Genomic DNA, 56,242 nt, shown 5'->3' on the forward strand with positions numbered 1-56,242 from the left:
GGCGGCTCCCTCGCGGGTCTGATTTGCCGCACTCCGTGCGGCGGCTCGCTCGCTCTTGACGCCACCGTCCTCCCCCGCTCTGCTCGCTACGCTCCCGCCGCTCCTCCGGACGGCGGCGGCTCCCTCGCGGGTCTGATTGCCTCGCTCCGCGAGGCGCGCTCGGTCGCTCTTGACGCCACCGTCCTCCCCCGCTCTGGTCGCTACGCTCCCGCCGCTCCTCCGGACGGCGGCGGCTCCCTCGCGGGTCTGATCGCCGCACTCCCCTCGCCCCTGGCCATCCCCTCGCCCATGGACCGCACACCGGGCAGCGGGCAGGTGCGCCGACCGCGCCAACCGACGTCGCGGCCTCGCCCTCGCGCACCCCGCCCCAACCCCCGAACCCCGGCACCAGGGGAATGAGGGCGGGGTTGGGGTGGTTGACGTCGCTGGTCACCGAGCGCCCCGACTCAGGAGACTTTGACAATCATTTTCATTTTGGCAATACTGACTCCCATGATGTCAGGATTTTCCCGGTCGTGGGCTGTCGGCCTGCTGGCCGCGTCCGCGCTGCTCACCACCACTGCCTGCGGTTCCGGCACCGCCGAGACCGGCTCCGGGAGCGGCAAGACCGAAGTGGTCGCCGCCTTCTATCCGCTGCAGTGGCTGAGCGAGCAGGTGGGAGGGTCCGACGCGCAGGTGAGCGTGCTGACCGCGCCCGGCGTCGAGCCGCACGACCTCGAGCTGGGCATCCCCCAGGTCACCCAGATCAAGAACGCCGCGCTCACCGTCTACGTCAAGGGCATCCAGCCGGCCGTGGACGACGCGGTGGACCCCGAGACGAGCTTCGACGCCGCCACCGCCGTCTCCACGATCCCCGCGGGTGAGCACTCCGAGGAGGACGGCCACTCGGAGGAGGAGCACGAGCACGAGGTCGCGTACGACCCGCACATCTGGCTCGACCCGGCCCGCCTGGCCACGGTCGCCACCAAGCTCGGCGAGCGCCTGGCCACGGCCGACCCCGCGCACGCCCAGGGCTATAAGGACCGGGCCGCCAAGACCGCCGCCGCACTGAACGCCCTCGACCAGGAGTTCGCCAAGGGCCTCGCCACGTGCACGACCAAGACGCTGGTGACCGCGCACGAGGCGTTCGGCTACCTCGCCGACCGCTATCACCTCAAGCAGGTCGGCATCACGCTCGACCCGGAGACCGAGCCCTCTCCCACCCGGCTGTCGGAGGTCGGCAAGCTGGCCAAGGCCGAGGGCGTCACCACGATCTTCACCGAGTCCCTGGTCAGCCCGAAGGTGGCCGAAGTGCTGGCCGACGAGGTCGGCGCGAAGACGGCGGTGCTCGACCCGCTGGAGAGCAAGCCCTCGGGCGACTACGTCTCGGCCATGCGCGATAACCTCAAAACCCTACAAACAGCACTGGGGTGTACGTCATGAGCGAAACGGCCTTCGCGATGACCGACGGCCGGGTCTCCTACGATGGCAAGCCCGTCCTTCGCGGGATCGACCTGACCGTCCGTCCCGGGGAGGTCGTGGCCCTGCTGGGCGCCAACGGCTCGGGCAAGTCGACGCTGGTCCGCGCGCTGCTCGGCCTGACGCCGCTGACCGGCGGCACGACGCTGATGTACGGCACCCCGCCGGCCAGGTTCCGTGACTGGTGGCGCATCGGCTACGTGCCGCAGCGCCTCCAGGTGGGCGGGGGCGTGCCCGCGACCGTACGCGAGGTGGTCGCCTCGGGCCGCATCGCCAGGCAGCGCCGGCTGCGCAGGACCAGCGCGGCCGACAAGGAGGCCGTGGCGAGCGCCCTGGAGTCGGTGCGCCTGACCGACCGGGCGGGCGACCCCGTCCAGTCGCTGTCGGGCGGGCAGCAGCAGCGGGTGCTCATCGCCCGCGCGCTGGCCGGGGAGCCCGACACGTACGTGATGGACGAGCCCACCGCAGGCGTGGACGCCGAGACGCAGCAGCTGCTCGCCGACACCCTGGCCGGGCTGGTACGCGGCGGCAAGACGGTCGTCCTGGTGGCCCACGAGCTGGGCCCGCTCGAGCCGATCATCACGCGCGGCGTGGTGATCCGCGACGGCCGGGTCGCCCACGACGGCCCGCCGCCGCGCCCCGAGGGCGACTGCGCGCGCCCCGGACACGAGCACCAGCACCCGCACGCCGCCGAACCCGCGGGCGGCCCGCTGACCGGGTGGCAAGGGGAACCAAGGTGATCTTCGAACTTCTGCAGGAGCGGCTCTTCCAGCTCGCGCTCATCGCGGCGCTGCTGGTGGGGCTGTGCGCGCCCGCCGTGGGCACGTTCATCGTGCAGCGCCGGCTGGCGCTGCTCGGCGACGGCGTCGGCCACATCGCGCTGACCGGCGTCGCGCTGGGCTTCCTGACCGGCAGCGCGCCCGTGCTCACCGCCGTCATCGTGTCGATCGCCGGGGCCGTCGCCATCGAGCTGGTCAGGGCGCGCGGCCGCACCAGCGGCGACGTGGCGCTCGCGCTGATGTTCTACGGCGGCATCGCGGGCGGCGTCATGCTCATGGCCATCGCGCCCGGCGGCAGCAACGCCAAGCTCAACTCCTACCTGTTCGGCGCCATCGCGAGCGTCACCGTGGAGGACATCTGGGTCGTAGGCGCGCTCGCCGCCGCCGTGCTGGCGGTCGTGGCGATCTTCGGCAGGGAGCTGTTCGTGCTCTGCCAGGACGAGGAGATGGCCAAGGCGAGCGGCCTGCCCGTGCGGTTCCTCAGCATGCTCATCGCCGTCACCGCCGCGCTCACCGTGGTCATCGCCATGCGCGTGGTCGGGCTGCTGCTCGTCAGCGCCCTCATGGTGATCCCCGTGGCGACCAGCCAGCAGCTCACCCGCGGATTCCGCAGCACGATGGGGCTGGCCATGCTGTTCGGGGTGCTCGCCTCCGTGGGCGGCCTGCTCGCCTCCACCTACTCGGCGAAGGTGCCGCCGGGGGCCGCGATCGTGCTTCTTGCGCTCGCCGGCTTCGTCCTGGCGCTCGGGGTCGGTAAATTCGTACGTCGAGGGCGTACCCAGGAGTCGACAGTGAGCGAGCGGCCAAAGCTGCGCATCGAGGAGGTCGCATGACGACGAGACGCGATGCCGTGCATGACACCCTGCGCAAGAGCGAGGGGTTCCGCAGCGCGCAGGACGTCTATGCCGAGATGCGCCTGCACGGCGCCAAGATCGGGCTGACCACCGTCTACCGTGCGCTCCAGGCTCTGGCCGACGGCGGCAAGGTCGACGTGCTGCGCAACGACGACGGCGAGTCCGTCTACCGCGCCTGCGCCACCGACACCCACCACCACCATCTGGTGTGCCGCCGCTGCGGCCACACGGTCGAGGTGGCCGGTCCCGCCGTCGAGCGGTGGGCCGAGATGGTGGGCAGCGAGCACGGCTTCACCGAGGTCACGCACACGGTCGAGGTCTTCGGCACCTGCTCGACCTGCTCGGCGGAGGTCAAGACGGGCTGACCGGCGCCCCGCCGGTCCCGGCCTCCTCCACGTGCTCCTGCGTCCCTTCACGCGTCTCCTGGGGCGGGCCGCCGCGGGAGCCGTACAGGACTCCTAGAACGATCACCGCGCATCCGGCGAGCTGTAGCGCCGACGGGCGCTCGCCCAGCGCGAGCGCGCCGATCGCCACCGTCGTCATGGGCTGGACGAGCAGCAGCAGCGCGGTCAGCGCGGCGGGCTGGCGCGGCAGCGAGTACGTGATCAGCGACCAGCCCAGCACCTGCGGCCCCAGCGCGAGCAGCAGCAGCCACCCGTGCCCCGGCCAGGTGGGCACCGGATCGGCGCCGCCGAACACCGGGCTGAGCACCGCGATGCCGATCGTGGCCACCACGGTCGCGTGCGCCAGCGGCCCGGCCGCCCGCTCGGGCCCGGCGCTCTTCATCAGCAGCAGGAAGACGGCGTACGACACCGACGTCGCAAGCCCCGCGAGCACGCCCATGAGCGGGTCGCTGCCGTAGGCGGCGCTGTCGAGCACCCCGGAGATGAGCACCACCCCGGCGAAGACGACCGGCGTGCCGACCATGAGCCGGGTGGACGGCCGCTCGCCGAAGAATCCCCACGCCGCGAACGCCACGAGGAACACCTGAAGGTTCCCCAGCACGGTCGCCAGGCCCGCGCCCACGTAATCGATCGCGTGGTGCCAGAACAGCAGGTCGAACGCGAACGCCACGCCCGCCGCCCAGGCCGCGGGCAGCGCCCTGCGCGGCAGCGGCCCCAGCCTGCGCCGTTCACGCCAGGCGAGGAGCAGCATGGGAGGTACGGCGTACGCACAACGGAATAACGCCGAGGTGGCGGGCGAGACCTCAGAAAGCCGGACCAAGGGGGCCGAGGTGGAGATGATGAGCGCTCCGGCGATCGCGATCAGCACGATACGGCGATGTGCGCTCACCGAAACCCCCGCAGTCCCGTATAGGAGATACGCTGCGACCACGCTAGAACCCGGCGCGGACAGGAGTCAACATGCCGTTTGGCCATGACATGCTGCATGCATTGGCCACCGTTGTCGAGCTGGTCAACACCTCGCCCGCCACCGGCGGCGAGGAAGGACTGGCCGACTTGAGCGACCTGCAAAAGCTCGTGGAGGCGCGCGAGATCAGCGGCATAGACCGGATCACCCACAAGGACCTCAGCCAGGTCCGCTCGCTGCGCGAGGTGTTCCACCGCGTCTTCACCGCCCCCGACCAGCCCACGGCCGTGCAGACGCTCAACGCGTTGCTCTCCGAGACCCGCATCACGCCGCGCCTGACCGAGCACGACGGCCACCCCCTGCACGTCCACTATCACGCCGTCGACGCCGGCCTGGCCGAGCACCTGGCCGCCGACTGCGGCGTCGCGCTGGCGCACCTGCTCGTCGAGGGCGAGGCCGAACGCCTGCGCACCTGCGCCGCCCCCGACTGCGACCGCGTCTTCGTGGACGAGTCGCGCAATCGCTCACGCGTCTACTGCGACAGCCGCACCTGCGGCAACCGGATGCACGTGGCCGCCTACCGCGCCCGCCGCCGCGCCTGAGCCCCGCTCGACCATGCGCACGACGTCGCCGTTGCGATTTTCGCAACGGCTGCATAGGCTGCTCGCATGGCCGGGGAAACCGCAGCACGCGTCCGCCAGCTGATCGAGCAGAGCGGCCTCACTCAGGCCGAGTTCGCGGCGAAGGCGGGACTGGACGCTCCGAAGATGTCCAAGTCGCTGTCGGGCGTTCGCAGATTCACCTCGCTCGACCTCGCGAGGATCGCCGACCTGTGCGGCGTGTCGGTCGACTGGCTGCTCGGCATGTCCGAGCCCACCCCCGCCACCTCGGCCCGCGCCGCGACAGACCGGCCCACATCGGCCGACGCAGCCGTCAAGGAGGCTGAGCGCCTGGCGCAGCTCCGTGCCGACCTCGCCTTCCTCGGATACCGGCAGGAAATCCCGCGGTTCGAGACGGGCGGCTTGTCGCGGCCGTCTGTACGCCAGGGCCGTGATCTCGCCACCCAGGCCACGGCGCTTGCCGCGGCCAAAGGCTACGAGCTGTGGCGATGCCAGGATCTCGCCGGCGCGGTCGAGGCCGCCTTCGGCGTTGACGTCCGCGTTCACCGGCTGGCCCCTGGCTTCGACGGGCTGTCCTGGTCCGACGCCAACACCGCGCTCATGGTGGTGGCCACGTCTGAGGTGCCGGCCCGGCAGCGCTTCACCATCGCCCACGAGCTCGGCCATCTCCTCGCGGGCGACGATCAAGGGCTCCATCTCGACGTCGACATCCACGCCGCCGACCACCGGCGCGAACCCTCCGAGAGACGGGCGAACGCCTTCGCCGCCGAGCTGCTCCTGCCGGCCGAGATGCTGCACGACAGGGTCCGGCGGACGAGCAGGCCGGTGGACGAGCTCGCCCGGCTGGCCTGCGAGCTGTGGGTCTCGCCCAGCACCCTCGCGTGGCAGCTGTTCAACCTCCAGCTCATCGACAAGAGCCAATGTGACTCGTTGCGGGCCCTGACCGCCTGGGACGCGGCGTGGAAGGCCGGCGCTGTCGAGGCCCTCGGCGAGTGGATCCAGCTCGCCTCGCGGCCACGGCTGCCGGGGCCACTCGTCCGCACGACGTTCCAGGCCTACGCCGAGGGCAAGGCGACGCTGCGTCCCTTCGCCAACCTGATCGGCTCCGACACCGACACGTTGCGGCAGGCCATCACCGGCATGGCAGAGGGCTCCCCACTCCAGCCATGACCTGGTACTGGTTCCCCGACAACACGGTGCTGTGCAACTTCGCCTCGGTGGACGGCCTGCCGCTCCTCCAGCGCATCCTCCGCGGCCGCGGCCGCTGGACGGAGGCGATCGCCTACGAGGCAGAGCGCTCCGCCCGCTTCTACCCCGCTCTGGAAAAGCTGCCGGCCGAAGGCTGGCTCGGCGCTCCCATCGAGATCGACGATCCCCAGGAGGCCGACCAGGTGGAGCGCATCCGGCGCGCCGTATTCGGCGGCTCTGGCAGCGAACCGCTGAAGCATCTCGGGGAAGCCCAGACGTGCCACGTCATCCGCAACTGGAAGGAGTACGCCGGCTCCTGCTGGATCACCGACGACCGCGACGCTCTCGACTACGCCCGGCGCGTCGGGATCACCGCGCGGGACACGGCCGACCTGATCAGCGAGGGGATCAGCGACGGCTGCTGCACCCGGAGCGACGGCTATGAGCTTCTCTGCCTCATGCGAGCCCGGGGAAGGAAGCTTCGCGTGCCGCCGCACCAGGCGCATCTGTGAGCGACGGGAGGGCGGCAAGACGCCGCCCCCGCAGGCGGGTCTCAGACCGGGTTGGGCACGGCGCCGCCGTAGCGGCGGTCGCGCTTGGCGAAGATCTCGCAGGCCTCCCACAGGTCGCGCCGGTCGAAGTCGGGCCAGAGCCGGTCGAGGAAGACCATCTCGGCGTACGCCGACTGCCAGAGCAGGAAGTTGGAGATGCGCTGCTCGCCCGACGAGCGCAGGAAAAGGTCGACCGGCGGGATCTCGGGCTCGTCGAGGTAGCGGGCGAAGACCTTCTCGTTGACCCGCTGCGGCTTGACCCGGCCGGCGGCGATGTCCTGGGCGAGCTTGAGCGCGGCGTCGACGATCTCGGCCTGCCCGCCGTAATTGACACAGAATTGCAATGTGAGCTGGGAGTTGTCCTTCGTCATCTCCTCGGCGGTCTGCAGCTCGGAGATGACGCTCTTCCACAGCCGCCCGGGGCGACCGGCCCACCGCACGCGTACGCCCATGGCGTGCAGCTCGTCGCGCCGCCGCCTGATGACGTCGCGGTTGAAGCCCATGAGGAAGCGGACCTCGTCGGGCGAGCGCTTCCAGTTCTCGGTGGAGAAGGCGTACGCGCTCAGGTAAGGGATGCCCAGCTCAAGGGCGCCTTCGATGACGTCGAAGAGCGAGGATTCGCCCGCCTTGTGGCCCTCGGTGCGGGGCAGGCCGCGGGCCTTGGCCCAGCGGCCGTTGCCGTCCATGACGATGGCGACGTGCTGGGGCACCAGCTCTCGCGGGATGGGCGGCGGCGTCGCCCCCGACGGGTGCGGGGACGGTGGTCGTACGTTCACGCAGGCTCCCTTTCGACGTGTCGGAGAGAGCGTATTCCGTGTTCGAGGTGCCATTGCAGATATGCGGCGACCAGGCCGCTGCACTCGCTGCGATGGCGCGGCTCCGATGCGTCGGCGGTGGCCCAGTCGCCGCGCAGCAGCGCCGACATGAGGCCGATCGTCTCGCTCGCGGGCACCGCCGCGCCGGCCGGCTTGCACGCCCCGCACACCACGCCACCTGCGACGATGGCGAACGCCCTGATCGCCGGCGCCTGGCATTTGGCACACGCGTCGAGCGCGGGCGCGTAGCCGGCCACGGCCAGGGAGCGCAGGAAGTAAGCGTCGAGCACCAGCCGGGCCTCGTGCCCGCGGTCGGCGAGGGTGCGCAGCCCGCCCACGAGCAGCAGGAACTGCCGCAGCGCCGGCTCCTTCTCCCCGTGCGTCAGCCGGTCGGCGGTCTCCAGCATCGCGCTGCCGGCGGTGTAGCGGGGATAGTCGGCGGCCAGCGCCTCTCCGTAAGGTCTGATCGTCTCGGCCTGGGTGACGACGTCGAGCGTGCGGCCGGTGTGAAGCTGCAGGTCGACGTGCGTGAACGGCTCCAGCCGCGCTCCGAAGCGTGAGGTCGTGCGACGGACCCCCTTGGCCACCGCGCGGATCTTGCCGGTGCGCTTGGCCAGGATGGTGACGATGCGGTCGGCCTCACCGAGCTTCTGAGTGCGCAGAACCACGCCTTCGTCACGGTAGAGACTCACTCGCACATCTTACGGCCGACCTGTATACCGACGGACGAGACGTTACGGTCATGCTCTGGTGACGCGACTTTGCGTCACTCTCACTAGACTTTGACGCCTGTCCCCGCATTACCCGTTGTTCAACCCCCCGCTACCGCCTCGAAAGGGAGTCATGACCCGCGTGGTCCTGCTGGGCGCATCGCCCGGCCCCGACATCTCTCCGACCGGCCTGAGGCTGGCCGCGCTGCCCGGTAATCCGACCGTCTCCGAGCGCCTGCACGGCCAGCTCACATCGATGGACCCGCGTTACGCGAAGGTCCCAACGGGCGATGTGGCCGCCGCTCTGCGCGCCGTGGCCGACGTCGCCGAGTCAGCAACGGAGAGCCTTTTCATCATCCCGGAGAACTCGGTCGTCCACGACGAGCTGATCTACCAGATCACCAAGTCCAAGCGCGGTGCGCTGGCGCTCGTCGCGAAAGAGCCGCGCATCAGGGTGACGGAGGACAACGGCCAGGACGTCGGGCTCGAGGTGCCCGAGTCCGAGCACGAGGAAGAAGGCCCTGGAGACCGCATCCCCATCGACGAGGCGGAGCCGGAGATCGGCTACAACCGCCTCGAGGGGCTCCCGGTGCGCGTGCGCATCGGCAAGTCGCGCATCGTCTCGGTCGGCACCGCGAACCATGCCGTGACCAGGCCCAACGGCGTGGTGCTCGGCCCGCTGCACATCAGCGCCCGCAACGCGCCGGTGCTCGCGCAGACCTGCCGCGAGCTGGCCGCCATGGCCGACCGGTTCGGTGACGACGACGACCTGGTGCAGCTCATCGTCTTCGGCCTCGTGCGCAACGGCGTGTCGGTCGGCATCCGCGGCCGCCGCGACCTGTTCTACCGCCGGATCACCACCCAGGAGGAGGCCAACGAGGCCGCCGCCGAGATGGCCGGCATGGACGAAGACCGCTCCAGGCTGAAGAACGCGGTCAAGGGCGCCGACGGCTTCTTCACCACGTTCTTCGTCTCCACCTACTCCCGCTACATCGCCCGCTGGGCGGCCCGGCGCGGCCTGACCCCCAACCAGGTCACGCTGATCTCCATCTCGCTCGGCGTGGCGGCCGCCGCCTGTTTCGCGACCGGCGACCGGCCGTGGATGGTGGCGGGCGGCGTGCTGATCTACTTCGCCTTCGTCTTCGACTGCGTCGACGGCCAGCTCGCCCGGTACGCCCGCAAGTTCGGCGTGCTGGGTGCGTGGCTCGACGCCACGTTCGACCGGTTCAAAGAGTACGTGGTGTTCGCCGGCCTGGCCATCGGCTACGTGGTCTCGGGCCACGGCGAGGAGATCTGGGTGCTGGCCCTCGCGGCGATCGCCCTGCAGTCCGTACGCCACCTGCTCGACTTCTCCTTCGGCGCCGCCCGCCGCCGCAAGCCGAAGGCCCCGCTTCCCTCGATCCCCCTCGACGCCCCCGACGACCGCGAGCTGCGGCAGGCGCTCAGCCTCCGCAGGGAGGAGCGGAAGCAGGGTGTCCGGGGCGTGCTCAAGATGTGGACCAAGGCCGGCAAGTACCGAGTCATCCACTGGGCGCGTAAGATGATCGTCTTCCCCATCGGCGAGCGCTTCGCGGCCATCGCGATCACCGCCGCCCTCTTCGACGCCCGGATCACCTTCATCACGCTGGTGGTCTGGGGTTGCGTCGCCGCCGCCTACACCCTCACCGGACGCCTCATGAGGTCGCTCGTATGATCACCCACCCGCAGGCCATGGCCACCCCCACGCCGGATCCCGACGAGGAGCGCCGCCGCATCCAGACCGCCCGCCTCGTCGCCTACCGGGACGACGGCCCGCTCGCCTACGCCCTGTCCAGCAGGATCGGGGCCGGCCTGCCTCCTGTGCCCGCCACGCTCGTAGCCCTGCTGGCCGTGGTCGCCGTCACGGTCGCGGGGCTGCTCGAGCCGGGTCCCATCCTGCTGCTGCCCGTGGCGATCGTGCTGGTGCTCGTGCTGCCCACGGCGTCGCGCGACCACCTGGGCCGCTTCGACTGGCTGACCCCGCCGCTGGTGCGCGGCGCGGAGTTCTTCACCATCATCGCCATCGGCCTGACCGCCGACGCGCCGAAGTGGCTGCTGTTCGTGCTGGTCTACGTCATCGGCTACCACACCTACGACACCGTCTACCGCACCCGCCAGAGCATCTGGCCGCCCGCCTGGGTCTTCCGGGCGGGGCTCGGCTGGGAGCTGCGGCTGGTGATCATCGGTCTCGGCGCCGCGTTCGGCGCGGTGACGCCGGTGCTCGCGGTGCTGACGGCGTACTTGTTCGTGCTGTTCGCGGTGGAGAGCGTGACGAGCTGGGTGCGCCTGGACAAGGCGTCCGCCCAGGCCAGTGCCGACGCAGAGCAGGACCTGGAGGCATCCCCTGAAGAAGCCCTTGAGCGGGCCACGGGAGAGGCGGAGCGGGGCTGACCCGTCGCCGCCCGCCGTCTCGCGCTCTTTCCTGGGCCGCGGCGCCGCACCCCCGGCGGGTGCGGCGCCGCGGTTTCTTCATTCTTGCTGAGCCAGAGAGCGCTCTCCAGCTTCGGCTTCACAGCGTTGTCAAGGGCTCGGTGCGGAATGTTGACAGCAGGTAAGTCCGGCGTCCACACTGCATGAGAGAGCGCTCTCTCACGTCCCTCCGCACCCCCCTGGAGCGATGATGACCCGTGTGAACAGGCACAGACGCCGCCTGGCCGCGGTGGCCGTGGCGCTCGCGGCGCTCGGCGGCCTGCTCGTCCAGACGGCCGGCAGCGCCTCGGCCTCCGTTCCCTCCACGCCGTCGGGCTGGACGCTGGTCTGGTCGGACGACTTCAACGGCCCCGCCGGCACCCTCCCCTCGTCGGACAACTGGATCATCGACACCGGCCACTCCTACCCCGGCGGCCCCGCCAACTGGGGCACCGGCGAGATCCAGCGCTACACCGACAGCACCGCCAACCTCAGTCTCGACGGCTCCGGCAACCTGCGCATCACGCCGCTGCGCAGCTCCTCAGGCGAGTGGACCTCGGCCCGCATCGAGACCAGGCGGGCCGACTTCAAGCCCGCCGACGGCCGCATCCTGCGCATCGAGAGCCGCCTGCAGATGCCGAACGTCACCGGCCAGGCCGCCCTCGGCTACTGGCCCGCGTTCTGGGCGCTCGGCTCGCCGTACCGGGGGAACTACTGGAACTGGCCGGCCATCGGCGAGTTCGACATCATGGAGAACGTCAACGGACTCAACACCGTCTGGGGCGTGCTCCACTGCGGCGTCAACCCCGGCGGTCCGTGCGACGAGACCAACGGCCTGAGCGCCAGCCGCGCCTGCCCCGGCTCGACCTGCCAGTCGGCCTTCCACACCTACCGCTTCGAGTGGGACCGCAGCGTCTCGCCCAACCAGCTCCGCTGGTACGTGGACGGCCAGCTCTTCCACAGCCTGAGCCAGTCCCGCTTCGACGCCACCACCTGGAACAACATGACCGGCCACGCCGGCTACTTCCTGCTGCTGAACGTGGCCATGGGCGGTGCCTTCCCGAACGCGCTCGGCGGCCAGACCCCGACCGCGGCCACCGAGCCCGGTCATCCGATGGTGGTCGACTACGTGGCGGTCTGGCAGAGCGGCGACGGCGGCGGCACTGACCCGACCGACCCGCCCGGCGATGTGGACGCCCGCTCGACCATCCAGGCCGAGCATTACACGGCCCAGTCGGGCACGATCGTGGAGACCACCACCGACACGGGCGGCGGCCAGAACGTCGGCGCCATCGCCAACGGCGACTGGCTGCGCTACGACGGCGTGAACTTCGGCTCGACGCCCGCCACCCAGTTCAAGGCCCGGGTGGCCTCGGGCGCGGCGGCCGGGGTGAGCGGGCTCGTGCAGGTCCGGCTGGACAGCCCGACGGCTCCGCCGATCGGCGACTTCGCGATCTCCAACACGGGCGGCTGGCAGAGCTGGCGTACGGTGCCCGCCAACATCTCGGGCGTGACCGGCACGCACACGGTGTACCTGACGTTCTCCTCCGGGCAGCCGGCGGACTTCGTCAACGTCAACTGGTTCACGTTCTCGACGTCCTGACCTGACCGGGAAGGGCCCGGCCGTACGCCTCCGGCCGGGCCCTGTGCCGCGCTCAGGAGGGCGCGACGCCAGGCGATGATCTTCTCCGCCCGGCCCGCCCTCTCGGAGCCCCACAGCCCCTCACAGCGCCGCCCAAGCCCGTCTGAAGGGGGCGACCCCGGCGGAATCGGGGAACAATGGCCCCCGTGAGCGAATTGCCGATCATCGATGTGTCGCCGCTCGTCACCGGCGGGCCGGGCAAGGAGGCCGTGGCCGAGGAGATCGGCGCGGCCTGCCGCGACAGCGGGTTCTTCTACATCCGCGGCCACGGCGTGCCCGCCGAGCTGATCGACCGCCTCGACGCCGCCGCCAGGCGCTTCTTCGAGCTCCCCGAGGACGTCAAGAACGAGATCGCGATGGAGCGCGGCGGCCGGGCCTGGCGCGGCTTCTTCCCGGTCGGCGGCGAGCTGACCTCGGGCCGGCCCGACCTGAAGGAGGGCATCTACTTCGGCGCGGAGGAGCCGCCGGGCCCGCTCCCGCTGCACGGACCCAACCTGTTCCCCGCTCAGGTGCCCGAACTGCGCGAGGCGGTGCTCGAATACCTGGACAGGATGACGCAGGTCGGGCAGTCGGTCATGGCGGGCATCGCGCTCAGCCTGGGGCTGGACGAGGACTACTTCCGTACGGGCTACACGGCCGACCCGACCATCCTGTTCCGGATCTTCCACTACCCGCCGGGTCCGCCGGACGACCCCGACACGTGGGGCGTCGGCGAGCACACCGACTACGGCCTGCTCACGCTCCTCCTCCAGGACGCCAACGGCGGCCTGCAGGTGCACACGCGAGGCGGCTGGGTGGAGGCGCCGCCGGTGGAGGGCACGTTCGTGTGCAACATCGGCGACATGCTCGACAAGCTCACCGGCGGCCGCTACCGCTCCACGCCGCACCGCGTGCGCAACCTCAGCGGCAACGAGCGGCTCAGCTTCCCGTTCTTCTTCGACCCCGGGTGGGACAGCGAGGTGCCGCCGCTGCCGTACGCGCCGGGCCGCCGCTGGGACGGGCAGGTGGACTTCACCGGCACGTACGGCGAGTACCTGCTGTCGAAGGTGTCGAAGGTCTTCCCCCGGCTGTTCGAGCAGCAGATCTAGGCCGACTCGCGCTCCACGAGCCGGGCGGGCAGCACGACCGAGGTGGTGTGGCGGCCCTCCAGCCGCGACAGCAGCAGCCGGGCCAGCGCCAGAGCCTGGTCGGCGACCGGCACCCGCACGGTGGTGAGCGCGGGCGTGGTGGCCGAGGCGGCGTCGATGTCGTCGAAGCCGACCACCGCCACGTCGTCGGGCACCCGCCGCCCGGCCTCGCGCAGCGCCCGCATGGCGCCGATGGCGAGCTGGTCGGTGGCGGCGAAGACGGCGTCGAGCGCGGGGTCGTCGGCGAGCAGCCGCCGCACGGCGTCGGCGCCCGCGGCCCTGGTGAGGTCTTCGGCGGGCGCCAGGTGCGGCTGCAGCCCGGCGCGCTGCAGCGCCGCCCGGTGCCCGGCCAGCCGGTCCTGTACGAACACCAGGTCCATCGGCCCGCACACCATGCCGATGCGCCGCCGGCCGCGCTCCAGCAGGTGCTCGGTCGCCGCCGCCGCGCCGCCCGCGTTGTCGGCGTCCACGTACGGCACCAGCGAGGCGATCTCCGGCTTGCCCAGCAGCACGACCGGCACCCCGGTCCGCGACAGCCGCTCGGCCAGCGTGTCGGCCCGGTCGGGCGGCAGCAGCACCACGCCGTCGGCCAGCCGCGCCTCCACGTGGGCGACGATGCGCCGGTGGCTCTCGGCGGTGTCGGCGAGCATGAGCGTGATCTGCTTGCCCGCGCCTTCGAGGAAGCTGGTGACGTACTGGACGACGGCGGCGGTCAGCGCGTCGCCGCCGCCCTGCCTGGGCACCGACAGCACGAGCGCGATCGCGTTGGTCCTGCGGGTGACGAGGCTGCGGGCGGCCAGGTTGGGCACGTAGCCGAGCTCGTTGACGGCCTGCATGACGGCGGCCCTGACCTCGGGGCTCACCGACGACTCGCCGTTGACGACGCGGGAGACGGTGGCGCGGGAGACGCCGGCGCGGGCGGCCACGGTCTCCAGCGTGGGCCGCTTGGGCCGGGTCTGCGCCAGGCCGTTGCGGCGTACGACGTCGCGGTACCACAGGGCGCTGTCCTTGAGCCGCCGCCGCTGGGTGGCGAAGTCGACGTGCACGAGGCCGAACTTGCGCTGGTAGCCGTCCACCCATTCGAGGTTGTCGAGCAGCGTCCACGCGAGGTAACCGCGCACGTTGGCGCCCTCGTCGATCGCGGCGCGCAGCGCGCGCAGGTGCTCCTCGATGAAGCTGATGCGATCGACGTCGTGGATGCCGTCGCCGGTGACCACGTCGACGAAGTCCGCGCCGTTCTCGGTGATCATCAGCTCTTGACCGGGGTACTCGCGGGTGAGGCGGCGCAGGAGCCGCGACAGGCAGCCGGGCACGATGGGCCAGCCCATGGCGGTGACGGCGGTGGGCACCGTGCAGAACAGCACGCCCTCGCTGCCCGGGTAGGCGGGGTCGGCGGGCTCGCTGGGCTGGGCCTGCACCACGAGCGGCGTGTAGTAGTTGACGCCGAGCAGGTCGATGGGCTGCCCGATCGTCTCCAGGTCGCCGTCCTCGATGTGGCCGAGGCCGCCGTGCCGCTCGATGACCGGCAGCAGCTCCTCCGGATACGCCCCGCGCAGGATCGGCTCGAGGAACTGCCGGTTGACCAGCGTGTCGATCCTGGCCACGGCCACCGCGTCCTCCTCCGAAGCCCGGCGGCCGGGGTCGCTCACCTGGGCGGGCGTCACGACGGGCGAGAGGTTGAGCACCACGCCCGTCTCGGCCGCGCCGGCCTCGCGCAGCGCCCGCACGGCCAGGCCGTGGCCGAGCAGCATGTGGTGGGCGCTCTTGAACGCCTCGGCCGCGGAGGTACGGCCGGGCGCGTGGATGCCCGCGCCGTAGCCGAGAAAGGCCGCCACCCACGGCTCGTTCAGCGTGAACCAGGTGCGCACCCGGTCGCCGAGCCGCGCGTGCACGGCGGCGGCGTAGTCGGCGAAGCGCAGCGCCGTGTCGCGCGACGGCCAGCCGCCCTGATCCTCGAGCGCCTGCGGCAGGTCCCAGTGGTAGAGGGTCGCGTACGGCCTGATGCCGGCGGCCACCAGCTCGTCCACCAGCCGGTCGTAGAAGTCGAGCCCCGCCGGGTTGGGCTTGCCACCGCCGCCGGGGAAGATGCGCGGCCAGCTGACCGAGAACCGGTAGGCGCGCAGCCCCAGGTCCCGCATCAACCGGACGTCCTCCTGGTAGCGGTGGTAGTGGTCGCACGTCTCCACGCGGTCGACGGAGAAGGTGTCCCATATGGACGGTCCGCGGCCGTCGATGTTCGTGGCCCCCTCGATCTGAAAGGCCGAAGTCGACACTCCCCACTCGAAGCCCTCGGGGAAGCTTGCGGTGCTCATGTGTACGGGTACCTTCCGGTCAACGATCAACCGGCCCAGTGTCCCGCGCGCCCCTCGTCGCGCGCCAGCCTGGCCAGGCGGTATACAGGGCGCGTGGAACTGGACCGGCTCGATCGTGACATCATCGCGGCGCTCGTGGACGACGCCCGCCAGACCTACGCCGAGATCGGCAACCGGGTCGGGCTGAGCGCCTCGGCGGTCAAGCGCCGGGTCGACCGGTTGCGGCAGGTCGGGGCGATCACCGGGTTCAGCGCGCGGGTGGCGCCGCAGGCGCTCGGCTGGACGACGGAGGCGTACGTCGAGCTGTTCTGCCAGGGCAAGACCAAGCCGTCGGACATCGCGCTCGCGGTGGCGAAGTTCCCCGAGGTGGTGGCGGCGGCCACGATCACCGGCGAGGCCGACGCGCTGCTGCACATCAGGGCGAGGGACGTGCGGCACGTGGAACGGGTGATCGAGCGCATCGCGGCGGAGTCGTTCGTGGTGCGGACCAAGAGCGTCATCGTGCTGTCGCGGCTGATCGACACACCGCCCGGCGCGCTGGTCCACGAGGCGCGCAACGAATCCCCCATCACCGGCTGAAACACGCAACAGGCTTGCGCAGATGCGCAATGTCAAGCCCTTGGCCTGCCCGAATACGCATTCCTAGGCTGTCCTCAGCTCCCGCTCGTGGAGTTTTCCCTGCTGAGAGTGCCGATGGAGTGCTGCATGCCCAAACACTTCCTCATGTGCCGTCCGGACTATTTCACGGTCGAGTACGCCATCAACCCGTGGATGCATCCCGAGGCGGGCGCGGACCGCGAGCGCGCGATCCGGCAGTGGGAGGGCCTGAAGTCGGCGTACGAGGAGCTCGGGCATCAGGTGAGCCTGATCGACCCGATCGAAGGCCTGCCCGACATGGTCTTCGCCGCGAACGGCGCGCTCGTCGTGGGCGGCCGCGTCTACGGCGCCCGTTTCGCCTACCCGCAGCGCGCCGCCGAGGGGCCCGCCTACCTGCGCTGGTTCGCCGAGCGCGGCTACCCGACGATGGAGCCGTCGCACGTCAACGAGGGCGAGGGCGACTTCCTCACCCTCGACGAGGTCATCCTGGCGGGCACCGGCTTCCGCACGGACGTGGTGGCCCACCAGGAGGCGCAGGAGTACCTGGGCCGCCCGGTCGTCTCGCTGACGCTGGTGGACCCGCGCTACTACCACCTCGACACGGCGCTGTTCCCGCTCGACGGCCACAACGTCGCGTACTACCCCGAGGCGTTCTCCCCCGGCAGCCTCGCGGTGCTGCGCCGCATGTTCCCCGACGCGGTGGTCGCGACCGCCGAGGACGCCGCGGTGCTCGGCCTGAACGCGGTGAGCGACGGCACGAACGTGGTCATCAACGCCGAGGCGACCAATCTCCAGCTTGAGCTCAAGCGGCGTGGGTACGAGGTGATCCCCGTCGACCTGTCGGAGCTGCGCAAGGCGGGTGGGGGTCCCAAGTGCTGCACACTGGAGATCAGGGGGGAGAACTGACATGATCACCAGCGCCGAGCTCATCGAAGTGAGCGAGCGCCGCAGCGCGCATAACTACCATCCGCTGCCCGTCGTCATCCGCGAGGCCGAGGGCGCGTGGGTCACCGACGTCGAGGGCAAGCGCTATCTCGACTGCCTGTCCGGCTATTCCTCGCTGAACTTCGGCCACCGCCACCCGAAGATCATCGAGGCCGCGCGTGAGCAGCTCGACCGGCTCACGCTGACCAGCCGCGCCTTCTACCACGACCAGTTCGCGCAGTTCTGCGCCGGGCTCGGCGACCTCACGGGCAAGGACATGATCCTGCCCATGAACACCGGCGCCGAGGCCGTCGAGACGGCGATCAAGGTGGCCAGGAAGTGGGGCTACGACGTCAAGGGCGTCGAGCCCGGCAAGGCCAACATCATCGTGATGGAGAACAACTTCCACGGCCGCACCACCACGATCATCAGCTTCTCCACCGATCCGGAGGCGCACGACGGCTTCGGCCCGTACACGCCGGGCTTCAAGATCGTCCCGTACGGCTCCGCCGACGCCGTGCGGCAGGCCATCGACCCCGAGACGGTGGCCGTGCTGGTCGAGCCGATCCAGGGCGAGGCCGGGGTGCTGGTGCCGCCGGACGGCTACCTGACCGAGCTGCGCGAGATCTGCTCGGCCGAGGGCGTGCTGCTGATCGCCGACGAGATTCAGTCGGGTCTCGGGCGCACCGGCCACACGTTCGCCTGCGACCACGAGGGCGTCGTGCCCGACATCTACGTGCTGGGCAAGGCGCTCGGCGGCGGCGTGGTGCCGGTGTCGGCCATCGCCGCCGACCGCGACGTGCTCGGCGTCATCCACCCGGGCCAGCACGGCTCCACGTTCGGCGGCAACCCGCTGGCCTGCGCGGTCGCCAACGCCGTGATCGAGATCCTGAACACCGGCGAGTTCCAGGCCAGGGCCGCCAAGCTGGGCGAGGTGCTGCACGGCCGGCTGCGCGAGCTGGTGGGCCACGGCTCCATCGTCGAGGTGCGCGGGCGCGGCCTGTGGGCGGGCGTGGACATCCACCCCGACGTCGGCACCGGGCGCGAGGTGTCGAAGGCGCTGCTCAAGCGCGGCGTGCTGGCCAAGGACACCCACGGTTCCACGATCCGGCTCGCCCCGCCGATCGTGGTCACGGAGGACGACCTGCACTGGGCGGTCGACCAGCTCGTCGACGCGGTCTACGAGCTCCAGAGCAGATGAGTTAAGGGCCGGAGGTCACGCCTCCGGCCCTTTCGCCGTTTCCAGGCGGCGCGCCCCGCCGGCTTGCCGTCTCAGGCGGCGCGCCACACCTGCATGCCGTCGGGGGCGTCGTCCTGGACGAACCCGGCCTCCTTCAGCTCGGCCGCCACCGCCGTACTCGGCGGCCAGTGCGCGGTGCTCACCACCTCGTCCTCGCTGAGCAGCGTCTCGCCGTGCCTGACGCGGTAGAGGAAGCGCGAGGTGACGCTCTCGCCGGTCACGTCGAGCACCTGCCCGGCCACCTCGTACGTGTGCCGCCCCACCTGGTACGTGCCCATCACCCCTGGCTCGGTCTCCGGCGCCGGCGGCCGCCTGTCGCGCCAGTTGAAGAGCAGCCGCCCGTCGCGTTCGAGCTGCCCGGCCAGCACCCGCCACAGGCGCGGCCGCTCGTCGGCGGTGAAGCTCTGCAGCACCGAGATCATCACGACGGCGCCGGCGGGCTCGTCCACCTTCACTTCCAGCCCTCCGCACGGCAGCACGGTCACCCTGCGCTGCAGTTCGGGGTCGCGGGCCAGCCGGTTGACCAGCACCGAGCGCATGCCGGGCGACGGCTCGACGGCGTGGATCTCGGCGGGCGTGGCCCGGGCGATGACCTCGGTGATCAGGCCGGTGCCCGCACCGATCTCGATGACGCCGCGCCGCACTCCGGCGAGCAGCGGGGGCAGCAGCTCGCGGATCGCGGGCACGTGACCGTCCTCATGGAAAAGGTCGTAGAAGGGGACGGCAGCGGCACAAGGGTCGTCAAGCATGCCGGTCAGCGTAGTTCAGGGGCGCCTCGGGTCCCTCAGCGGAGCTCGACGGAGTCGATCGGCGCGACGACCTCGCCGGTCGAGCCGTACCAGGTGACCGTGCGCGGCAGCTCGAGGGTGGCCAGGGCGTTCTGGAACCAGGGGCCCTTGGTGATGCGCCAGCGGAACGGCGGGCGCGGCACGCCGGCCAGGCGCGCCATCAGGTTGCCGACCAGGGTCGCGATGGAGAACTGGGTGAAGACGTTGGCCCAGCGCAGCAGCCGGCTGAGCGGGTTGCGGATGGGCGAGCAGACGAGCTGGAAGATCTGCCCCTTGTCGGCCTGGGCGAGATAGGAGTAGTGGACGTCGCCCGACAGGATGTAGACCGGCTTGCCGATCTCCACGAGCAGCCTGGCCATGTCCTCGAACGAGCGCCGGAAGGCCGCCCAGTGCTCCAGGTCGACGGCCTGGCGGAACGCCTCGGACCAGCGGCGCACCAGCGGGCCCCACTTGCCGTCGCACAGCGCCTCGTTCCAGTTCTGCACGCCGTGGACGCCTTCGGGCAGCAGGAACGGGATCGACGAGCCGATGATGAGCCGCTCGGCGCCGGGCCTGCGTATCTGCTCCTCGACCCACTCCCACTCCGTCGGGTCGACCATGCGCCGGTCTCCGGGGGTGAGCTGCCTGGCGCACCGGGTGTCGACCATGACGAGCCGGGCGGTGCCGAGGTCGCGGGCGTAGCTCCAGCGGTTGCCGCTCGGCTCGGCGTCGGCCTTCTCGGCGAACGCGTCGAGCGCCGCGCCGCCGTCGCCGGCCATCAGCTTGGCCAGCACCGGGTCCTCGGCGCGCTCGGCCGGCGAGAGGTTGCCGAGGTGCTGGTAGATCCAGTAGGCGCTGAGGCCCGACACCACGCGGCGGTGCCACCAGGGTGTCTTGGCCATCTGCTCGCGCCAGGGCTGTGAGGTGTTCCAGTCGTCGCGCAGGTCGTGGTCGTCGAAGATCATCGCCGTCGGCACGGTGGACAGCAGCCAGCGGATCTCGGTCTCGGTCCACGCCTGGCGGTAGAGCTCGGCGTACTCCTCGAAGTCGGCGACCTCCCCCTGCGGCTCGGTGTCCCTGCGGGAGCGGATGAAGGCCAGCATGTCGGGCGAGGGGCTGTCGGCGTAGACCTGGTCGCCGAGGAGCAGCAGCAGGTCGGGCCATTCGTCGGGGTCGGTGCGGGCGAGGTGCTCGCCGTAGGCGCGCAGCACGTCGTCACCGTGGGTGCGCACGTGGAAGTCGTCGTGGGGGACGCTGGTGCGGCAGGATCCGAACGCCAGGCGCCGCACGCCGTCGCGGGGCAGCAGCCGGATGCGGCTGGGCGGGCGACCCGCCATCGGCCATACCTGCTCCCCGTCGCAGCTGACCGTGTACGACGCGATATCCTGGGACAACTCAACGAGATCCACGATCGCGTAGTGGTGACCGTGCACGGTGAAGGTAGGCGACCGGTAAGTCCTGCCGTCCGCTTCAACGGCGACCGTGCAGGGTTCGGCGGTCTCCACCCAGATCGAGGCGCTGTCGGAGTCGACATAACGCAGCATCGGCCCCACCACGAGTGCGGGCATGTGACCCCCCGATTCGACGTTTCGGCACACTCTCGCCTGTAAGCCTGCCAGAGTGGCACGACCCGCAGCACACGATCGCCGGCGAGAACTTCTACCAACAACTAGGCAAGGCTAAACCCCCCGCCCTAGGATGATCGTGACAACAACGCCCAAATGGGATTGGCAATGGCGCCTTTTCCGGAAAAAGGGCGTACATAACAGGAGGAATTTCTTCCATGAGCATCATGGTGCCGTCAACGACGCCGGCCCTGATCACCCCGGGCCGTCAAGCCCTTGACTCCGCCCTCCACCAGCTCGACCGGGCCGCCGCGCACCTCGGCCTGGACGACGGGCTCCGCACGATGCTGGCCACGCCCCGCCGCTCGCTGACCGTCTCGGTCCCCGTGCGGCGCGAGGACGGCAGCCTGGACGTCGTCCAGGGCTTCCGGGTCCAGCACAACATCTCGCGCGGGCCCGCCAAGGGGGGCATCCGTTTTCATCCCGCCACCGACATCCACGAGGTCACCGCGCTCGCCATGTGGATGACGTGGAAGTGCGCTCTGGTCGGCATCCCGTACGGCGGCGCCAAAGGCGGCGTGGCCGTGGACCCGAGCCAGTTCACCACCCGCGAGCTCGAACGCCTCACCCGCCGCTACGTCAACGAGATCCTGCCGCTGATCGGCCCGGAGAAGGACATCCCCGCGCCCGACGTCGGCACCGACGAGCAGACCATGGCCTGGATCATGGACACCTACAGCGTCAACGCCGGCTACTCGGTGCCAGGGGTGGTCACCGGCAAGCCGATGACGCTGGGCGGCTCGCTCGGCCGCGGCGGCGCGACCTCGCGCGGCGTGCAGATCGCGACACTGGCCGCGCTCGGCCGCTCGCCCGAAGGCGTGACGGTGGCCGTGCAGGGCTTCGGCAAGGTGGGCGCGCTCGCCGCGCAGTACCTGTCCGACGCGGGATGCAAGGTGGTGGCGGTCTCCGACATCACCGGCGCCGTGCACGACGCGCGCGGCCTCGACATCGCCGCGCTGCGCGCCCACGCCGCCGAGAGCGGCGGCGTGCACGGGTTCGCCCAGGCCGACGCGATGGCCCACGAGGACCTGTTCGAGCTGGACGTGGACGTGCTGGTCCCGGCCGCGCTCGAAGGCGTCATCACCGAGGCCAACGCGCCCAGGATCCGCGCCCGCCTCATCGTGGAGGGCGCCAACGGCCCGACCACGCCGGAGGCCGACGAGATCCTGGCCGCGAACGGCACCACGGTCGTCCCTGACATCCTGGCCAACGCGGGCGGGGTGATCGTCTCGTACCTGGAGTGGGTGCAGAACCTCCAGGCGTGCTCATGGAGCTCCGGAGACATCGAGCTCAAGCTGCGCGAGCTGATGTTGAGCGCCTTCGACGAGGTGAAGGCGCTGGCCGCCGCGCGCGGCCTGACGCTCCGCCAGGCGGCGCACGTCATCGGCGTGGGCCGGGTCGCCGAGGCGCACCGGATGCGCGGGCTCTACCCGTGACCCGGCGGCCTCTCATGAGGCCGCGACCATCCGCGAGCCCGCGGCTTCCCGCGAGCCCGCGACCACCAGCGAGGCCGCGACCGTCCGTGAGGCCGCGACCACCAGCGAGCCCGCGCCCATCCGCGCGGCCGCGACTTTAGTAGCAGCAGGCCCGCCCAAGGTTCGATGCCGGGGCGGGCCTGCTGTTGCGAACCTTCGATGCATGAGAGAACTCGTCAACATCGTCGGTGTGATCGCCATCATCCAGGGGCTCGGCGGCTTCGCCGGGCGGATGTGGTTCGACAGCGACTGGGGTTTCCTGCACCACCTGATCGACCTACCGCTGCCCGGCTACCTGGGCGTCGCGGCGGCCGGACTGATCGCGATCGTGGTGACCGCCGCCACCAAGGAGCGCGACCGGGGCTAGCGCTGGAGCGTTCTCAAGCGCTCAGCTCGGCGTGGCCGAGCGTGTCGGCCAGGCTCTCCAGGTCGCGCATGAGCCGCGCGGTGCGCTCCGCACCGAACGCCGCCGCGACCAGTGCCTGCTGCTCGGCCACCGCGCCGTCGATACGGGCCAGCAGCTCGGCCCCGCGCCCCGAGACGAAGACCGCCACCCGCCGCCGGTCGCCCTTGGCCGGCCCGCGATAGACGAGCGCGCGGTCGATGAGCCTGTCGACCGCCTTGGTGAGCGTGGGATGCGGCATCAGCACCGCCTCGGCCAGCTCGCCCATCGACTCGCCCCGCCCGTCGGCCAGCGCCCGCATGATGCGCCACTGCTCGACGGTGACGCCCTCGACGGCCAGCGCCGCGGCCAGCCCACGATTGACGACGCGCTCCGCACGGCTCAGCAAGTAGGCGAGTGAGGACCCGAGCCCGTGGGTGGTCATCGAACTGGTCCTTTCATCGTGCGGTTTGAAGGGAGGATACTCGTCGGCGTGGCGGCGACGGTCGATCCTCTCGAAGCGCGGCTCCTCCCCTCCGACGCGATCAGGATCGCGTTGGTCGTACCGGTCTCCGGAGTGCTCGGCCTGATGGGGCCCTGCGCGATCAACTGCGCGGTGCTGGCCGCCGAGGAGATCAACGACCGCGGCGGCATGCTCGGACGGCCGGTCGAGCTGGTGCTCATCGACGGCGGGCGGCCCGCGCCACAGGTGGCCGGCGAGGTGGCCGGGCTGGTGCGATCGGGCACGGTGGCGGCGGTGGCCGGGGCGCACGCCAGCGACGTGCGGGTGGCGGTGGTGGCGGCCATCGCGGGGCGGGTGCCGTTCGTGTACGCGCCTCCGTACGAGGGCGGCGGCCGCGCCCCCGGCGTCTACTTCCTGGGCGAGACCCCCGACAGGCAGCTCGCGCCCGGCATCGAGCGGCTGACCGCCGATCGGGCGCGCCGCTGGTACCTGCTGGGCAACGACTACATCTGGCCGCGCCTGGTGCACGCCGCCGCGCGCGAGCGGCTGCACGCGGCGGGCGCCACGGTGGTGGGCGAGAGCCTGGTCCCGTACGGCCAGGCGGTGGACCGGCTCGAACGGGTGGCCGACGCCAGGCCGGACGCGATCCTGCTGACGCTGATCGGCAGCGACCTGGTGGCGTTCAACCGGGCGTACGCGACGGCGGGGCTGAGCGCGGTGCGGCTGTGCGGGGCACTGGAGGAGCACGGCCTGCTGGGCATCGGCGGCGACGTCACCGGCGGCCTGTACTCGTCGATGGGCTACTTCCGCAGCCTGCCGACCGAGGCGGGGCAGGGCTTCGCCGAGCGCTACACCGCCCGGTTCGGCCCGGACGCGCCGCTGCTCAACGCGCACGGCCACGGCTGCTACGAGGCGGTGGCGATGCTGGCGGCGCTGTGCGCGCGGGCGGGCTCGCTCGCGGTGCCCGCGCTGGACGCGGTGGCCGACGGCACCACCATCACCAGTGCGCGCGGCACGCTGACACTCCTCGACGGCCAGGTACGTCACCCCGTTCACCTGGGCAGAGCCGACGGCCTTGATTTTTTTCTAGAGAAATCTTTTCACTAGAAAGCTTTGGCTCTAAGGTGGCCGATCGCCCCCTACAGCAGTCAGGAGCCGTCCATGAGCACAATCGAGCAGTTCGGCTACCGCCAGGAACTCCAGCGGTCCCTGAGCTTCGCCGATCTGATGATCTACGGCCTGATCTTCATGGTGCCGATCGCCCCCTTCGGCATCTTCGGCGAGGTCTTCTCCATCTCGCACGGCATGGTGGCGCTCGCGTACATCATCGGCGTCGTGGCCATGGCGTTCACCGCGCTGTCGTACGCGCAGATGGCCAGGGCCTTTCCGATGGCCGGCTCGGTCTACACCTACGCGGGACGCGGCATCGCGGCCCCCGTGGGCTTCTTCGCCGGCTGGGCGATCCTGCTGGACTACGTGCTGGTGCCCTCGCTGCTCTACCTGGTGGCCGGCACGGCGATGAACTCGTTCGTCCCGGCCGTGCCCGTCTGGGTGTGGATCGTGGCGTTCGTGGCGTTCAACACCGTCGTCAACTACCTGGGCATCCAGATGACGGCCAGGATCACCCGGATCATGCTGATCGGCGAGCTGGCCGTGCTGGCGATCTTCCTGGTGGTCGGCGGCGTCGCGCTGGCCCAGGGCAAGGGCCAGGCGGGCGCGCTCACCCCGCTCTTCGACCCCTCGTCCTTCACGTGGAGCGTGGTGTTCGCGGCGGCGTCGGTGGCGGTGCTGTCGTTCCTCGGCTTCGACGCCATCTCGACGCTGGCCGAGGAGAACCGCGAGGACGCCCGCAGGCTCGGCCGCTCCATGGTGGCCGCGCTCGCGGTGGCGGCGGTGCTGTTCGTGGTGCAGACGTGGGTCGCCGCGCTGCTCACCCCGAACCGGGCCCAGCTCATCGCCGAAGGCGACCTCACCGGCAACGCCTTCTACGACACGGCCGCCTTCGCCGGCGGGCAGTGGCTGGGCGTGCTCACCGCCGTCGCCACCGCCATCGCCTGGGGCTTCGCCGACTCGCTGGTCGCGCAGACCGCCACCTCACGGCTGCTGTTCGCGATGGCCCGCGACCGGCAGCTCCCGTCGTTCCTCGCGAAGGTGCATCCCAAGCACAAGGTGCCGGTCAACGCGACGTTCGCGGTGGCCGCCGTGTCGATCACGCTCGGCGTCTTCATGAGCACGCGCGACAATGGCATCGGGGAGCTCGCCTCCCTGGTCAACTTCGGTGCGATGAGCGCGTTCCTGCTGCTCCACGTCGCCGTGGTCGTCCACTACATGATCAAACAGCGCAGCCGGAACATCTGGGCGCACCTCGTCGCGCCCGCGATCGGCTTCACGGTCCTGGTGGCCGTCGTCATCAACCAGAACGTCGCGGCGCAGTGGGTCGGCGGCGTCTGGCTCGCGATCGGCCTGCTCGTCATCGGCGTCTCCTACGCGATGGGGCGCCGGCCCGAACTTCCCACGGAGGTCAAGTGAACGTCGTCTCCTTCCGTCCCAAGCCCGAGGAGCTGAGCTACACCTTCGGCGGACGGCCGCCCGTCGCCAAGGTACGGCCGGGCACGATCCTGGAGCTCTACACCGAGGACTGCTTCGGCGGCCGGGTGCAGACCGTGGACGACCTGCCGTCCCAGGTGTGCGAGTTCCCCTACCTCAACCCGGTGACCGGCCCCTTCCACGTCGAGGGCGCCGAGCCGGGCGACACCCTGGCGCTGCACTTCGTCTCCATCACCCCGGCCAGGGACTGGGCGGTCTCCACCACGTTCCCGCACTTCGGCGCGCTGACCGCCACCCACACCACGGCCATGCTGCATCCGCCGCTGGAGGAGCGGGTCTGGCGCTACGACATCGACCTGGAGCGGAACGTGGCCGTCTACCACGCCCGCAACAGCGACTTCACCGTGGACCTGCCGCTCGACCCCATGCACGGCACGGTCGGCGTCGCCCCGGCCGCGAACGAGACCCGCATGTCGATCACCCCCGACGCGCACGGCGGCAACATGGACACCCCCGAGCTGCGCGCGGGCGTCACCGTCTACCTCGGCGTCAACGTCGAGGGCGGGCTGTTCGCCATCGGCGACGGCCACGGCCTGCAGGGGCACGGCGAGGTGTGCGGGACCGCCATCGAGTCGGCCATGAACACCGTGGTCGCGGTCGAGCTGATCAAGGGCGTCGCCACGCCGTGGCCCCGCCTGGAGGACGACGGGCACCTGATGTCCACCGGCTCGGCCCGGCCGCTGGAGGACGCCTACCGCATCAGCCAGCACGACCTCGTCACCTGGACCTCCGAGCTGACCGGGCTCGACACGCTGGATGCGTACCAGCTCGTCAGCCAGGCCGGGCAGGCGCCGGTCGGCAACGTGTGCGACACCAACTACACGATGGTCGCCAAGCTGCCCAAGGCGCATCTCGGCAAGATCGCCGTCTACGAGGACGCGCACGCCCGGCTGCGCGCGCTCGCCTCCGCGTACACAAGTTAGGGTAAACATTGATGTCGCAGGTCAGGGCACTGATCATCTTCCCCATAAGGTGTGAGGGTGCTCAGGTTGGTGCTGTCCCTGGTCCTGCTCGATCCAGCCGCCGTCACCGAGGTGTTCCTACGCGACGTTCCCGCTTCCCGCATCCTCACCCCCGACGGCGACCGCCTGGGCTACGCGCCGGTCCCGCGCCCCTACACGGGGGCGCGGCGGCTGACGGGAGTGCTGCTCGGCCGCGACCCCGTCGCCAAGACCGACGTCCTGTGCGGAGGCACGGTGATCGGCTCGCGCAGCCGCAGCCTCGTGCTGACGGCGGCGCACTGCATCTACCGCAACGGGCGGCCGCTTGAGCACCTCGCGTTCCTGCCGGGCTTCGACCGGGGGCGGCCGAAGCTGGGCGTGTGGCCGGTCGTGCGCGCGTGGGTGCCGGCCCGGTGGCGCGACCGGCCGTACTCGCCGGATCTGCTGCCGTACGACGTGGGGCTGGTGGGCGTCGCGCACGGCAAGCACCCGCTCGAGTCGGTCACCGGGCGCGGGCTGAAGACGATGCCCACCGCGCGCGGCACCGAGCTGCGCGGGCTCGAACTCCTCGGCTACCCGGCGGGCAAGGGCTATCCGGGCACGACGCTGTACCGGTGCGTGGGCGACACCGTCGAGGCCGTCAGCAAGGGCCCCGGGCTGATGGTGACGCACAACTGCCACGCCAGCGCGGGCGGCAGCGGCGGCCCCGCCCTGTACGGCGGCGCGGTCGCGGGCGTGGTGTCCTCGTCGAGCCCGCTGCGCGACGCCGAGGGCTACACGGTGCTGACCCGGCTGAGCGAGAAGGTGTTCGGGCGCATGTACGCCAAGGCCGACCGGGTGATGCGCCGCCGGGCGGCGACCCGACGCCCGATGGCCTGACCCCCCGATGGCCTGACCCCGCAGCCTGATGCGGCGGCCCGTCTTCGCGGGCCGATCGCGCCGCCCGGTCAGCCGGCCTGGAGCACGATCTCCTCGCAGAGCGCGTGGGTGGCCAGCGCGTCGCCCGCGTCGATGCGCCGCCCCTCGCGCACGGCGTCCAGGAACTCCAGGCAGATCTGCTCGATCCCGCGCTGCCTGGCCACCGGCACCCAGTCGGGCCGCCGCACGAGCCGCTCGCCGCCCTCGTAGTCGATGACGTCGCCGAGATTGACCACCCGCCGCTTGGTGCCGTCGCCCATGACCTCGCAGCTCTCCTCACCGGCGCCGCTCATCCTGTTCATGATGCCGATGGCGGTGAAGCCGTCGCCCGACAGCTCGAGGACGATGTGCTCGATGAGCCCGCCGTGGACGCGGGTCCTGATCGTGGTGTCGGTGACCGGGCCGGGCACCAGGAACCTCAGCGTGTCGGCCACGTGGATGAAGTCGTCGAAGACCGCCCTGCGCGGCGTGTCGGGCAGGTTGCGCCGGTTCTTCTCCATGAGGATCAGCCGGCGGGGGTGCGCGATCAGCTCGGCGTAGCCGGGGGCGTAGCGGCGGTTGAAGCCCACCATCAGCGACCTGCCGGTGTCCCTGGCCAGCTCGACGAGGCGCTCCGAGTCGGCCAGAGTGTAGGCGATGGGCTTGTCCACGTAGACGTGGATCCCGGCGGCGAGCAGCGGCTCCACGATCTCCGGATGCGCCTCGGTGGCCGCGTGCACGAACGCCGCCTCCACCCCCGCTTTGATCACCTCGTCCACGCTGGTGAAGCGGGCGCCGATGCGGTAGGCGTCGCCGAGCCGGTCGAGCCGGGCCTGGTTGCGGGTGCACAGGTGCAGGTCGAGGGCTGGCTGAGCGGCGAGCACGGGAAGATAGGCCTTCTCCGCGATGTCGCCCAGGCCGATCATCGCAATCTTCACGCCTCGAGCGTAGCCTTGAGCGCCTGGTCGACCGGGGTAGGCGCGACGCCGAACGTCCGCTGGAAGGCCGAGGAGTCCATGACGAACGGCTCGGTGAACTGGTAGCGGACGTGCCGCAGCTCGCCCAGCATGTACGAGAACGCCCCGAGAGCCCTGGTCACCGGCCACGGGATCTGCCGCATGCGCGGCGCCGGGCGGCCCAGCAGCGCGGCCATGCGCTCGCCGATCTCCCTGAAGGTCATCGGCTCGGGGCTCGGCACGTGCCAGGGGCGGCCCCAGGCGCGCTCGTCGCCGCCGGCGATGATCAGCGCCTCGGCGACGTCCGGCAGGTAGCTCCAGGTGTGCGGCACGTCGGCCGGCCACAGCAGCGGGATCGTCCTGCCCGCCCGCAGCGGGCCGAGGAACCGGTCGCCCAGGTAGGACTGGTCGGTGGCGCCGGGGCCGAAGTAGTCGGACGCGCGGACCTCGGTGGCCCTGATGCGGCCGGCCTCGTGCGCGGCCAGCGCGTCCTGCCACATCGTGGTCCGCACCCGGAACTTCTCGTTGGCAGAGGCGAGCGGCAGGTCCTCGGTCATCGGTCCGGTGACCGGGCCGTACGGGTAGAGGTTGCCGAGCATCACGTACACCGCTCCGGTGGCCTCGGCGGCGGCCAGGAACGCGGCGGCCATCGGCGGCCAGTCGATCAGCCAGCGGTCGTAGCGCGGGTTGACGCAGTTGTAGAGGACGTCGGCCCCCTTGGTGATCTCGGTCAGCCGGGACGCGTCGCTCACGTCGGCGGCCACCTTGACCGCCCCTTCGGGGCCGCGCCCCGAGCGCGACACCACGACGACCTCGTGGCCGCGTGCCAGCAGCTTGGCGGCCAGGTGGCCGCCGACCTGGCCGGAGCCCACGACGACATGCTTGCCCATGATCAGACCTCGTTCCACAGCAGGCGGAGAACCGCGTTGACGATGAAAAGCGCGAGGAACACGAACGCCTGGGTGCGCAGCCCCGCGGCGTAGAGCGCCAGGGCACCGCCGCCGAACCAGATGATCTCCAGCGCGGCACGGGCCAGGCCGGTCAGCGGGAACGCGGCGTTCGCGCCGCCGCCCGCGCCGAACAGCGCCCACGCGGCGATGAACAGCGCCGGGCCGGCGATCCCGGCCAGCAGCTTGACGCCCCAGTTCGAGCCGAGGGTGAAGCCCCAGTAGGCGACGGAGGCCAGGACGCCGAGCTCCAGCAGGAACATCAGGAGCGCGTTGGCGTTCTTGGCGAGGACGTGCATCGGGGTCACCTTCCGGAGCGGCGTTCGCTGGCGAGAGCAATGCTCTCTCACGAGAGCGCCGTTCGTCAAGAGCAGTGCTCTCGTCTCGAGATCACTGCTCTGGTAGCCTGCTCGCATGACAGCCAGCCGCACCGCAAGAGAACGCGTCAGGGCCGAGCTCATCAGGGAGATCACCGACATCGCGCGGCGCCAGCTCGCCACCGAGGGCGCCGGAGGCCTGTCACTGCGGGCCGTCGCGCGCGAGATGGGCATGGTCTCATCGGCCATCTACCGCTACTTCCCGAGCCGTGACGACCTACTGACCGCGCTGATCATCGACGGCTACAACGCGCTCGGCGAGGCCGTCGAGCAGGGCGAGGCGGCCGTCGCCCGCGACGACCACCTCGGCCGCTGGCTGGCCGCCTGCCACGCCGTACGCGGCTGGGCCCTGGCCCATCCGCACGAGTACGCGCTCATCTACGGCTCCCCCGTACCCGGTTACCAGGCACCGCGCGCCACGGTCGAGGCCCGCGTGCGCGACGTCACCGTGCTGGGGCGCATCGTCTCCGACGCCTGGCGGGACGGCGCGCTGCGGCCGCCCTCCTCCGAGCCGCCGCCGGAGCTGTCCGCGGACGCCGCCGCGGTCCGCGAGGTGATGCCCGAGGTGCCCGACGAGATGGTCTGGCGCTCGGTCACGTCGTGGAGCACGTTGTACGGCTGGGTCAGCTTCGAGGTGTTCGGCCAGTTCAACAACACCATCGACAACCGCGAGGCGGCCTTCGACCACGCGATGCGCCTGGCGGCGAGCACCCTGGGGCTCGCCGCGGTCAGCTCCGCTTCGACGGCTTGAGCAGCGGGACGAGCACCTCGTCCACGATCTGCACCACCAGGTCGTCGGGGAACGGCAGGCCATCGAAGAGGAAGTGGTGGCGCAGCAGGGCCTGGCCCGCGTCCAGGCGGCGCGGGGTGACGTCGGCCGGGTCCACCTCGCCGCGCTCGACGGCCCGCTGCACGACCTCCTCCATCAGCCGCCTGGCTCGCCCCTGCGTGTTGCGCCGCATCGCGCCCAGCGGCGACTCGCCGCGCAGCGCCTCGCCGAGCAGCCCGCGCATCGCCTCGCCCGCCGGGCCGCGCAGGGCCTCGGCGGTGATGCTGAGCAGGGCCACCAGGTCGTCGCGCAGGTTGCCGGTGTCGGGCACGGAGCCCGGCGCGGGCAGCGAACGGTAGACCGCCTCCATCACCAGCTCGATGCGGCTGGGCCAGCGCCGGTAGAGCGAGGCCTTGCTGGCCCGCGCCCGCTCGGCGACGCCCTCCATGGTCAGCCCCGCGTAACCGACCTCGGCCAGCTCGTCGAGCGTGGCCTGCAAGATCGCGGCGCACAGCGCCTCGCCCCGGCGTCTCGGCTGCTTGCGGTGGTCGGTCACCATGGCAGGCATTCTAGGGAGCCGCCGTGATGGCGCCGGTGTCGCCGTTGACGGTGACGATCTTGCCGTCTTCGAGCACCGACGTGCCGTTTCCCGTGCCCATGACGGCCGGGATGCCGTACTCCCTGGCGACGATGGCGGCGTGCGAGGCCGCGCCGCCGGTGTCCACGACGACCGCCGCGGCACGCTGGAACAGCGGGGTCCACGACGGGTTCGTGTACGGGCAGACCAGCACGTCGCCAGGCTCCAGCCGGCCGAACTCGGCGGGGTTCGCGATCACCTTGACCGGTCCCGTGGCGGTGCCGCCTCCGGCCGGGACACCGGTCAGCAACGCCGTGCCGGCGTCGGCGACGGGGTGCACGGCGGCCGGGTCGATGAGCCGCACGCCGGACAGCTCCTCCCGCTTGGCCGCCCGCTTCCTGACCACCTCGCGCAGCCGGGCGGCGGCCGGGTCGTCGGTGCCCCGCAACCGCTCCAGCTCCTCAAGGCGCAGGTGGAAGACGTCCTCGGGCGCGTCGAGCAGGCGCGCGGCGGCCAGCCTGCGGCCCATCTCCAGCAGCGACCTGCGCAGGATCGGCGCGGGCAGCATGAAGGAGAAGTGGCTGTCCTCGCGGAAGGTGATGCCCGCCTGGGCCGCCGCCACCCTGCGGGCGAGCCCGGGCGACCGCAGCGGCGGCCGTTCCTGCTCCTTGCGCTCCGGTGGCGCCGCCGCCAGCACCCTGACCAGATCGAGCACCACCTCGGGGGCGTCGGCCCAGGTGGGCGCGGTGATGAGGAGGGGGCTCGCGGTCTCGCGGTGCCCGTACTCGGCGAGGAACGCCTCCAGCTCTTCTGCGAACTCCTTCGGCGGCTCATCCGCCTCCAGCGCGCCCGTCCTGCGCGCCGTCTCGGCCAGGCGCTCCAGCGCCCGGTTGGCGTCGGATGTGCGGGTACGCGCCCCCAGCAGCAGCTCGCCCATCATGCCCCTGCGACCGCGCAGCGCGAGCGCCACCATCAGCCGCAGCAGCGCCAGCCCGACGCCCGGAAGGTAGGCGGCGCGCAGGTCGGCGACCGGCCGCGCCACGGCCAGCGCCTGCCTGGGCACCCGACGCAGCTCCTCCCACGGCATCGCCGCGAGGTCGCGGGAGCGCAGCTCCTCGACGTCCTTCAGGTACGCCTGGAAGCGGGGGTCCTCGGTCCAGCGGGCGGGGTCGTACCGCAGGGCCCTGGCCAGCAGCTTGAACGGCGTCGCCAGCGCCCTCACGGTCAGGCGCGGCTTGGCGGGCGCGAGGCGGTAGACGACGCCGTCCTCCTCGTGCAGGGCGCCGTCGATCATGTTCTCCACGCCGTACTCGGAGAACACCTTCGCCATCAGTCCCGCCGGGCCGTCGGATACCCAGGTGGACATGTCGATCGGGTACGGCCGCTCCGGCAGGTACTCCGTGAGGATCATGGCCACGCGGCGCTGGAACGTGTTGAGCGGGCCCACCGGGGGCGGCGGGAGCGCGGTCATGGGGCGGGCCTGCAGCAGGTGGAGGCGGCCCGCCGCGTACGCCCACTCGATGTCCTGCGGACGCCCGAAGGCCCCGGCCACCCGCCGCCCGAGCCCGGCCAGCTCGCGCAGCGTCTCACCGGACAGCAGCCCGCCCGAGGACTGCGAGTCGGGGTGCTCGCGCCCGACGCCTCCCCCGGCGGCGCCGCCCACGGACTCGTGGTGCTCGTGCACCACACCTCCACCGGCGGCGCTGCGGACGACCACCTCACCCCGGCCCGGCGTGAACTCCACCACCTCCCCCGACGGCCGCAGCACGTAGTGGTCGGGGGTGACCAGCCCGGACACCACCGCCTCGCCCAGCCCGCTGCCCGCGTCGACGACGAGCTGTCCGCGGTCGCCATTGACCGGGTTCGCGGTGAACATCACCCCCGCCACGTCGGGCTCCACCATGCGCTGCACGACCACCGCGATCCGCACCTCGGAGTCGTCCAGGCGCAGCCGGGCCCGGTAAGAGACGGCGCGGTCGGTCCAGAGCGAGCCCCAGCAGCGGCGTACCGCGTCGAACAGGGCCTCCTCGCCGACCACGTTGAGGTAGGTGTCCTGCTGACCGGCGAACGCCGCGCCCGGCAGGTCCTCGGCGGTCGCGCTCGACCGCACGGCCACCGGGCCGCCGCCGAGCTCCGCGTACGCGCCGGTGATCGCCTCGCGCAGCTCCTCAGGCAGCTCGACGCGCTCGAAGTGCTCGCGGGTGTCGCTTCCTTGGGCGACCAGCTCGTACGCGTGCGTGGTGATCACGAACCCGTCCGGCACCGGGAAGCCGTTCTTGACGAGCTCGCCCAGGTTTGCGCCCTTGCCCCCGGCCATCGCCAGGTCGGCGCGCCCGAAGGCGTTCAGTGGTGCGACCAGTTTCACTGTCTCTCCTCGACGTAGGCGGTGGTGCGGAGCGGGCGGGCCGGCATGATCAGGGCAAGGACGAACGCGACGACGAGCAGCGGCGCCATCGCGGCGAACACGGGCGGCACGGCCTGCGCGAACGCCTCGCGCACCCCTGGGGGCAGGGCTGCGGGAGTGCTTCCCGAGATGCCCGAGCGCATCGTGATCAGCGCGCCGACCAGCGCGACCCCGGCGGAGGCGCCGATCTGGCGCAGGAACGTCACCGACGACGTGGCGGCGCCCAGGTCGGCGTAGCGCACGGCGTTCTGGGCGGCCAGCACCATCACCTGCATGACCAGCCCCACGCCCATCCCGGTCAGCACCATCGCCACGACCAGCCCGGCCGGCGAGGCGCCGGCCAGCCCGATGAGCCCCATCCCTGCCGCCGCGACGATCGTGCCCGCGATCGGGTACGGCTTGTAGACGCCGGTCTTGGAGATGAGCCGGCCGGAGACGATGGTGGTGAGCAGCACGCCGCCCATGAGCGCGGTCACCATCAGCCCGGCGCGCGTGGCGCTCGTGTGCAGCGCGATCTGCGCGTACGCGGGCAGGTAAGAAACCGCGCCGAACAGCGCGAACCCGATGATGAAGCTGATCGCCACCGGCACCGCGAACGCCCGGTCTCTGAACAGCCGCAGCGGCAGGATCGGGTCGTCGGTGTACCGGGTGCTGATCACCCACCCGACCGCCCCCGCCGCCGCCAGCCCGACGTAGGCGAGGTTGCCGCTCTCCCCCAGCAGCACGACGCCCAGGACGGCCACGCCCAGCGTGATGGCCCCCGCCACGTCCAGCGGCGCCCGATCGGCGGGCTTCGGCAGCTTCAGCGTGGCGGTCAGCACGATCAGCGCCAGCAGCCCCAGGGGCGGGTAGATCGCGAAGATCCACCGCCAGCTCATCCTGTCGATCACGAGCCCGCCGATCAGCGGCCCGCCCACGGCCGCCACGACGTACGCGGCCCCGATCAACCCCAGGTAGCGGCCCCGCTCGCGCGGGCTCACCACCTCTCCGATGATCGCCTGCGCGCCGATCATCAGCCCGCCCCCGCCGATCCCCTGGACGGCTCGGGCGGCGATGAACAGCGGCATCGACGTGGCGAACGCGCAGAGCACGGCGCCGGTGACGAAAATGACGATGGCGGCCTGCATGGTGGGCTTGCGGCCGTAGCGGTCGCCGAGCTTGCCGTACACCGGCATGACCACGGTGGCGGCGACCAGGTAGGCGCTGATGACCGCCGACATCTGATCGAGCCCGCCCAGCCCCGCCGCCACGGCGGGCAGGGCCGGAGCCATGATCGTCTGATCGAGCGCGCCGAGCAGCATGCACAGCATCAGCCCCGGCAGCACAAGCCCCATGGCCGCTCCTTAGAGAACGTATCGTTCTCTAAGGAGCATAGGTGTCATTCTTAGGAAACGCAACGTTCACTAACTATCCACGCGAGATTACGAAAGAGCGGACACCCGGGCGACCAGCCGGCCCGGGACACGAACGAGGAGTGGGTGCGGAGGCGACCGCCACTCGACGCACCAGCGCAGGCGACGCTGCCAACGCGCGCACCGCAACGGCGGGCGACGAGGAGACCCCGCTTGCCCAGCACGAGATAGGCGGCGCGCGGATACGCGGCACGCGGCGCGCCACGAGCGACCAGTCACCCCAACGAGCAGCTACAGACGGCGCGGACCGTCACCGCCGCGCGCCCGGCAGGCGAGCGAAGGCCGATGGTCGACGCCACGAGCCACACCCCGGCAGAACCGAGTGGTCGGCTCCACGAGCCACACCTCCGGCGGAGCCGAGTGTTCGCGTTCTCGCAACGATCACCGCAGCCGCTCCCCCGCCCCGTCCTCGTGCGGTCGGAAAACGCGGCGCGCCCGAGCCCTCACAAACGGAGGGCTCGGGCGCTAGGCGAAACCCGTGGTCAGCGGTAGGCGCGGTTGACGGCGGAGATGATGGCCTTGAGTGAGGCGGTGGTGACGTTGTGGTCGATGCCGACGCCCCACAGAACCTGACCGTTCACCTCGCACTCCAGGTAGGAGGCCGCCTTGGCGTCGCTGCCTGAGGTCATCGCGTGCTCGACGTAGTCGAGGACGCGGACCTGGATGCCGACGCCGGCGAGGGCGTCGATGAAGGCGGAGATGGGGCCGTTGCCGGTGCCGTCGATCTCGCGGATCTCGCCGTCGAGGCGCACGTCGGCGCTGATGCGGTCCTTGTCCTCCACCGCGGACTCGTGGCGGTGGGCCATGAGCGAAAGCCTGCCCCAGCGGTTGGCCGGGTTGGGCAGGTATTCGTCCCGGAAGATCTCGAACATCTCGGCCGGGCTGATCTCGCCGCCCTCGCTGTCGGTGCGCGCCTGCACGACCTTGGAGAACTCGATCTGCAGCCGTCGCGGCAGGTCGAGCTGGTGGTCGGTCTTCATGATGTACGCGACCCCGCCCTTGCCGGACTGGCTGTTGACCCGGATGACCGCCTCGTACGTGCGGCCGATGTCCTTGGGGTCGATCGGCAGGTACGGCACCGCCCAGCGGAACTCGTCGACGGGCACGCCCGCCGCGGCGGCGTCGCGTTCGAGGTGTTCGAAGCCCTTCTTGATGGCGTCCTGGTGGGAGCCGGAGAAGGCGGTGTAGACGAGCTCGCCGCCCCACGGGTGGCGCGGGTGCACGGGCAGCTGGTTGCAGTATTCGGTGACGCGGCGGATCTCGTCGATGTCGCTGAAGTCGATCTCGGGGTCGATGCCCTGGGAGAACAGGTTCATGCCGAGGGTGACCAGGCAGACGTTGCCGGTGCGCTCGCCGTTGCCGAACAGGCAGCCCTCGATGCGGTCGGCGCCCGCCATGTAGCCCAGCTCGGCGGCGGCGACGGCGGTGCCGCGGTCGTTGTGCGGGTGCAGCGACAGCACGATCGAGTCGCGGTACTTGAGGTGCCGGTGCATCCACTCGATCTGGTCGGCGTAGACGTTGGGGGTGGCCATCTCGACGGTGGCGGGCAGGTTGATGATGACCTTGCGGTCGGGAGTGGGCTGCCACACCTCGTTGACGGCGTCGCACACCTCGACGGCGTATTCGAGCTCGGTGCCGGTGAACGACTCGGGCGAGTACTGGAAGCGGATGTCGACGTCGCTGGCGTCGGCGAGCTTCTTCACCAGCTTGGCGCCCTCGACGGCGATGGCGGTGATGCCCTCTTTGTCGAGGCCGAAGACGACGCGGCGCTGGAGGGTGGAGGTCGAGTTGTACAGGTGGACGATGGCCCGCTTGGCGCCCTCGAGCGACTCGAAGGTGCGCTCGATCAGCTCGGGCCTGGCCTGCGTCAGCACCTGGATGACCACGTCGTCGGGGATGCGGTCCTCTTCGATGATCTTGCGGATGAAGTCGAAGTCGGTCTGCGACGCGGCCGGGAAGCCGACCTCGATCTCCTTGTAGCCCATGCGTACCAGCAGCTCGAACATCTGGAGCTTGCGGTGGGAGTCCATCGGGTCGATGAGCGCCTGGTTGCCGTCGCGCAGGTCGACCGCGCACCATCGGGGCGCCTTGGTGATGACCTTGTCGGGCCAGGTACGGTCGGGCAGCCGGATGGGCTCGAACGGCTGGTACCGATGGATGGGCATACGGCTGGGCTGCTGAGCGGTCATGATGTCGGGGCTCCTCGTCGGTCTCGGAAAGGGAAGCGGCCGACGCGCACGACTGGCTCCGCGGCGAGGGAGCCGGCCTTACAGGCCCCCGCCGCGGCAGCTAAGAAGCAGCCCACGCAGCATGCCATGCACGCTACCAGACGTCTCACCGTGAGCCGCGCAGGTTCTCACATCGTGAGAACGTCAGTCGGCGATGAGCACGCTGAGGCAGGTCACGCAGCCTTCCAACCGCTCAAATTCCGAAATATCCACCTTTGTCACGATATATCCCCGCCGCTCGAGCAGCGTCCCGGTCTTCGGCGCGGAGGCGGCCAGCAGCACCCGGTTCCCGCCCAGCGGCACCACATGCGCGCCCGCCTCCTCCTCCGGCACCAGCAGCCCCGGCAGGTCCACGTGATGCGGGTCGCCGATGAGCGTGCCGTCGGGCAGCGCGGTCACGGCCGACTTCAGGTGCAGCACGCCCCGGAGATCGACGGGGACGACGTTCCGCTCCGGCAGCAGGGCCGCGAGCTGCGCGATGCCCTCGTCGTCGGTACGCCCCGACCTGCCGACGTACACGGTGGAGCCGACCTGGAGCACGTCGCCGCCGTCGAGCGTGGCGGGCGGCTCGATGCGTACGGAACGCAGACCGAGATCGCGCACCACCTCGGCCACCGACTCCACCTCGGGCCGCCGCTGCTCGGCCCCGGGACGGGTCAGCACCGCGAGCCGGTCCGCCACCACCAGCGCGTCCTCCACGAACGGCGCGTCGGGCAGGTCGTCGGCGCGCGGCGCGTACACCGGCCGCCATCCGGCGGCGGCCAGCGCGGCGACGTAGGCGTCGTGCTGGACGGCGGCCCGCTCGGGATCGACCGGCGCACGTTCGAGGTGGGTGACGATGCCCTCGGCGATCCGGGGGCCGGGCTTCCTTACCAGCGCAATGCCTGACATAGGGCGTGTTGTATCACGCACTGGTTAGAGTCTTGGGCATGCGGGACGACGAGATTCTCAGCAGGATCAGCGACCTGGTCGACGAGGAGCACGCGCTGCGCGACAAGCTCAGGTCGGGCCAGGTGACCACCGACGAGGAGCAGGCGCGCATCAAGGAGCTTGAGACGGCTCTCGACCAGTGCTGGGACCTGCTCAGGCAGCGCCGGGCCAGGCGCGGCGTGGGCGAGGACCCCGACGGCGCGACCGCCAGGCCGGCCAGCGAGGTCGAGAACTACCGGCAGTAAATTCGCTCGCCACGGGGCCGCGCCGTGCGTTCTGATGGGTGCCATGCATATAGAGCCGATCGACCTCGGCCGGCCTGGCGACTCCATCGAGGGCCTGCACGAGGCGTTCACGGCGGCCACCGCGGCGAGCGGCGACGACCGCGGCCCCCTGCCGTCCTTCGCCCGTTTCTCCCACCTCATCAGGAGCGGCGGTGCGGGAGCGCGCACCGAGCCGGTGGTGGTGCGAGAGGACGGCAAGGTGGCCGGGGGCTACGCGCTGGAGCTGTACGAGGAGGACAACCAGCACGCCGGTGGATCTTCGCGTTCGCCGTACGCCCTGAGCTGCAGCGCCGCGGCATCGGCACCGCGCTCTTCGAGCATGCGGTGGACCGGCTGCGCGCAGAGGGCAGGACGCTGCTGCTGACGGAGACGCCCGCGGGCGGCGTGGGCGCCCGCTTCGCCGCCTCGAAGGGGATGGCGGTGACGCTCACGGAGGCCCGCAGCACGCTCGACCTGCGCACCGCCGACTGGGATGCGCTGCGCGGCATGCGCCCTGAGGCGCCCGGCTATCACCTTGAGCAGTGGATCGGCCCGGCCAGGCAGGAGCTGCTGCCGGATCTGGCGCTGGTGATGAACGGCATGAACGACGCGCCGCACGACCCGGACATCGAAGAAGAGGTCCACACCGTCGAACGCGTGCGCGAGCGGGAGGAGGCTCTCGCGCTGACCGGCCGCACCTGCTACACCACGGTCGCCCGCCGCACCTCCGACGGCGCGCCCGCCGGCTACACTCGCATCCTGCTCGACGAGGCCCGCGACAGCGGCTGGGGCCACCAGGCCGACACCACCGTGGTGCGCGAGCACCGCGGCCATCGCCTCGGGCTGCTGATGAAGATCGCCAACCTGCTCTGGCTGCACGAGCAGGAGCCGCACATCGACCGCGTCATCACCTGGAACGCCACCTCCAACGCCCACATGCTGGCCATCAACGAGGCGATGGGGTTCACGCTGTTCGACCAGTGGAACGAGTGGCGGCTGGCGCTCTGAGACGACCACGAAGATCGCGAAGGGCATGGCCCCGGCCGTCGTGCCGGGGCTAGTCTGACGCATTATGACCTTGGAGTCGCTGCGAAGCGGAGATCCGCGGCAGGTGGGGCCGTACACCCTGGTGGGCAGGCTCGGCGAGGGCGGTATGGGGGTCGTCTACCTCGGCCAGGGCCCCGACGGCGTCCGGGTCGCGGTCAAGGTCATCCACGCCAGGATGGACGCGCAGCCCGACTTCCGGCGCAGGTTCGCCCGCGAGGTGGCGGCCGCGCAGCGGGTGGCCAGGTTCTGCACCGCGCCCGTGCTCGACGCCGACGTCACCGGCGAGGTGGCGTACCTCGTCACCGAATACGTCGAAGGCCCCAGCCTGGGCGCGGCCGTGAAGGAGTCGGGGCCGCTCAAGGGATCCGCGCTCGACGGGCTCGCCGCCGCGATGGCGATGGCCCTGCGCGCCATCCACGGGGCCGGGGTCGTGCACCGCGATCTCAAGCCGTCGAACGTGCTGCTGTCGCAGGTCGGCCCCAAGGTGATCGACTTCGGCATCGCGCAGCTCATGGACGCCGAGGTGAGCAGCGCCATTGTGGGGACGCCGTCGTACATGTCGCCCGAGCAGGTGTCGGGCGTCACCGTCGGGCCCGCGTCGGACATCTTCTCCTGGGGGTCCACGGTCGCCTTCGCCGCGAGCGGCGTCCCGCCGTTCGGCACGGGCCCGGTGCCGAACGTGCTCGTGCGGGTCGTGAACGAGCAGCCGGAGCTGTCCGGGCTCTCCGGCCCGCTGCGCGAGCTGGTGGTCGCCGCCATGTCCAAGAACCCGACGCACCGGCCCACCGCCCAGGACCTCTTGGACCGCCTGAGCGCGGACGCGTCCGGCGGCGCGATCAGCATCCCCGGCCTCCCCGGCGCAAGCGGCCCGCCGAACCCGCCCGGCACCGGCTCCATCCCGCCTGACACCGCTTCCGCCACCGGCCCGAGCGGCGCGCCCGCCCCGCCCGGCGTCGGCGGAGCGTCCGGTCCTCAGAGTGCGGGCGGTGCTTCGCCGATGACCGGTCCGAGCGGGGCGGGCGGCATGGGCGGCCGGCCGCGTCCTCCCCTCCACGAGGGAGCCCCCACAGGCAGCGGGGAGGTCACGGAACCCACGGGACGGCGGAGGTGGGTGGCGGCGGGCTCCGCCGTGGCCGTGGCGGTGGCCGCGCTCGCCACGACGCTCGTGGTGCGAGGACTGAGCGGCGACACGAGCCAGACACCCACCGGAACGGCCGCCACGGGCACGACGCCGGGCGCGGCGACGTCCACGAAGAACACGGCCGCGAGCAGCGCCACGGGCACGGCCACGAACGGCGCCACGAGCAGCGCCACGACCACGCCGGCGAACACGAACGCCGAACCGGGCAACCCGTTACGCGCCGCCGGCTCCGTCGGCTTCTACTCGCCGAAGGAGCCGGGCGCGCGCGACCAGGCCGAGGCATGGCGCAAGGACCGCCCTGAGGACGCCAAGCTGATGGAGCTGCTGGCCGCGGTCCCCCACGCCATCCGGCTCGCCCAGCCGGAGGTCAGGCCGAAGGTGGAGGAGTCCATCGCGGCGGCCGCGCAGGCGGGCGCGGTCCCGGTGTTCCTGGTGAGCAACCTGCCGGGCGGCGACTGCAGCAAGCCGGGCCCGGGCGAGATGGAGCGCTACCAGCAGTGGATCGAGGGCATCGCCCGGACGATCGGCCCGGCCAAGGCCGTGGTGATCCTGGAGCCGGACAGCCTGGCTCGCGTCCCCGGCATCAAGGGCTGCGACCCCGGCGGCTCCCCCGATGAGCGTTACCGCGCGCTGCGCGACGCCGTGACCACGCTCAAGTCCAATCCGAGCACGGCCGTCTACCTGGACGGCAGCCAGGTCTACTGGCCGGGCGCGGAGGTGATGGCCGAGCGGCTGATCGAGGCGGGCATCGACAAGGCCGACGGGTTCTTCCTCAACGTCACCGGCTTCCACGCCACGGACAAGAGCGTCGAGTACGGCAAGGAGCTGTCGGCCTGCATCGCCGCGCGCGTCAAGAAGGGCGGCGGCGGCTGCCCGAAGGACGTCGACGTGGACCCGGCCGACATGCCGCACTTCGTGGTGGACACCAGCAGGAACGGCCAGGGCGCCTGGGTGCCGGACAAGCACTACAAGGACCCGCAGACGTGGTGCAACCCGCCGGGCAGGGGCGTGGGCCCGCGCCCGACCACGGAGACGGGCGAGGAGCTGGTGGACGCCTACCTGTGGATCGCCAGGCCGGGCGTGTCGGGCGGCCGGTGCAGGCGCGGCACGGACGGCGAGAAGGACCCCGAGCGCGGCGTGGTGTCGCCGCCCGCCGGCCAGTGGTGGGACGTGCTGGGGCTGGAGATGGCGAAGAACGCGAACCCGCCGCTGCGCTGACGCGGGCACCACGGCGGCGTTGCGGCCGGGTTAAGCCCAGGTAAGAACTCACGTTAAGCGCACGTTAGATCTGACGCCCCGCGTCTTGTCCGAACAACCTTCTGACGCGAGGCTCTGGCCAGCACCTACTCCCCCCAGAGCCCTCCAGGAGGTATCTACGTGAGCAAGGCACGCGTGCCGTGGAAGGCCGTGGTCGGCGGATCCGTCGGCAATCTCGTCGAGTGGTACGACTGGTTCGTCTACAGCAGCTTCGCCGTCTACTTCGCCGCCTCCTTCTTCCCCGAGGGCGACAACACCGCCAAGCTGCTCAACACGGCCGCCATCTTCGCCGTCGGGTTCTTCATGCGCCCGCTCGGCGGCTGGCTGCTGGGCCGTTACGCCGACAGGAAGGGCCGCAAGGCGGCGCTCACGCTCACCGTCACGCTGATGTCGGCGAGCGCGCTGCTGATCGCCGTCGCGCCCACGTACGACGCGGTCGGCTACTTCGGCGCGCTGGTGCTGGTGGTGGCGCGGCTGCTACAGGGCCTGTCGGTGGGCGGCGAGTACGCCGCCAGCGCCACGTACCTGACCGAGGCCACCCCGCAGGGCCGGCGCGGCATGGCGTCGAGCTTCCAGTACGTGTCGATGACCGCGGGCCAGCTCGTCGGCCTCGGCCTGCAGATCATCCTGCAGAACACGATGTCGAAGGAGGCGCTCGACTCCTACGGCTGGCGCATCCCGTTCGTGGTGGGCGCGGTGGCCGCCGCGGTGGTGTTCTACCTGCGGCGTAACCTGCTGGAGACGGAGGCGTACGACGAGGAGCAGCGCGAGGCGGCGCCCGCCCGCCGGGGCACGATCGCCCAGCTCCTGGCGCACAAGAAGGAGGCGCTGCTGGTCATCGCGCTGACGATGGGCGGCACGGTCGCGTACTACACGTACACGACGTACCTCACCAAGTACCTGTCGAACACGGCGGGCCTGCCGAAGGAGACGGCGACGCTGGTGAGCTTCTGCGCGCTGCTCGTCTTCGCGTGCCTGCAGCCGGTCGCCGGATCGCTGTCGGACCGGATCGGGCGCAGGCCGCTGCTGATCACGTTCGGCCTGGGCTCGATGATCGGGACGGTGCCGCTGATGACGGCGCTCGGCCAGGTGAGCGGGTTCGGCGGCGCGCTCGTGCTGTCGCTGATCGGCCTGATCATCGTCACCGGCTACACCTCGATCAACGCGGTGGTGAAGGCCGAGCTGTTCCCGACGCACGTGCGCGCGCTGGGCGTGGCGCTGCCGTACGCCATCGCGAACGCCCTGTTCGGCGGCACCGCCGAGTACGTGGCGCTGTGGTTCAAGAACAGCGGCATCGAGTCCGGCTTCTACTGGTACGTCTCCGGCTGCGCGGCGGTGTCCCTCGTGGTCTACCTGTTCATGCGCGAGACCAAGGACGTGGCGCTGTCCAGGGCCGAGGCGGCGGCGGAAACGGTGCCCGCCCGCGTCTAACCTGGCGACATGCGGGTTCTCCTGGTGGAGGACGACGATCGGCTCGCCTCCGCGCTCACCACGGCGCTCGCCCGGCACGGCCATCAGGTCATCCGGGCGGCGCTGGCCGTCGACGCCCTCCGCCTGGCGGGGGGCGTCGACTTCGTGCTGCTCGACCTGGGGCTGCCCGACATGGACGGGCTCGACGTTTTGCGCAGGCTGCGGCGGGTCTCGGCGGTGCCGCTGATCGTGGTGACGGCCCGTACGGAGGAGCGCGACGTTCTGCGCGGCCTGCGCTCGGGGGCCGACGACTACCTGGTCAAGCCGTTCCGTACGACGGAGCTGATGGCCCGCATGGAGGCGGTGGTGCGGCGGGGCACGCGCCCGCGCCCGCCGCGCGACCAGGTGGTCCAGGTCGGCGACGTGCGCATCGACCTGAAGGCCAGGCAGGTCACGGTGGCGGGTGAGCCGGTGACGCTGACGCGGCGCGAGTTCGACCTGCTGGCGATGCTGGCGCGCGAGCCGGGCGTGGTGCGCGGCCGGGAGGAGATCCTGGACGAGATCTGGGGCGACCCGCTGCTGTCGGCGTCGCGCTCGCTGGATGTGCACGTGGCGAACCTGCGCGCGAAGACGGGCCGGCCCGGCCTGGTGGAGACGCTGCGCGGGACGGGATACCGGCTGGGCTCGACGGCGTGAACGCCAGGCTGGTCGGCACGTTCACGACGCTGATCGTGTTCCTGGTGGCGGCGCTGGCGGTGCCGCTCGGCCTGGCCTATGCCTCACACCGTACGAACCGGCTGCTGCTGGACCGCCGCGCCGACGCCACCCGCTTCGCGGAGCTGGCCGATCAGGCGGCCCGTGAGGACGACTACACGGGCCTGATCTCGGAGGTGGACCGCTACGCCTCCCTTTACGGCGCGGCCGTGCGCATCCGCGACAGGGACGGTGCGATCCTGCTGACCGCGGGCGACTTCACCGCCGACGACGGCGACGCGCTGCGCCTCGCGCTGTCGGGACGCACGACGGAGGAGCTGCCGACGATCAACCCGTTCAGCCCCGACACGGTGCTGCTGGCCGAGCCGGCGGGCCGCGACGCGCAGCTGTCGGGCGTGGTGCTGCTTCAGGCGCCGGCGGAGCAGGCGCGCAGGGACGTGACGCTGGTGTGGGGCGCGCTGGCGCTCGGCACGCTGGTCTCGCTGGCGTACGCGGTGCTCGCGGCCAGACGGCTGGCCCGCTGGATCCTGCGGCCGGTCACCGAGCTCGACCGCACCACGCAGGCGATCGCCCAGGGGAGGCTGGACGCGCGGGCCCATCCCGGCGGCGGCCCCTCCGAGCTGCGGCGGCTTGAGGAGCGGTTCAACGCGATGGCCGACGCGGTCTCCGCCGCGATGGAGCGGCAGCGGGCGTTCGTGGCCGACGCCTCCCACGAGCTGCGCACCCCGCTCACGGTGCTCGGGCTGCGGCTGGAGAACCTGGAGCCGCATCTGCGCCGCGAGGGCACGGCCGAGTACGAGGAGGCGATGGCGGAGCTCGACCGGCTGGCGCTGCTGGTGGAGGACCTGCTCGCGCTGGCCAAGGTGGAGGCGGGCGCGGGGGCCGGTGGCAAGGAGGTCGAGCTGGCGCCGCGGATGGGGACGTGGCGCGAGGTGTACGCGGCCAAGGACCTGACTCTGCGGACCGAGATCCCCGAGGGGACGGTGGTGCCGGAGGCGGCGGCCAGGATCGCCGACATCGCGCTCGACAACGCCCAGAAGTTCGTGCCCGCGGGCGGCACGGTCACCGTCTCCCTGTCCGACAGGGTGCTGCGGGTCGCCGACGACGGCCCCGGGCTCAGCGACGAGGAGCGGGAGGAGGCGCCGGGACGCTTCTGGCGCTCCAGCTCGCACGAGAACGTGCCGGGCAGCGGCCTGGGGCTGGCCATCGCGGCCGAGCTGGCCAGGGCGTGCGGTGCCACGCTGCGCCTGCTGCCCGCCGACCCGCACGGCCTGGTGGTCGAAGTCCGCCTCCCCGAGCCGTAGCCCCGCAAAGAAGCTCTAGCCGTAGACGGAGCGGTAGTAGCGGGCCGCGCCCGGGTGCAGGCTCACGACGCCGGTGCCGATGGCGTAGCGCTTGTCCAGCCGCCCGCCGGGCGCGGACGGCGCCTGGAGCCGGTCGCGGGCCGCGAACAGCGTCTCAGTGATCATGTACGCCGTGTCGTCCGGCAGCGAGTTCCGGCACATCAGGTAGCTGGGCGTGCCCACGGTCGGCACCGCCCTGACGCCCCCGTACGCGCCGGCCGGGACGGACGCGTGCTCGTACACCGGCCCGTAGCGCCGCCGCAGCTCCGGCACCAGCGGTTCGAGCGGCACGAGCCGGATGTCGGGCAGCGCCTCAAGGGCGGGCGTGGGCACCCCGCCCGACCAGAAGAACGCCTCGATGCGCCCCTCGCGCAGCGCCTCGATGGACGGTTCGAGGCCGAGCCGGGAGACCTCGGGCGAGCGCTTCAGCCCGGCGACGGACAGCACGCGGGCGGCGGTGACGGCCGTGCCCGACCCGTAGAGCCCGATGGACACCGGCCGCCCGGCCAGCCCGCCGAGCGAGGTGATCGCGGAGTCCTTGGCGACGACGAGGTGCACGTAGTTCATGTACATCCTGGCCAGCGCGGAGACGGGCCTGCGGCGTACGCGGACGGCGTCGTCGGCGCTGTCGGCCAGCGCGAACCCCACATCGGCCCGCCCGTCGGTCATCATCGTGAGGTTCTCCACGCTGGCGGCCGTGCGCAGCACCCGCACGGGCTGCCCTTCGCGCCGTAGCTCCTCGGCGAGCCGGTCGCCGAGCGCCCCGTAGGGGCCGCCCGCGAGCCCCGTGGCCAGCCGCAACTCGGGAAGCCCCGGGCCGCCGCCGGAACAGCCCGCGGCCACTCCTGCGGAAAGCAGGGCGAGACCGAGGAAAGAACGCCGGGAAACGGGCATGATTTCACGCTATCCGGTGGCGGAGAATGGACGGGTGACGACCGCACGCCTGCGCATCACCCCAGAGCTGCAGATGTTCCTGCCCGCCAATCGCCGACAGGAGTGGCAGGAGGTCACCCCCGACGGCACCGCCACGCTCGGACACCACGTCGAGTCGCTGGGAGTGCCGCTCACCGAGGTGGGGCCGATGCTCGCGGACGGCCGGCAGGTGCCGCCGTCCCACCTGCTCGCGCCCGGCGACGTCGTGGAGGTGCACCCGGTGCCGCGCCCGCAGCCGCTGCCCGAGGAGCCGCGGTTCCTGCTCGATGTGCACCTGGGCACGCTGGCGCGGCGGCTGCGGCTGCTCGGCATCGACGCCGCGTACCACAACGACATGGACGACCCCGAGCTGGTGGTGCAGGCCAACGAGGAGCGGCGGGTGCTACTCACCCAGGACCGCGGCCTGCTGCGCCGCCGCGCGCTGTGGCTGGGCGCGTACGTCCGCGGCTCGGCCCCGTCCGACCAGCTCCGTGACCTGCTCCAGCGCTTCGCGCCGCCGCTGCGCCCGTGGACGCGCTGCACCGCCTGCAACGGCGTGCTGGCGCCGGTGTCCAAGGACGAGGTGGAGCCGGAGCTGGAGGCGGGCACCCGGCGCTCCTACGACGCCTACGGCCGCTGCGAGTCGTGCGGCCAGGTCTACTGGCACGGCGCGCACAGCGGGCATCTGGAGGAGATCATCCGCATGGCCACCGCCTGGGTCGCGTGACGCCGGCCATGAAGGGGCGCATGCAGTTCCGCATCATGGGGCCGCTCGCGGTGCTCGACGCCGAGGGCCGCGACCGCACCCCGACGGTGCCCAAGCACCGCGACCTGCTCGCCTTGTTCCTGCTGCACGCGGGCCGTCCGCTGACGGTCGAGCGGCTGCGCAGGCTGTTATGGGCGAGCGAGGGCGGTGACCGCTCCGACTCCCTGGTCCGGGGCTACGTCGGCGAGCTGCGCCGGCTGCTCGGCAAGGACGTGATCACCACCGTGTCCGGCTCGTACGCCCTCGCGCTGGGCGACGGCCTGCTCGACGTGGACAGGTTCCGGCTGCTGGTCGATCGGGGCGCCAACGAGGAGGCGCTGGCGCTGTGGCGCGGCGAGGTGCTGGAGGACGTCGATCCCGAGGGCACGCGGTGGGCCGAGACGCGGCGGCTGCGCGAGGAGCTGGAGGAGCTGCGGCTGCTCGCGCTGGAGCGCCGGGTGCAGGCCGACCTCGACGCCGGGCGTCACCGCGAGCTGCTGGCCGAGCTGAAGCAGCTCGTCAAGCGGCATCCGACGTGGCAGCGCTTCCGCGGCCAGTACATGCTGGCCCTCTACCGCAGCGGGCGCCGGGTGGAGGCGCTGGCGGCGTACGCGGTGCTGCGCGACCAGCTCGACGGCGGCCACGCCATCGAGCCCGACCCCGAGCTGCAGCTCCTCTACCACCGGATGCTGCACGACGACGCGTCCTTGCACGTGTCGGCCGGCCCGCCGGTGCTGCTGCCGCCCGACGTGAGCGGCTTCGTCGGGCGCGCCGACCTGCTCGACCGGGTGATCGGCGGCCAGGTGGTGGTGCACGGGCAGGCGGGCGCGGGCAAGTCGGCGCTGGCCGTGCACGCGGCCTGGCGGCGGCGCGCGGACTTCCCCGACGGCATCCTGTACGCCGACCTGCGCGAGACCACGGCCCCGGCCGCCGTGCTCGAAGACTTCCTGCGCTGGCTGGGCTGCCCTGCGCAGGCCATCCCGGCCACGCTGGAGCAGCGGGTGCGGCTGTTTCGCACGTACGCGGCGAACCGGTCGCTGCTGGTGCTGCTCGACAACGCGGCGGGCGAGGCGCAGGTGCGGCCGCTGCTGTCGGCCTGCCCGACGGTCGTGACCAGCCGTTCCCCGCTCGGCGGCCTGACCGAGGCGCGGCGGCTGTCGGTCGGCGTGCTGGCCGAGAAGGAGGCGCTCGAGCTGCTGGTCACCGGCTCGGGCCGGGACGCGGACCGGGGCGGCGAGCATGACGGCGGGGAGGCGTGGCTGCGGCTGGCGCGGCTGTGCGGCGGGCTGCCGCTGGCGCTGCGCATCGCCGCCTCGCGGCTGGCCGCCCGCCCCGAGTGGACGGTCGGCTACCTGGTGCGGCTGCTGGAGGACGAGCAGGAGCGGCTCGACCGGCTGCACGCGGGCGACCAGGCCGTGCGCAGCGTGCTCGCGATCGGCTTCGACGGCCTGCCCGAGCCGGCCAGGCTGACGCTGCGCGGGCTCGGCGCGCTGTCCGCGCCCGACGTCGCCGACTGGGTGACCGACCTGCTCGGCGGGCAGGCGGAGGCGCTGGTGGACGCGGGGCTGCTGGAGACGTGCGGGGTGGACGTCGCGGGCCAGGTCCGCTATCGGATGCACGATCTGACCCGGCTGTTCGCCCGCGAGCATCCGGTGCCCGGCGTGCCGGCGAAGGTGGCGTCGGTGGTGCTCGCGCGGGTGCAGGCGTCGCGGTTCTCGCTGGTGTCGGACGACCCCGGCACGGTGGTGGCGACGCGCGACATCAGGGAGTCGGTGGAGTGGCTGGCGGCCGAGCGCGGCTTCCTGGTCAGCCTGGTCGCCGACCTGCACGCGGCGGGCCTCGACGACGAGTGCTGGCGGCTCGCCCACCTGCTGGCGCCGTTCCTGGAGCGGCACCGGTTCCTGGACGACTGGCGGGCGGTGACCGGGCCCGCGCTGGCCTCGGCGCGGCGGGCGGGCGATGACCATGGGGCGGCGCTCGTCCTGCTCGACCTGGGCGATCTGCACCTGGCCGAGCGGCGGTGGGACCGCGCGGAGGAGGCGCTGCGCCCGGCCCTCGAGTCGTGCCTGCGGCACGGCCTGGCCCGCGACGCGAACCGGGTGCGGCTCCGGCTGGGCCGCGTCCACCTGGAGCTGGGCCGGCTGGAGGCGGCCGAGCAGGCGCTGCGGCAGTGCCGGGCGGCCGCCGCGGGCCTGCGGGACGAGGCCGACGCCGACCGGGTGCTCGGCGAGGTGCTGCGCCGCGCGGGCCGCCTCGACGAGGCCGCCGGGCATCTGCTCGCCGCCGTCGAGGGGCTGGCCAGGCTGGGCGACCGGCACCGGCAGGCCGACACGCTGATCGACCTGTCCACGGTGCGCCTCGCGCAGGCCGCCAAACCCGCCGCGCGGGCCGCCGCCGAGCAGGCCAGGGGCATCGCCGTACGCCTCGGCGACCGGCTGCTCGACGCCCACGCCCTGCTGGCGCTGGCCCGGGTGAACCGGGCGGAGGGCGCGGCCGAGCTGGCCGCCGAGCTGGCCGGTGCGGCGCTGGAGGTGTTCGAGGAGACCGGCGACCAGCGGGGCGCCGCCAACGCCCGCGCCCTGCTGGCCGGGACCGCACGCCGCTGAACGCAGTCGGCAGGGCTCACATCGCGAGCAGCCGCCGCGTCCCCCCTTCCGGCTGACTGCGGCTCAGACGGCGAGCAGCCGCTGCACGTCCTCCCTGTGCAGCTCCTCGGCCGTCCCGGTGCGCACGACGTGCCCTCCGTCGAGGATCACGAACCGGTCGGCCAGCCGCAGCGCGATGTCCAGGTACTGCTCGACCAGCAGCACGGCCAGCCCTGAGGCGTGCAGCCGCTCGATGGCCGCCTCGATCTCCAGGATGATCGACGGCTGGATGCCCTCGGTCGGCTCGTCGAGGATGAGCATGCGCGGCCTGGTCACCAGCGCGCGGGCCATGGCGAGCTGCTGCTGCTGGCCGCCGGACAGGTGCCCGGCGCTGCGCTTGAGCAGCGGCCGCAGGGCGGGGAAGAGGTCGAGCGCCTCGTCCACGGCCGAGCGCGGCTGCTTCGCGGCTTCGACGGTGACCAGCAGGTTCCCCAGCACCGACAGTTGCGGGAAGCACTGGTGGCCCTGGGGGACGTAGCCCATGCCGAGGCGTACGCGCTCGTGCGGCTTGAGCCTGGTGACGTCGCGGCCGTCGAACGTCACCGTGCCCGCGGTCGCGGGCAGCACCCCCATGACGGTGTTGAGCAGCGTGGTCTTGCCCACGCCGTTGCGTCCCATGACGCACACGAGCTCGCCGGGACCGACCTCGACCGAGACCCCGAACAGCACGCGTGCCCGCCCGTAGCCCGACTCAAGGCCGGTTACCGACAGCATCGCTGGTCCTCCTTCCCAGGTAGACCTCCTGCACGCGGGGGTCGCCGCTGACCTGCTCGACCGATCCCTCCACCAGGACCTTGCCCTCGTGCAGGACGGTCACCGTCGAGGCGTGCCGCCGCAGGAACTCCATGTCGTGCTCGACCACGATCACCGTGTGGTCGTCGGCGATCTGCATGAGCAGCTCGCCGGTGCGTTCGCGTTCGTCCTTGGACATGCCGGCGACCGGCTCGTCCAGGAGCAGCAGCCGGGGCCGCTGCGCCAGCAGCATGCCGATCTCCAGCCACTGGCGCTGGCCGTGCGAGAGAACGCCCGCTGAACGTCCGGCGAGCTCTTCGAGACCCGTCCTGGCCAGCGCCTCCTCGACGGCCTCCGAGACGCCCGAGCGCTTTCTCGCCAGCGACCACAGCGGCTTGCGGAAGGTGGCGGCGAGGTCGAGGTTCTCCAGCACGGTGAGCGCCTCGAACACCACCGACGTCTGGAAGGTGCGGCCGACGCCCATGCGGACGATCTGGTGCTCCTTCTTGCCGACGAGGTCGTGGCCGTCGAAGCGTACGGTGCCGGCCGCGGGCTTGGTCAGCCCCGTGATCACGTCGATGAGCGTGGTCTTGCCCGCCCCGTTCGGCCCGATGAGGAAGCGCAGCTCGCCCTCGGGCACGGTGAGGTTCACGCCGTCGAGCGCGCGGAAACCGTCGAACACGACCTGGACGTCACGTAGTTCGAGCACGTCGCAGCCTCCCTGCCAGGCCCACGATGCCTCTCGGGGCCAGCGTCATGACCAGGATGAACAGCGCTCCTTGCAGGTAGAGCCAGCCGTCGGCGAACTGCTCGCTGAAGGCGGTCTTGGCGTAGCCCATGACGACCGCGCCGAGCACGGCCCCGGCGAGCGCGTGCCGGCCGCCGACGGCCACCGCGACGACCAGCTCCAGCGAGGGCACGACGCCGAGCAGGGCGGGCGAGATGATGCCGACGACGGGGACGAACAGCGCGCCCGCCAGCCCCGCCATGCCCGCCGAGATGGCGAAGGTGACGGTCTTGACCAGGGCCGGGTCGTAGCCGAGGAAGCGGACCCTGTCCTCACCGTCGCGTACGGCGACGAGCAGCCGGCCGTACCGGCTGTTGACGAGCTGCCTGGTGGCCAGGTAGAGCACGCCGAGCACGCCCGCGACGACCAGGTAGAGTCCGCGCTGGGTGGAGTCGTCGGCGAGGTCCTGGCCGAACAGCTCGAAGAAGTTCGTCATGCCGTTGGTGCCGCCGGTCAGGCCCTGCTGCCCGACCAGCAGGATGACCATGGCGGCGGCCAGCGCCTGGGTGAGGATCGCGAAGTACGCGCCGCGTACGCGCTGACGGAAGACCAGCGTGCCGAGCAGCACCGCGAGCGCGACCGGCGCGAGTATCGCCATGCTGAGCGCGAAGACCGGGTCGGCGAACGGCGCCCACAGCGCGGGCAGCTCCTCCACCCCGCTCCACACCATGAAGTCGGGCAGCCCGCCCGGCCCCGCCTCGGTGAGCTTGAGGTACATCGCCATGGAGTAGCCGCCGAGCCCGAAGAAGACGCCCTGCCCGAGGGTGAGCATGCCGCCCTGTCCCCAGGCCAGCCCGATGCCGAGCGCGACGATCGCGTAGCACAGGTATTTCGCGAGCAGCCCGAGCCGGAACGGCTCCAGCAGCAGCGGCGCGGCGACGAGCGCGATGACCGCGATGGCGGCGAACGGAAGGTTGCGCTTGATCACGTCAGCACCCTCGACCTGAGCACGAACAGCCCTTGCGGCCTGATCTGGAGGAACGCGATGACGACGGCGAACACGATGACCTTGGCCAGCGAGGCGTCCGACCAGAACTCGGCGTAGGAGTTGAGCAGCCCCAGCCCGGCGGCGGCGAGCACGGCGCCCCTGAGCTGACCGAGCCCACCGGCCACGACGACGAGGAAGGCGTCGACGATGTAGTACGTGCCGAGCGCCGGCCCGACCGGCCCGATCAGCGTGAGCGCGACCCCGGCGATCCCGGCCAGGCCCGAGCCGATGAAGAACGTCAGCATGTCCACCCGGCCGGTGTCGATGCCGCTGGTGGCGGCGAGCTGCCGGTTCTGCACCACGGCCTGCGTCCGCCTGCCCAGCCCGGTGCGCGTCAGGTAGACCCAGACCGCGACCACGCCGGCCACCGCCAGCGCCATGATGAACAGCCGGTTGTAGGGCAGGATGCCGACGCCGCCCGACAGCCAGGACGGCGCGGGCACCTGCACGTTGGGCGCGCCGAACAGGTCGCGGGCGAGCTGCTGCAGCACCAGGCTGACGCCCCAGGTGAGCAGCAGCGTGTCCAGCGGCCTGCCGTAGAAGTGGCGGATCGCGGCCCGCTCCAGGATCAGCCCCATCACCCCGGCCACGAGGAACGCGACCGGCAGCGCGAGCAGCAGGTCCCCGATGAGGAACGCGGTGTAGGCACCGGCCATGATGAACTCGCCGTGCGCCATGTTGATCACGCCCATCTGCCCGAACGTGAACGTCAGGCCGAGCGCGATGAGCAGCAGCACCGCCCCGATCGACAGCCCGATCGGGAGCTGGTTGACGAACGCCGACATCACTGGCCCGCCGACAGGCCGCCCGCCCACGGGTAGCCCTTGAGGTACGGATCCGGCTTGATCGGCTCGCCCGAGTCCCACACCTGCTTGATCAGGCCGTCCGGCTGGATGATGCCGATGCGGGCGGTCTTGTACATGTGCTGGTTCTCGCCGTCGATGGTGACCTTGCCTTCCGGGCGATCGAGCGAGATGCCGGGCGCGGCCTTCCTGACCGCCTCCACCTCGGTCGTACCGGCCTTCTTGACGGCCTCGGCCCACAGGTAGACGGCGTTGTATCCGGCCTCCATCGGGTCGGAGGTGACCTTGTTCTGCCCGTACTTGGCCTTGTACGCCTTGACGAACGCCTCGTTCTCGGGGGTGTCGGTGGTCTGGTAGTAGTTCCAGGCGACGGGATGGCCGGCGATGTTGTCCACGCCGATGCCGGTGACCTCCTCCTCGGCGACGCTCACCGACAGCACCGGCATGGTGTCGGCGGTGACGCCCGCGCTCTTGAGCTGCTTGAAGAAGGCCACGTTGCTGTCGCCGTTGAGGGTGTTGAACACCGCGTCGGGCTCGGCCTGCACGACCTTGTTGACGAGGGTGGAGTATTCGGTGTGGCCGAGCGGGGTGTACTCCTCGCCGAGGATCTCCATGCCGTTCGCGGCCGCGTACGCCTTGATGATCTTGTTGGCGGTGCGCGGGAAGACGTAGTCGCTGCCCACCAGGAACAGCTTCTTCTTGCCCTGCTCCTTCAGGTAGTCGAGGCCGGGGATGATCTGCTGGTTGGTGGTGGCGCCGGTGTAGAAGATGTACGGCGAGCTCTCCAGGCCCTCGTACTGCACCGGATACCACAGCAGCGCCTTGTACCGCTCGAAGACCGGCAGCATCGCCTTCCTGCTCGCCGAGGTCCACCCGCCGAACACGGTCGCCACCTTGTCCTGCCTGATGAGCTTCGTCGCCTTCTCGGCGAAGGTGGGCCAGTCGGAGGCGCCGTCCTCCACGATGGGGACGAGCTTCTTGCCGAGCACGCCGCCCGCCTTGTTGATCTCCTCGATGGCGAGCAGCTCGGCATCGCGTACGGTGACCTCACTGATCGCCATGGTGCCGCTCAGCGAGTGCAGGATACCGACCCTGATCTCGTCGGACGAGGCCGCCGGCTCGGAGTCCGATCCACAGGCCGCGATGGGTAATACGAGGAGCGCGGAGACGAGCAGACGGGCAATCGGGCGGGGGATGCGCACAGCCGTTCCTTCCTGCCGACCGGTACTGCGAGAAAGGTGACTCCGCGACATTTCGCCTTGAGTTCTCGATTGTTAATTGGCGATTGCCGAACGTTCACAAACGCACATAACCCGTCATGTCGGCGATCGCCAGGGCGCGAAACCAACACGACATCGACCGGCAACAGGGCGGAAACGGCCGGTTCCTATGGTCCGGCCATGCGGCTAACCTCACACGAGCAGGAGCGGCTGCTCATCCACGTCGCCGCCGGGGTGGCGCGCGAGCGGCGGGCCAGGGGCCTGCGGCTCAACCACCCCGAGGCTACCGCCATCATCGCCTCTTTCCTCATGGAAGGCGCCCGGGACGGGCGCAGCGTCGCCGAGCTGATGGAGGCCGGACGGTCGGTGCTCAGCCGGGCCGACGTCATGGAGGGCGTGCCGGAGATGCTGGAGAGCGTGCAGATCGAGGCCACGTTCCCCGACGGCACCAAGCTCGTCACCGTCCACAGGCCGATCCCGTGATCCCCGGCGAGTACGTCCACCCCGAGGGCGCCGTTCCGCTCAATCCGGGTCGGGAACGGGTGACGGTCCGCGTGGTCAACACCGCCGACCGGCCCATCCAGGTGGGCTCCCACTACCACTTCGCCGCCGCCAACCCGGGGCTGGACTTCGACCGGCGGGCGGCCAGGGGCATGCGGCTCGACGTGCCCGCGGGCACCGCCGTCAGGTTCGAGCCCGGCGTCGAGCGCGACGTCACCCTGGTGCCGCTGGCCGGGCGGCGCGTCGTCCCCGGGCTGCGGCCGGAATGGGCGGGGCCGCTCGATGACTGAGATCTCCCGCGAGCGCTACGCCGCACTCTACGGCCCCACCACCGGCGACCGCGTCCGGCTGGCCGACACCGACCTGTTCATCGAGGTCACCGACGACCTGTCCATGGGCGCGGCGGGCGCCGGCGACGAGGCCGTCTTCGGCGGCGGCAAGGTGATCCGCGAGTCCATGGGCCAGGCCAGGACCACCCGCGCGGAGGGCGCAGCCGACCTGGTCATCACCGGCGCGGTCATCCTCGACCACTGGGGCGTGATCAAGGCCGACGTCGGCATACGCGACGGCCGCATCGCCGCCATCGGCAAGGCCGGCAACCCCGACACGATGGACGGCGTCGGCATCGTCATCGGCCCGTCGACCGAAGTGCTGGCCGGCAACGGCAAGATCCTCACCGCCGGGGCCGTCGACTCCCACGTCCACCTCATCTGCCCCCAGCTTCTCGACGAGGCCATCGGGTCCGGTGTCACGACGATCGTCGGGGGCGGCACCGGACCCGTCGAGGGCACCAAGGCCACCACCGTCACCGGCGCCTGGTACCTCGGCCGCATGCTGGAGTCCCTCGACGCCTACCCGCTCAACTTCGCCCTGCTCGGCAAGGGCAACACGGTCAGCAGCGAGGGCCTGGTCGAGCAGCTTGAGGCCGGAGCCTCCGGCTTCAAGCTGCACGAGGACTGGGGCACCACGCCGGCCGCCATCGACGCCTGCCTGAGCGTCGCCGACGCCTCCGGCGTGCAGGTCACCATCCACACCGACACGCTGAACGAGGCCGGCTTCGTCGAGTCGACGCTCAAGGCCATCGGCGACCGGACGATCCACGCGTACCACACCGAAGGGGCGGGCGGCGGGCACGCGCCCGACATCATCCGCGTCGCCTCCTACGCCAACGTGCTGCCGTCATCCACCAACCCGACCAGACCGCACACCGTCAACACGCTCGACGAGCACCTCGACATGCTGATGGTCTGCCACCATCTCAACCCGGCCATCCCCGAGGACCTCGCCTTCGCCGAGTCGCGCATCAGGCCGAGCACGATGGCGGCCGAGGACGTGCTGCACGACCTCGGGGCCATCTCCATGATCGGCTCCGACTCGCAGGCCATGGGGCGCATCGGCGAGACGATCATCCGTACGTGGCAG

Annotated in this window: 54 protein-coding genes (1 of these 54 only partly in view); 33 read left to right on the forward strand and 21 right to left on the reverse strand. The window is 71.5% G+C overall.

Features of this window, described 5'->3' with window-relative positions:
* The first annotated feature begins 492 nt into the window (after positions 1–492).
* The 4 genes from AB0K67_RS11725 to AB0K67_RS11740 are packed head-to-tail and all read left to right on the forward strand — an operon-like array spanning position 493 to position 3,456.
* Positions 493–1,422: a metal ABC transporter substrate-binding protein gene (locus AB0K67_RS11725; RefSeq protein WP_364056843.1), complete on the forward strand. Its 930-nt coding sequence runs from the start codon at positions 493–495 to the stop codon at positions 1,420–1,422.
* The gene (locus tag AB0K67_RS11730) at positions 1,419–2,198 is read left to right on the forward strand and encodes a metal ABC transporter ATP-binding protein (protein ID WP_364056846.1); all 780 of its coding nucleotides are present in this window, start codon (positions 1,419–1,421) and stop codon (positions 2,196–2,198) included. Before AB0K67_RS11725 ends, AB0K67_RS11730 begins: the two co-directional genes overlap by 4 nt.
* Complete coding sequence (locus AB0K67_RS11735) at positions 2,198–3,070, forward strand: metal ABC transporter permease (RefSeq protein ID WP_364057545.1); 873 nt, start codon at positions 2,198–2,200, stop codon at positions 3,068–3,070. Before AB0K67_RS11730 ends, AB0K67_RS11735 begins: the two co-directional genes overlap by 1 nt.
* Positions 3,067–3,456: a transcriptional repressor gene (locus AB0K67_RS11740; protein WP_364056849.1), complete on the forward strand. Its 390-nt coding sequence runs from the start codon at positions 3,067–3,069 to the stop codon at positions 3,454–3,456. The genes AB0K67_RS11735 and AB0K67_RS11740 overlap by 4 nt, the downstream gene beginning before the upstream one ends.
* On the opposite strand, the gene AB0K67_RS11745 is transcribed toward AB0K67_RS11740, so the two are convergent.
* On the reverse strand, positions 3,443–4,363 hold the full coding sequence (locus tag AB0K67_RS11745) for a DMT family transporter (protein WP_364056852.1): 921 nt from the start codon (positions 4,361–4,363) through the stop codon (positions 3,443–3,445). The genes AB0K67_RS11740 and AB0K67_RS11745 overlap by 14 nt on opposite strands.
* Before the next feature lie 122 nt (positions 4,364–4,485).
* Between AB0K67_RS11745 and AB0K67_RS11750 the strand changes: the two genes are divergently transcribed.
* The 3 genes from AB0K67_RS11750 (at position 4,486) to AB0K67_RS11760 (ending at position 6,722) form a co-directional block, all read left to right on the forward strand.
* Positions 4,486–5,004: a CGNR zinc finger domain-containing protein gene (locus AB0K67_RS11750; RefSeq protein WP_364056855.1), complete on the forward strand. Its 519-nt coding sequence runs from the start codon at positions 4,486–4,488 to the stop codon at positions 5,002–5,004.
* A 66-nt stretch (positions 5,005–5,070) separates the two neighbouring features.
* Positions 5,071–6,192: an XRE family transcriptional regulator gene (locus AB0K67_RS11755; protein WP_364056858.1), complete on the forward strand. Its 1,122-nt coding sequence runs from the start codon at positions 5,071–5,073 to the stop codon at positions 6,190–6,192.
* Positions 6,189–6,722, forward strand: coding sequence for a hypothetical protein (locus AB0K67_RS11760; RefSeq protein ID WP_364056861.1), 534 nt, complete (start codon positions 6,189–6,191; stop codon positions 6,720–6,722). The genes AB0K67_RS11755 and AB0K67_RS11760 overlap by 4 nt, the downstream gene beginning before the upstream one ends.
* A gap of 41 nt (positions 6,723–6,763) precedes the next feature.
* Here the strand turns inward: AB0K67_RS11760 and AB0K67_RS11765 are convergent, their stop codons facing one another.
* Together AB0K67_RS11765 and recO are read right to left on the reverse strand one after the other, a co-directional pair.
* Complete coding sequence (locus AB0K67_RS11765) at positions 6,764–7,591, reverse strand: isoprenyl transferase (RefSeq protein ID WP_364056864.1); 828 nt, start codon at positions 7,589–7,591, stop codon at positions 6,764–6,766.
* Positions 7,534–8,268 carry a DNA repair protein RecO gene (gene recO / locus AB0K67_RS11770; protein ID WP_364056867.1) on the reverse strand — a complete coding sequence of 245 codons (735 nt, stop codon included), beginning with the start codon at positions 8,266–8,268 and terminating at the stop codon, positions 7,534–7,536. Before recO ends, AB0K67_RS11765 begins: the two co-directional genes overlap by 58 nt.
* A gap of 151 nt (positions 8,269–8,419) precedes the next feature.
* On the opposite strand from recO, the gene AB0K67_RS11775 reads away from it, so the two are divergent.
* The 4 genes from AB0K67_RS11775 to AB0K67_RS11790 all read left to right on the forward strand — a co-directional run bounded on the left by AB0K67_RS11775 (position 8,420) and on the right by AB0K67_RS11790 (position 13,443).
* The gene (locus tag AB0K67_RS11775) at positions 8,420–9,979 is read left to right on the forward strand and encodes a CDP-alcohol phosphatidyltransferase family protein (protein WP_364056870.1); all 1,560 of its coding nucleotides are present in this window, start codon (positions 8,420–8,422) and stop codon (positions 9,977–9,979) included.
* Complete coding sequence (locus AB0K67_RS11780) at positions 9,976–10,695, forward strand: DUF5941 domain-containing protein (protein ID WP_364056873.1); 720 nt, start codon at positions 9,976–9,978, stop codon at positions 10,693–10,695. Before AB0K67_RS11775 ends, AB0K67_RS11780 begins: the two co-directional genes overlap by 4 nt.
* Before the next feature lie 238 nt (positions 10,696–10,933).
* Positions 10,934–12,316, forward strand: coding sequence for a glycoside hydrolase family 16 protein (locus AB0K67_RS11785; RefSeq protein ID WP_364056876.1), 1,383 nt, complete (start codon positions 10,934–10,936; stop codon positions 12,314–12,316).
* 185 nt (positions 12,317–12,501) lie between these two features.
* Positions 12,502–13,443, forward strand: a complete 942-nt coding sequence (locus AB0K67_RS11790; protein ID WP_364056879.1) for a 2-oxoglutarate and iron-dependent oxygenase domain-containing protein — start codon at positions 12,502–12,504, stop codon at positions 13,441–13,443.
* Here AB0K67_RS11790 and AB0K67_RS11795 read toward each other — a convergent pair.
* Positions 13,440–15,794, reverse strand: coding sequence for a GH1 family beta-glucosidase (locus AB0K67_RS11795; protein ID WP_364056882.1), 2,355 nt, complete (start codon positions 15,792–15,794; stop codon positions 13,440–13,442). The two genes, AB0K67_RS11790 and AB0K67_RS11795, sit on opposite strands and share 4 nt — an antisense overlap.
* 93 nt (positions 15,795–15,887) lie before the next feature.
* Here AB0K67_RS11795 and AB0K67_RS11800 point away from each other — a divergent pair, with 93 nt between their 5' ends.
* The 3 genes from AB0K67_RS11800 (at position 15,888) to rocD (ending at position 18,516) form a co-directional block, all read left to right on the forward strand.
* Positions 15,888–16,373 (forward strand): Lrp/AsnC family transcriptional regulator, encoded by a 486-nt coding sequence (locus tag AB0K67_RS11800; RefSeq protein ID WP_364056885.1) that lies wholly within the window; start codon positions 15,888–15,890, stop codon positions 16,371–16,373.
* Between the two features lie 126 nt (positions 16,374–16,499).
* On the forward strand, positions 16,500–17,297 hold the full coding sequence (gene ddaH / locus AB0K67_RS11805) for a dimethylargininase (protein ID WP_364056888.1): 798 nt from the start codon (positions 16,500–16,502) through the stop codon (positions 17,295–17,297).
* Position 17,298: 1 nt separating this feature from the next.
* Positions 17,299–18,516, forward strand: coding sequence for an ornithine--oxo-acid transaminase (gene rocD / locus AB0K67_RS11810; RefSeq protein ID WP_364056891.1), 1,218 nt, complete (start codon positions 17,299–17,301; stop codon positions 18,514–18,516).
* Positions 18,517–18,587: 71 nt separating this feature from the next.
* On the opposite strand, the gene AB0K67_RS11815 is transcribed toward rocD, so the two are convergent.
* Positions 18,588–19,304: a class I SAM-dependent methyltransferase gene (locus AB0K67_RS11815; RefSeq protein WP_364056894.1), complete on the reverse strand. Its 717-nt coding sequence runs from the start codon at positions 19,302–19,304 to the stop codon at positions 18,588–18,590.
* A 35-nt stretch (positions 19,305–19,339) separates the two neighbouring features.
* On the reverse strand, positions 19,340–20,890 hold the full coding sequence (locus AB0K67_RS11820; protein ID WP_364056897.1) for an alkaline phosphatase D family protein: 1,551 nt from the start codon (positions 20,888–20,890) through the stop codon (positions 19,340–19,342).
* A 215-nt stretch (positions 20,891–21,105) separates the two neighbouring features.
* On the opposite strand from AB0K67_RS11820, the gene AB0K67_RS11825 reads away from it, so the two are divergent.
* Entirely contained in the window at positions 21,106–22,383 is a 1,278-nt protein-coding gene (locus tag AB0K67_RS11825) for a Glu/Leu/Phe/Val dehydrogenase (RefSeq protein WP_364056900.1), read from the forward strand.
* Positions 22,384–22,585: 202 nt separating this feature from the next.
* Positions 22,586–22,789 carry a hypothetical protein gene (locus tag AB0K67_RS11830; protein WP_364056903.1) on the forward strand — a complete coding sequence of 68 codons (204 nt, stop codon included), beginning with the start codon at positions 22,586–22,588 and terminating at the stop codon, positions 22,787–22,789.
* A gap of 13 nt (positions 22,790–22,802) precedes the next feature.
* On the opposite strand, the gene AB0K67_RS11835 is transcribed toward AB0K67_RS11830, so the two are convergent.
* Entirely contained in the window at positions 22,803–23,249 is a 447-nt protein-coding gene (locus AB0K67_RS11835) for a MarR family transcriptional regulator (protein WP_364056906.1), read from the reverse strand.
* Between the two features lie 48 nt (positions 23,250–23,297).
* Between AB0K67_RS11835 and AB0K67_RS11840 the strand changes: the two genes are divergently transcribed.
* Genes AB0K67_RS11840 through AB0K67_RS11855 form a run of 4 tightly spaced genes read left to right on the forward strand, consistent with a single transcriptional unit; the run spans position 23,298 to position 27,694 of the window.
* Positions 23,298–24,374 carry a substrate-binding domain-containing protein gene (locus AB0K67_RS11840; RefSeq protein WP_364056909.1) on the forward strand — a complete coding sequence of 359 codons (1,077 nt, stop codon included), beginning with the start codon at positions 23,298–23,300 and terminating at the stop codon, positions 24,372–24,374.
* 54 nt (positions 24,375–24,428) lie between these two features.
* Complete coding sequence (locus AB0K67_RS11845) at positions 24,429–25,796, forward strand: APC family permease (RefSeq protein WP_364056912.1); 1,368 nt, start codon at positions 24,429–24,431, stop codon at positions 25,794–25,796.
* The gene (locus AB0K67_RS11850) at positions 25,793–26,797 is read left to right on the forward strand and encodes an acetamidase/formamidase family protein (RefSeq protein ID WP_364056915.1); all 1,005 of its coding nucleotides are present in this window, start codon (positions 25,793–25,795) and stop codon (positions 26,795–26,797) included. Before AB0K67_RS11845 ends, AB0K67_RS11850 begins: the two co-directional genes overlap by 4 nt.
* Before the next feature lie 57 nt (positions 26,798–26,854).
* Complete coding sequence (locus tag AB0K67_RS11855; protein WP_364056918.1) at positions 26,855–27,694, forward strand: hypothetical protein; 840 nt, start codon at positions 26,855–26,857, stop codon at positions 27,692–27,694.
* Positions 27,695–27,762: 68 nt separating this feature from the next.
* On the opposite strand, the gene AB0K67_RS11860 is transcribed toward AB0K67_RS11855, so the two are convergent.
* From AB0K67_RS11860 to AB0K67_RS11870, 3 genes are read right to left on the reverse strand one after another with little or no spacing between them, the layout of a single operon-like run.
* Positions 27,763–28,650 (reverse strand): Gfo/Idh/MocA family oxidoreductase, encoded by an 888-nt coding sequence (locus AB0K67_RS11860; RefSeq protein WP_364056921.1) that lies wholly within the window; start codon positions 28,648–28,650, stop codon positions 27,763–27,765.
* On the reverse strand, positions 28,647–29,558 hold the full coding sequence (locus AB0K67_RS11865) for an NAD-dependent epimerase/dehydratase family protein (RefSeq protein ID WP_364056924.1): 912 nt from the start codon (positions 29,556–29,558) through the stop codon (positions 28,647–28,649). The genes AB0K67_RS11860 and AB0K67_RS11865 overlap by 4 nt, the downstream gene beginning before the upstream one ends.
* A gap of 2 nt (positions 29,559–29,560) precedes the next feature.
* Complete coding sequence (locus tag AB0K67_RS11870; RefSeq protein WP_364056927.1) at positions 29,561–29,914, reverse strand: YrdB family protein; 354 nt, start codon at positions 29,912–29,914, stop codon at positions 29,561–29,563.
* Between the two features lie 115 nt (positions 29,915–30,029).
* Between AB0K67_RS11870 and AB0K67_RS11875 the strand changes: the two genes are divergently transcribed.
* Positions 30,030–30,743, forward strand: coding sequence for a TetR/AcrR family transcriptional regulator (locus AB0K67_RS11875; protein WP_364056930.1), 714 nt, complete (start codon positions 30,030–30,032; stop codon positions 30,741–30,743).
* Here the strand turns inward: AB0K67_RS11875 and AB0K67_RS11880 are convergent.
* The 5 genes from AB0K67_RS11880 to ddaH (AB0K67_RS11900) all read right to left on the reverse strand — a co-directional run bounded on the left by AB0K67_RS11880 (position 30,721) and on the right by ddaH (AB0K67_RS11900) (position 38,273).
* Positions 30,721–31,320, reverse strand: a complete 600-nt coding sequence (locus tag AB0K67_RS11880; RefSeq protein ID WP_364056933.1) for a TetR/AcrR family transcriptional regulator — start codon at positions 31,318–31,320, stop codon at positions 30,721–30,723. The two genes, AB0K67_RS11875 and AB0K67_RS11880, sit on opposite strands and share 23 nt — an antisense overlap.
* A gap of 10 nt (positions 31,321–31,330) precedes the next feature.
* Entirely contained in the window at positions 31,331–33,703 is a 2,373-nt protein-coding gene (locus AB0K67_RS11885; RefSeq protein WP_364056936.1) for a PEP/pyruvate-binding domain-containing protein, read from the reverse strand.
* Positions 33,700–35,076: an MDR family MFS transporter gene (locus tag AB0K67_RS11890; protein WP_364056939.1), complete on the reverse strand. Its 1,377-nt coding sequence runs from the start codon at positions 35,074–35,076 to the stop codon at positions 33,700–33,702. The genes AB0K67_RS11885 and AB0K67_RS11890 overlap by 4 nt, the downstream gene beginning before the upstream one ends.
* Before the next feature lie 560 nt (positions 35,077–35,636).
* Positions 35,637–37,346 carry a 2-isopropylmalate synthase gene (gene leuA, locus AB0K67_RS11895; RefSeq protein WP_364057548.1) on the reverse strand — a complete coding sequence of 570 codons (1,710 nt, stop codon included), beginning with the start codon at positions 37,344–37,346 and terminating at the stop codon, positions 35,637–35,639.
* A gap of 180 nt (positions 37,347–37,526) precedes the next feature.
* Positions 37,527–38,273: a dimethylargininase gene (ddaH, locus tag AB0K67_RS11900; RefSeq protein WP_364056942.1), complete on the reverse strand. Its 747-nt coding sequence runs from the start codon at positions 38,271–38,273 to the stop codon at positions 37,527–37,529.
* A gap of 38 nt (positions 38,274–38,311) precedes the next feature.
* Here ddaH (AB0K67_RS11900) and AB0K67_RS11905 point away from each other — a divergent pair, with 38 nt between their 5' ends.
* The 7 genes from AB0K67_RS11905 to AB0K67_RS11935 all read left to right on the forward strand — a co-directional run bounded on the left by AB0K67_RS11905 (position 38,312) and on the right by AB0K67_RS11935 (position 45,448).
* Positions 38,312–38,557: a DUF2630 family protein gene (locus AB0K67_RS11905; RefSeq protein WP_364056945.1), complete on the forward strand. Its 246-nt coding sequence runs from the start codon at positions 38,312–38,314 to the stop codon at positions 38,555–38,557.
* Between the two features lie 43 nt (positions 38,558–38,600).
* Entirely contained in the window at positions 38,601–38,960 is a 360-nt protein-coding gene (locus AB0K67_RS11910) for a hypothetical protein (RefSeq protein ID WP_364057599.1), read from the forward strand.
* Positions 38,879–39,583: a hypothetical protein gene (locus AB0K67_RS11915; RefSeq protein ID WP_364057551.1), complete on the forward strand. Its 705-nt coding sequence runs from the start codon at positions 38,879–38,881 to the stop codon at positions 39,581–39,583. Before AB0K67_RS11910 ends, AB0K67_RS11915 begins: the two co-directional genes overlap by 82 nt.
* A gap of 64 nt (positions 39,584–39,647) precedes the next feature.
* Entirely contained in the window at positions 39,648–41,981 is a 2,334-nt protein-coding gene (locus AB0K67_RS11920; RefSeq protein WP_364056948.1) for a glycoside hydrolase family 6 protein, read from the forward strand.
* Between the two features lie 159 nt (positions 41,982–42,140).
* Positions 42,141–43,451, forward strand: coding sequence for an MFS transporter (locus tag AB0K67_RS11925; RefSeq protein WP_364056951.1), 1,311 nt, complete (start codon positions 42,141–42,143; stop codon positions 43,449–43,451).
* 9 nt (positions 43,452–43,460) lie between these two features.
* On the forward strand, positions 43,461–44,126 hold the full coding sequence (locus AB0K67_RS11930; protein WP_364056954.1) for a response regulator transcription factor: 666 nt from the start codon (positions 43,461–43,463) through the stop codon (positions 44,124–44,126).
* Positions 44,123–45,448, forward strand: a complete 1,326-nt coding sequence (locus tag AB0K67_RS11935) for a HAMP domain-containing sensor histidine kinase (RefSeq protein WP_364056957.1) — start codon at positions 44,123–44,125, stop codon at positions 45,446–45,448. Before AB0K67_RS11930 ends, AB0K67_RS11935 begins: the two co-directional genes overlap by 4 nt.
* Before the next feature lie 15 nt (positions 45,449–45,463).
* Here AB0K67_RS11935 and AB0K67_RS11940 read toward each other — a convergent pair whose 3' ends face one another.
* Entirely contained in the window at positions 45,464–46,381 is a 918-nt protein-coding gene (locus AB0K67_RS11940; RefSeq protein ID WP_364056960.1) for a TAXI family TRAP transporter solute-binding subunit, read from the reverse strand.
* Between the two features lie 34 nt (positions 46,382–46,415).
* On the opposite strand from AB0K67_RS11940, the gene AB0K67_RS11945 reads away from it, so the two are divergent.
* Together AB0K67_RS11945 and AB0K67_RS11950 are read left to right on the forward strand one after the other, a co-directional pair.
* A complete protein-coding gene (locus AB0K67_RS11945) occupies positions 46,416–47,126 on the forward strand; it encodes a Mut7-C RNAse domain-containing protein (RefSeq protein WP_364056963.1) in 711 nt (236 codons plus the stop codon).
* A gap of 20 nt (positions 47,127–47,146) precedes the next feature.
* A complete protein-coding gene (locus tag AB0K67_RS11950; protein ID WP_364056966.1) occupies positions 47,147–49,750 on the forward strand; it encodes a BTAD domain-containing putative transcriptional regulator in 2,604 nt (867 codons plus the stop codon).
* Positions 49,751–49,813: 63 nt separating this feature from the next.
* Here AB0K67_RS11950 and urtE read toward each other — a convergent pair whose 3' ends face one another.
* From urtE to urtA, 5 genes are read right to left on the reverse strand one after another with little or no spacing between them, the layout of a single operon-like run.
* On the reverse strand, positions 49,814–50,503 hold the full coding sequence (gene urtE / locus AB0K67_RS11955) for an urea ABC transporter ATP-binding subunit UrtE (RefSeq protein ID WP_364056969.1): 690 nt from the start codon (positions 50,501–50,503) through the stop codon (positions 49,814–49,816).
* Positions 50,481–51,230 carry an urea ABC transporter ATP-binding protein UrtD gene (urtD, locus tag AB0K67_RS11960; protein ID WP_364056972.1) on the reverse strand — a complete coding sequence of 250 codons (750 nt, stop codon included), beginning with the start codon at positions 51,228–51,230 and terminating at the stop codon, positions 50,481–50,483. Before urtD ends, urtE begins: the two co-directional genes overlap by 23 nt.
* Entirely contained in the window at positions 51,214–52,236 is a 1,023-nt protein-coding gene (gene urtC / locus AB0K67_RS11965) for an urea ABC transporter permease subunit UrtC (RefSeq protein ID WP_364056975.1), read from the reverse strand. The genes urtD and urtC overlap by 17 nt, the downstream gene beginning before the upstream one ends.
* A complete protein-coding gene (gene urtB, locus AB0K67_RS11970) occupies positions 52,233–53,081 on the reverse strand; it encodes an urea ABC transporter permease subunit UrtB (RefSeq protein WP_364056978.1) in 849 nt (282 codons plus the stop codon). Before urtB ends, urtC begins: the two co-directional genes overlap by 4 nt.
* Complete coding sequence (gene urtA / locus AB0K67_RS11975) at positions 53,081–54,301, reverse strand: urea ABC transporter substrate-binding protein (RefSeq protein ID WP_364056980.1); 1,221 nt, start codon at positions 54,299–54,301, stop codon at positions 53,081–53,083. Before urtA ends, urtB begins: the two co-directional genes overlap by 1 nt.
* Before the next feature lie 198 nt (positions 54,302–54,499).
* Here urtA and AB0K67_RS11980 point away from each other — a divergent pair, with 198 nt between their 5' ends.
* The 3 genes in view from AB0K67_RS11980 to AB0K67_RS11990 are tightly spaced (each overlapping or abutting the next) and all read left to right on the forward strand, a layout consistent with a single transcriptional unit that may run on beyond the window.
* On the forward strand, positions 54,500–54,802 hold the full coding sequence (locus AB0K67_RS11980) for an urease subunit gamma (RefSeq protein ID WP_364056982.1): 303 nt from the start codon (positions 54,500–54,502) through the stop codon (positions 54,800–54,802).
* Positions 54,799–55,110 (forward strand): urease subunit beta, encoded by a 312-nt coding sequence (locus AB0K67_RS11985; protein WP_364056985.1) that lies wholly within the window; start codon positions 54,799–54,801, stop codon positions 55,108–55,110. The genes AB0K67_RS11980 and AB0K67_RS11985 overlap by 4 nt, the downstream gene beginning before the upstream one ends.
* Positions 55,103–56,242: the 5' portion of an urease subunit alpha gene (locus tag AB0K67_RS11990; RefSeq protein WP_364056988.1), read on the forward strand. Its footprint extends 570 nt past the window's final position; the window shows 1,140 of its 1,710 coding nt (coding positions 1–1,140); its start codon is at positions 55,103–55,105; the stop codon falls past the right edge of the window. Before AB0K67_RS11985 ends, AB0K67_RS11990 begins: the two co-directional genes overlap by 8 nt.

Source organism: Nonomuraea sp. NPDC052634, assembly GCF_040678535.1.
In the GTDB taxonomy this organism is placed as follows: Bacteria; Actinomycetota; Actinomycetes; order Streptosporangiales; family Streptosporangiaceae; genus Nonomuraea; species Nonomuraea fastidiosa.

What these genes read in the sequence shown, in the direction of transcription:
- AB0K67_RS11870 (WP_364056927.1), bottom strand. Translation starts at nt 29,914, where the DNA reads ATGCACGTCCTCGCCAAGAACGCCAACGCGCTCCTGATGTTCCTGCTG.
- AB0K67_RS11845 (WP_364056912.1), top strand. Translation starts at nt 24,429, where the DNA reads ATGAGCACAATCGAGCAGTTCGGCTACCGCCAGGAACTCCAGCGGTCC.
- AB0K67_RS11815 (WP_364056894.1), bottom strand. Translation starts at nt 19,304, where the DNA reads ATGCTTGACGACCCTTGTGCCGCTGCCGTCCCCTTCTACGACCTTTTC.
- ddaH (WP_364056942.1), bottom strand. Translation starts at nt 38,273, where the DNA reads ATGTCAGGCATTGCGCTGGTAAGGAAGCCCGGCCCCCGGATCGCCGAG.
- AB0K67_RS11755 (WP_364056858.1), top strand. Translation starts at nt 5,071, where the DNA reads ATGGCCGGGGAAACCGCAGCACGCGTCCGCCAGCTGATCGAGCAGAGC.
- AB0K67_RS11940 (WP_364056960.1), bottom strand. Translation starts at nt 46,381, where the DNA reads ATGCCCGTTTCCCGGCGTTCTTTCCTCGGTCTCGCCCTGCTTTCCGCA.
- AB0K67_RS11780 (WP_364056873.1), top strand. Translation starts at nt 9,976, where the DNA reads ATGATCACCCACCCGCAGGCCATGGCCACCCCCACGCCGGATCCCGAC.
- AB0K67_RS11950 (WP_364056966.1), top strand. Translation starts at nt 47,147, where the DNA reads ATGCAGTTCCGCATCATGGGGCCGCTCGCGGTGCTCGACGCCGAGGGC.
- AB0K67_RS11730 (WP_364056846.1), top strand. Translation starts at nt 1,419, where the DNA reads ATGAGCGAAACGGCCTTCGCGATGACCGACGGCCGGGTCTCCTACGAT.
- AB0K67_RS11835 (WP_364056906.1), bottom strand. Translation starts at nt 23,249, where the DNA reads ATGACCACCCACGGGCTCGGGTCCTCACTCGCCTACTTGCTGAGCCGT.
- AB0K67_RS11765 (WP_364056864.1), bottom strand. Translation starts at nt 7,591, where the DNA reads ATGGCACCTCGAACACGGAATACGCTCTCTCCGACACGTCGAAAGGGA.
- AB0K67_RS11890 (WP_364056939.1), bottom strand. Translation starts at nt 35,076, where the DNA reads ATGGGGCTTGTGCTGCCGGGGCTGATGCTGTGCATGCTGCTCGGCGCG.
- rocD (WP_364056891.1), top strand. Translation starts at nt 17,299, where the DNA reads ATGATCACCAGCGCCGAGCTCATCGAAGTGAGCGAGCGCCGCAGCGCG.
- AB0K67_RS11825 (WP_364056900.1), top strand. Translation starts at nt 21,106, where the DNA reads ATGAGCATCATGGTGCCGTCAACGACGCCGGCCCTGATCACCCCGGGC.
- AB0K67_RS11760 (WP_364056861.1), top strand. Translation starts at nt 6,189, where the DNA reads ATGACCTGGTACTGGTTCCCCGACAACACGGTGCTGTGCAACTTCGCC.
- urtE (WP_364056969.1), bottom strand. Translation starts at nt 50,503, where the DNA reads ATGCTGTCGGTAACCGGCCTTGAGTCGGGCTACGGGCGGGCACGCGTG.
- AB0K67_RS11775 (WP_364056870.1), top strand. Translation starts at nt 8,420, where the DNA reads ATGACCCGCGTGGTCCTGCTGGGCGCATCGCCCGGCCCCGACATCTCT.
- AB0K67_RS11910 (WP_364057599.1), top strand. Translation starts at nt 38,601, where the DNA reads ATGCATATAGAGCCGATCGACCTCGGCCGGCCTGGCGACTCCATCGAG.
- AB0K67_RS11920 (WP_364056948.1), top strand. Translation starts at nt 39,648, where the DNA reads ATGACCTTGGAGTCGCTGCGAAGCGGAGATCCGCGGCAGGTGGGGCCG.
- AB0K67_RS11740 (WP_364056849.1), top strand. Translation starts at nt 3,067, where the DNA reads ATGACGACGAGACGCGATGCCGTGCATGACACCCTGCGCAAGAGCGAG.
- AB0K67_RS11905 (WP_364056945.1), top strand. Translation starts at nt 38,312, where the DNA reads ATGCGGGACGACGAGATTCTCAGCAGGATCAGCGACCTGGTCGACGAG.
- AB0K67_RS11795 (WP_364056882.1), bottom strand. Translation starts at nt 15,794, where the DNA reads ATGAGCACCGCAAGCTTCCCCGAGGGCTTCGAGTGGGGAGTGTCGACT.
- AB0K67_RS11980 (WP_364056982.1), top strand. Translation starts at nt 54,500, where the DNA reads ATGCGGCTAACCTCACACGAGCAGGAGCGGCTGCTCATCCACGTCGCC.
- AB0K67_RS11725 (WP_364056843.1), top strand. Translation starts at nt 493, where the DNA reads ATGATGTCAGGATTTTCCCGGTCGTGGGCTGTCGGCCTGCTGGCCGCG.
- AB0K67_RS11880 (WP_364056933.1), bottom strand. Translation starts at nt 31,320, where the DNA reads ATGGTGACCGACCACCGCAAGCAGCCGAGACGCCGGGGCGAGGCGCTG.
- ddaH (WP_364056888.1), top strand. Translation starts at nt 16,500, where the DNA reads ATGCCCAAACACTTCCTCATGTGCCGTCCGGACTATTTCACGGTCGAG.
- AB0K67_RS11865 (WP_364056924.1), bottom strand. Translation starts at nt 29,558, where the DNA reads ATGGGCAAGCATGTCGTCGTGGGCTCCGGCCAGGTCGGCGGCCACCTG.
- AB0K67_RS11830 (WP_364056903.1), top strand. Translation starts at nt 22,586, where the DNA reads ATGAGAGAACTCGTCAACATCGTCGGTGTGATCGCCATCATCCAGGGG.
- AB0K67_RS11820 (WP_364056897.1), bottom strand. Translation starts at nt 20,890, where the DNA reads ATGCCCGCACTCGTGGTGGGGCCGATGCTGCGTTATGTCGACTCCGAC.
- urtB (WP_364056978.1), bottom strand. Translation starts at nt 53,081, where the DNA reads ATGTCGGCGTTCGTCAACCAGCTCCCGATCGGGCTGTCGATCGGGGCG.
- AB0K67_RS11875 (WP_364056930.1), top strand. Translation starts at nt 30,030, where the DNA reads ATGACAGCCAGCCGCACCGCAAGAGAACGCGTCAGGGCCGAGCTCATC.
- AB0K67_RS11930 (WP_364056954.1), top strand. Translation starts at nt 43,461, where the DNA reads ATGCGGGTTCTCCTGGTGGAGGACGACGATCGGCTCGCCTCCGCGCTC.